We start from the raw sequence: 57,671 nt of genomic DNA on the forward strand, positions 1-57,671 counted from the left end.
ATTTATCAAGGTGGCGGTGGAGTTTCCATTAATATGAATGTCAACGAAGTGATCGCTAACCGGGCAAATGAATTACTGACAGGTCATAAAGGATATGATTACATACATCCGAATGAACATGTAAATATGTCTCAATCAACGAATGATGTACTTCCAAGTGCAATGAAAATGGCTTGTTTTTTCTATATAGAAGATTTATTAATTAGTTTAAATAAAATCGAATCCTCATTGGTAGATAAAGTGGATGAATTCTCCAGTATCGTGAAAATAGCAAGAACTTGTCTCCAAGATGCTGTCCCTATTACACTTGGTCAACAATTTAGCGGGTATCATTCTTTTATCAAAAGACAAGTAGAAGACATAAAGAAACTTCAAAAAGAATGCTTGTCTATTATCGTTGGTGCAACAGCAGTTGGCACAGGTATCGGAGCTGCTCCTGGATATACCGAAAAGATGTACGAATATTTGCCAGAGGTATCCAACTTATCCGTCTATAAAGAGGAGAATTTCTTTGATGGACTGCAAAATGCCGATATTTATATAAAAATCTCTGCTTACTTAAAAGGATTATCGAGTGGATTATCGAAAGTGTCCAGCGATTTAAGATTACTTTCATCAGGTCCAAGGGCAGGTTTTGCTGAAATTAATTTGCCTGCGGTACAGCCGGGTTCTTCTATTATGCCAGGAAAAATCAATCCATGTATACCTGAAATGATGATGCAAGTTTGTTTTGATGTATATGGAAATGATCAAGCGATTACATTCGCTGTAGATCGAGGTGAACTGGATCTAAACATCTGGGAACCGATTATTTTGAAAAATTTATTTGAATCTTTTTCTATCTTAACGAATGGAATCAGGTTATTTACTGAAAAATGCCTAGATGGTATTGAAGTTAATAAAAAGATTTGCTTAAATAATGCTGAAAAATCGTTATCTTTATCTATCGTTATTTCTTCTCTATTCGGGTACCGAGTAGCGAACGAGGTAGCTTTAGAAGCACATGAAAAAAACTCAACCATTAAAGAAGTAGTCGTTGAAAAAGGACTTTTAAAGGAAGAGGAAGCGTCGAAGTTACTAAATCCTGAAAACTTAACGGATTCTGTAAAAATGCATCATTTGTTAAATTTTATAACGGCTAAATAAAGTAAATTCTTAAATTAGTTTTATACTGTTTTGCTTAAAAAGTACGTTTGACCGTTTTTTTTGTTCAAATGTTCAGTCTATATACTTAAAGGAAAGAAAATTCACACGTTAGGAGATAGGATATGTCAAATTTACGAGAAGAAGCTCTAAACTTGCACAAAGAAAAGAAAGGCAAACTAGGTGTTTGTTTAAAGGTTCCAGTACGTAACGCAAAAGACTTAAGTCTTGCATATTCTCCCGGTGTAGCGGAGCCTTGCTTGGAAATTCATAATGATGATAGAAAAGTGTACGATTATACAATGAAAGGAAATCTTGTGGCTGTTGTATCAAATGGAACAGCTGTGCTCGGTCTCGGAAATATTGGTCCCAAAGCAGCCATGCCAGTTATGGAAGGTAAAGCAGCGTTATTCAAAACCTTTGCAGATGTAGACGCATTCCCAATTTGCTTGGAAACAAAGGATTCAGACAAAATTGTGGAAACGGTCCGATTATTAGAGCCGACCTTTGGTGGAGTGAACCTTGAAGACATTGCGGCGCCACAGTGTTTTGAGATAGAAGAACGTTTAAAGAAAACATGTCAAATCCCTATTTTTCATGATGATCAGCATGGGACAGCCATTGTAACGGCTGCTGGGTTAATCAATGCTTTGAAACTAGCAGACAAAAAAATAGAGGAAATCCGTGTAGTGGGGAACGGTGCTGGAGCAGCGGGTGTAGCAATTGTGAAGCTCTTACACCATATGGGAGTAAAAGATATTATCTTATGTGATACAAAAGGGATCATTTATGAAGGGCGACCATTCGGAATGAATCCAATTAAAGAAGAAATTGCGAAGATCACCAACATAGAGAAAAAACATGGCGTATTGGAAGACGCTCTTAAGGGAGCCGATGTGTTCGTTGGAGTATCCGCTGCTGGAGCGGTGACAGAAGAAATGGTTCGTTCCATGAATCGTGATCCTATAATATTTGCGATGGCTAACCCCACGCCTGAAATTATGCCGGATCGTGCAAAAGCTGCTGGAGCATTAGTTGTAGGTACAGGACGTTCGGATTTCCCGAATCAGGTGAACAACGTACTCGCATTCCCTGGTATTTTCCGAGGTGCTTTAGATGTACGAGCTAAGGAAATTAATGAAGAAATGAAACTGGCGGCAGTTTTTGCAATCGCTGACCTAATAGGGGCTGATGATCTTCATACTGATTATGTGATTCCTGATCCGTTTGATCGCAGAGTGGCTGCTCATGTAGCTGTTGCTGTTGCTAACGCTGCAATGGAAACGGGTGTTTCACAAAAAAATATAGATGTAGCTGAAATTAAAAAGCACCTATTAGCCTTAGTGGAAGAAAAACAAAATGTTTTTGTATAAAACTAGTAGAAATATAAACCTGATCTAATAACTTGGTTGTTTAGTAAATAAGGTGCTACACCGAGTAATGAATTAGATATACAGATTGTTACTTCGAAATGTGTTCCTCTTTTTAGACTGTTGAGAAAATTTTTCTCAACAGTCTATTTTGTGTTTATCGAACATTATAAGACAGAAACTCGGTGTTTCCAGTTTGTGTACTAAAGATAACAATAATGGCATTGTCCATTCTCACCTTATCGAGGCGTTCTTAAACAGTTCGCAGTGTTCCCAACTGAAAGAAAATTTATAAGAATGGTAACAAAATTACAATTACTAGGTCTTAATGTGTATACGTTGTCACTAATTGGGAAAATTACATTGTGAAGCAAGGGAGGTTAGAGAATGAAGAAAATAGGAAAATGGGAAAAAATACAAAAAAATAAAAAAATAGATTCTCTACCCTCTCATATTAACAAAGATATGTTGAGCTCAGAAATTTCAACAAACGAGAAAGTGTTAAAAGAAAGTTTTCAAAACTGTTCTGATTTTGTCATACGACCAATTTATATATCCGGAGAAACTAAAATATTTGTGATATATGTGGATGGATTAAGTGATGCAAAGACGCTTGACGAAGTATTTTTAAAACCAATGATGTTTGAAGGACTTCCGGAAGGAATGGGTGAAGTTCGTCAAATTGGACAAATTTTGAAACAACACCTTGTCGCGATCTCTCAAGTTACCACTGTTTCGAAAATGAGTGAACTTGTTGATGGGGTGTTGAAGGCAAATGTCGGGATAATAGTTGATGGAGAAACAGATGCTTTACTGGCAGAATTGAAAGGATACGAAAAACGAGGTATTGAAGAACCATCGACCGAAGTCGTTATTCGTGGGCCGAGAGATGGATTTATTGAAAATTTAAGGACTAATACAAGTCTTTTACGTAGAAGGATAAGGAGTACAAGCCTAAAAACGGAACCAATTACGATTGGTGAATTCTCACAGACTGATGTAATAATTGCTTATATTGATGGTATTGTTCAGGATTCCATTTTGGATGAAGTTCGTACGAGATTAAAGAGAATACAAATAGATGGGGTGCTGGAGTCGGAGTATATTGAGGAATTTATTGAAGATAATCCTTATTCTCCATTCCCACAAATCCAAAATACCGAAAGACCAGATATTGTAGCATCGAGCTTGTTGGAAGGGAAAGTTGCCATACTCGTGGATAATACTCCATTTGCCTTGGTGCTACCGATGACATTTTGGAGTGGATTCCAAGCTGCGGGTGATTATTATGAACGGTTTATGTATGCGACTTTCATAAGGATTATTCGTTTTATATTACTGAATGTATGCATATTTTTTCCATCGATCTATGTTGCCCTAACCACATATCATCCAAAACTCATTCCGACCAGTCTACTTATCAGCATTGCTGCTTCCCGTGAATCTGTTCCGTTTCCAGCCGTAATTGAAGTATTTCTCATGGAATTTATGTTTGACGGTCTTCGCGAAGCAGGCATTAGGTTACCCAAACCCGTTGGTTCAGCTGTCAGTATTGTGGGAGCGCTCGTTATCGGTCAGGCAGCTGTACAAGCCGGAATTGTTTCTGCCCCGATGGTGATTGTTGTAGCCACAACTGGTATAGCTTCGTTTGGCATACCACGCTATAGTTTTGGAAATGCTTTTCAAATGCTTCGGTACGTCATGCTGATTCTAGCAGGGTGTCTTGGCTTTTACGGAATTGTCATAGGTTTTATTGCTCTTATTATTCACCTTGTCAATCTTCGGTCATATGGTGTTCCTTATTTCAGCCCGGTTGCTCCACTTATTCTAAGGGATTTAAAGGATATCGTGATAAGGACACCTAGATGGGCATTCAATTATCGTCGTGAATTTTTTGCTGGTCGAAATAAAAAGCGCATTCCAAAAGGACAAAAACCTAGTCCAAAACAGGGGAGGAATAGTAAATGAACAGACGACTGATTTGTTTTGTAATCTACTCTTCCCTTTTGTTCACATCAGGTTGTTGGGATCGGGTTGAGATAAATAATCGTGCCATTTGGATAGCAACAGGATTGGACGCTATAGAAAAAGAGGGCATTCAATTGACCGGACAAATTTTAATTCCCTCCAGTATGAATCCCCAAAATGGGGGAGGAGGTAATGGAGAAAAAAATTTTTTTTTAATTTCAGCCATAGGGAAAAATATAACCGATGCAACACAGAAAATACAGATGAAACTTTCAAGGAAAGCATTTTATGGACAACGTAGGGTTCTTTTATTGGGGGAGGAATTTGCGAAACTAGGCCTCAAAAATCAGCTTGACTTTACTATCAAGGACCCGAATGCCAGTTTGCGAACCGATGCATTTGTTGTGAAAAAAGGTACAGCAATAGACATGCTTAACCTATCCTACCCATTAGAAAATATTCCTGCTGAAGCGCCACTAAAGGAACACTCTCAAGCTGGGGGGATGAGTGATACTTCATATTTACATTTCCTCAAAGCAGTGAACAGTAAGGGGATACGTCCAAGCCTGCCTGCGATTGAAATTGGGAATTTTCAAGATGGTGAAGGCGTAGGTAAAAAAGGTGAAAAGTCCTACCAGTTGACAGGAAGTGCCGTTTTTGATCAAGATCTTAAATTGTGTGGGTATTTAAACATGGAAGAATATAGGGACCAGCTTTGGATCATGGAGGTCCTGAAGAAACGTTCGCTTACTATTCTAATAGAGGATGGCAATGTCAGTTTGGATTTAGACAAAATGGGAAGCAAAGTCATACCAGAAATCAGCAGAAATAAAAACATAAAATTTACCATTGTATTGACTGGAGAAGGAGCTGTGATCGAAAATAATACAAATTTAGACTTAACGCAACCTAAAAACCTTGAGTTCATGCAAAACGAATTTAATAAACAATATAAAAAGCAAGTTGCTCATACCATTACAAAAGTTCAAACAGAATACGGAACAGATATTTTTGGGTTTGGTGAGGTAATTCATAAACAGATACCGTACCAGTGGAGAGATTTAATGAATGATTGGGACAAAAAATTTTCAGATGCTGATGTCACTGTGAAAGTAAACTTGACCATTCGACGAGTAGGAATGTCAGGTCCATCCTTAAGAAAGTGAGATCAAAAAAATGAAAATCTCAGGAGTCCAAATATTTTGGATAATGTTCACTTTTGTTTCAGGAAATATGCTTATAACGACCATGGGTACAGCAATTAGAGACGCGAAACAAGACGCTTGGATTTCCTATCTAATCGCCATTATTTTCGGGGTACTGATTGTCTTTGTCGCAACCAAAGTGAGCCTTTTGTATCCCAATCAAACCTTAATTGAATACAGTAAAACCATTTTAGGTAAGTGGATAGGAAACATTGTTGTGATTACATATCTTTTCCAATGGTACTCGGTGATTGGCTATAATTTAAGACAATTTGCTGATTTCACAATCACATTGTTGCTCCCAACAACACCTTTATGGGCGTTGATCTTGACAATGCTTTTGTTAGTTATCTATGTCACTGCAGGCGGAGGAATAGAAGGAATTGGCCGATGTAGCGAAGTTTTCGGGATAATACTGGTTTTTTCAGGAGTAATAACATTCATCCTAGTTGTTCCAAATCTCGATTTTAGCAAAATACTACCTTTATATTCAGATTCCGGATTGCGTCCGATACTTAAAGGAACTTTGTACCTTGATTCTTATTTGGGGGAGTCTGTTATGATGATGATGTTTGTTTCATTCATGGCTCAACCAAAGCAAGGACCTTCAAGAGCAATATGGGGAGTTGCTCTTTCTGGATTGGCGCTATGTGCAAGTTCAATGGTTGTACTTATGACTTTAGGTCCTGAGGTAGCAGAAAAACTAAAATATCCTGTTATAGATGCGATTGGATTTATCTCCGTAATGGGGTTTATCCAAAACGTAGATCTTTTAGTCCTATTAATCTGGATACTAAGTAGTTTTATTATAAATTCATTGTATTTCTTTATGGCCAGCTACGGAACAGCTCAATGGCTTAAAATCAAAGAATGGCGAAAAACTATTTGGTTTGTGGCTGCTTTTTCATTCGTATATGCCTTGCTCTTTCCAAATGTCACAATAACTGAAGTGGAATATATAAATAAGTATTGGATTCCTTTTGTGTTTCCGGTCAATATTATCGGAATTCCCCTTTTATTATGGATTGTGGCAAGTATACGAAAAAAGAAACAGTAGATTCCCCTAATTCATTCTTATTAAGCAGATTAAAGTCATTTTAAAAAGTCGAAGAAAGCACCTCTCACTTATGCGGGCCATGATGTGGAAGCGAGGCTTTTTAGGATCATTCTTAAATAAGAATTTGCTTTTTGAAATGAAAGCTTAAATGACATTGACCATTCTCCAACAGTTGACTGTAACTACTAGCATCAAAGGGATTGACATAGTAATTACAAGTTCCTATTACTAAGGTGTGATCATTGGAATAACGTTCGGGGTACAGTGGATTATTAAGGTGGATGAAAATATGTTAGGGTCCAAGGATTTTATAAAGTTTTTGATAGAAGGAAAGACGTGTCTGATAGCAGAGAAATTGTTTATATGGACCCACCCGATGGAGAATACGATAGCACTATTTAACTAAACTATCCGAAAAAAGGAATACTTGTATACGACATTCTCTATCGAATTTAAAAGATTCAAGTGGATTACGGAAATTCGATGTTCCAATTAAACAATTAATGTTTCACCTTTGAAGAATTTGATAAAGGTGCGATTTTAGCTTTGCAAGCAAGCGGGGCAAATTGTGTTCCAAGCTGTCATCCCATCATCGATTACTGATATGGTTTCATGGACATTCATGCGTTTTGAGAATAATTTCGCCGTGGCAGTGGCAATGGGCGCAGGAGCAGGAGGAATTGGCTTCGATATGTTCATGGCAAGTGGATTTAACTTTGACTTGCGTGAAATCGGCGCAATCACTTATTTTATCCTAATTGTAGCAATCTGCATTGAGATCTTCGCAACACGCATTAAAAAGAAGCTAAAAGTTCTGTCATAATAGTGTCGGAAGCAGGTCATAAACTTAGAAGAAGAACCATATCCATTTTTCAAAAAAAGGTTTAGAAATAAGGGTGAAATATACTAGACATGTCTAGTATATTTCACCCTTATTTCTTTTCATTTATAACAAATCATTGTATAGGAATAATAAAGTTGTCATCTACCCGTCACTTTGATAATTGGTTACAAAAGATGTTTAAAAAACTGATCTTATCTTTAATTGTGCAATTTTTAATGTGAGGGACTAGATTCTTGATTAGCAATACCGTTTGTTACTAAATCTTTATACCTGAACCTTTGTTTTACGGTATAAAGACCATTTTACTAATGGGGAAGTAAGGGCAGTGGTAATAACCGCGACAAGGAACAAAATACTATAATCAGTGTCAGAAATTAATTTACTACTTAAACCTATGTTGGCAAATATCAAGATCATTAATCCTCGTGCATTCATTAAAGCCCCGATAGCACTGGATTCTTCCCAACTATAACCTATTATTCTTGCATAAATCATACATACAAAATATTTGCTTATAAATGCCATTCCAATAAACAATAAAACGATGACTAAATGATTACTGCTTGTAAAAGAGCTTAAGTCAACATTAAAACCAGAACTTACGAAGTAAATAGGAACCAAAAGTGTATTTACAAAATCTGAGATTTTAGTATCTAACTCTTTGGTGACTCTATCTAATCTTGGTACGATTAATCCTGCTATAAACCCTCCATAAATAGCATGAAGTCCAATTTTTTCTGATACAAGACTGCTGCATAAAAAAACAAAAAGAAATAATGCAAAAAATTCATTATTTAACATATTATACTTATTTAAAACAATATATTTTAAAATAGGCCTGATAACAAAAAACATTACTAAAAGGTAAATAATTATATAAATGATCATGCTCATACTGTTAACTGAAAAGTTTAGGCTAGCAATAGAAAGAATAATTGGCAGCATGATCCATGCAATGAGATCATCTATACTTGCACCTAGGACAACAAATCTCCCTAACTTTGTTCTAATCATCTTTTGTTGATCTAAAATCCGTACTAGTACGGGAAAGGCAGTTACAGAGATACTAGCTGACATAAACAAAGAATAGATTAATTGAGTGGTTAATGTTTGTTTTAAATAAGGATAAAAATACCAACTGATTGCGAATGTCATAAGAAAAGTAGGGATGATCCCCACTAGTGCAAGTTGTACAGCGTTTTTTATTAGCCTGTCTTCTATGTTTTCTTTACCTACTTGAATTCCTATTATAAACATATATAAAGATATTCCGAGCTGACTTAATAGGAATAATTGTTCTTTTATATCTTTATTAAACAGCCACTCTTGGATCTCAGGGAACAAGGCACCTAAAAATGAAGGACCTACTAAAATACCGCCAATCATCTCCCCGACTACTTTGGGCTGGCCTACCATTTTTGCTAGAGTGCCAAATAACTGAGAAATCATTATTACGATCAATAAACTCAATAAGAATTGAAACAAAACATACACTCCTTTTTTTACTAATGAAAAAGTATATCGGGACTAGTCCAAAAAGTCTATCAAGCTTGGGCATACTCAAAAAGTAAGCATTTGGTAGAATTTTTCAATGGCCACAGAAGGCTCGTTCTGTAAGGATACTTTCGAGAAAATACATGTTCTACCGGACTAATAACGCTTAAGTTTTTTATATTATCAACCTCTGTGCTTGTCTCTTCAAGGAACGATCTTTTCATTGCATCTGCTAAACTTTGAGATTCCTATGAACTTCCTTTTGGAAGCTAATTGAAGTTATGTCTGTTATTCAAGAATAGGGCGCTTTCAAGATACTAGCTACATTTTTTTGATGCTTCATAAGATTTCAATTATGAAATTTTACGTGGTAATTCCCCTTAATAGAGAGTAACCTCCTAATCTGCCTTATTTTTTGTTACTACTATTATAAAACAGATACAGGGCATTCTTTTAGAAGCAATTTCCGTAATTTAGTTAAAATGATATGCGTTCAGAACATTTGTTCTATAATAAGTCAAAAGACTCTGGTATTTGTTTTTTTGAATTGTTAAAATAATGGTAACAACTTAGATAATGCTACGAATTCATCCTATCAGGAGGGGTAATAATGGAGCGAAAAGTACGATTGATTCCGTATCAGGTAGATGCAGTGGTTGAAACGGTTGCAGAGGTGCCAAAGGGAATTGAGCTTATTCAGGCTCCAAAGCTGTGGGAGAAGTCGAAAGGAAAGGACATTACGGTTGCAATTCTGGACACCGGTTGTGATGTAGACCACCCAGATTTGCAAGGGAGGATTATTGGCGGCCGGAACTTTACGGAAGATGACAACGGTAATTCTGATATTTTCAAGGATTATAATGGTCATGGAACACATGTAGCGGGGACAATTGCCGCTGTTGAAAATGGAGTGGGTGTCGTCGGGGTTGCGCCGGAAGCAAATTTATTAATTTTAAAAGTGTTAGATCATCGAGGGTCTGGCCAGTATGAGTGGATTATTAACGGTATCAATTATGCAGTGGAGCAGAAAGTGGACATCATATCTATGAGCCTCGGTGGTCCTGAGGATGTACCTGAATTACATCAAGCGATTCAGAATGCCATCGCAAAGCATATCCTCGTCGTTTGTGCAGCAGGAAATGAGGGAGATGGTCGGGATACAACAGATGAATTAGGCTATCCTGGCTGTTATAATGAAGTAATAAGCGTAGGTTCTGTAGATTTAAATCGTCGCTCATCTGATTTTACAAATTCGAATAAAGAAGTGGACCTAGTGGCACCTGGCGAAGAGATTCTTTCCACCTATTTGGGTGGGAAATATGCAAAGCTAAGCGGAACATCGATGGCTACGCCTCACATCTCAGGTGCGCTGGCGTTAATCAAGGAGATTTCGAATAAAAGTTTTGAAAGGAATTTGACTGAGCCGGAGCTTTATGCACAGCTCATCAAGAGAACCGTTCCGTTGGGCAATTCACCAAAGCTTGAAGGGAATGGTTTATTATATTTAACAGCTGTTGACCATTTAAAGGAAGTCTTCAGTGAAAAATTAACTACACAAGTGTTGAGTAGCTGATGAAGGAGTTAAACTTATTAGCTCATGAGTGGGAAACGATTCAAGCGACTTACATTAGGAATCTCAAAAATCGACCGTACTATGATGTTGAGACAGATAATGAAATGAAGCAAGACTATTATTCTCGAATAATCTTTGATGATCATTTGAAAAAAAATCTAACCATCTTGCTTCAAGAAACCCATAATAATAAACTCGGGTATGCCCCGCATCGTTTTTTATATCCTTGGGTTGATCTTCAGGAAAATGGTGAGCTGAAAAGTCTCTATTCAGGAAAAGGAATGGACCCTCTAACCGTTATAGAAGAGGATCTTATTCTTCATGAAAACCGAGAGATAGGCCGAATTAGCGGATTTTCCGGTAGAAATCTATTAAACTGCGAGCATGTTGTTCCACAATCTTGGTTTCTAAAAAAAGAGCCAATGCGTGGAGATTTACATCATCTATTTGCCTGTGAACCAAGCTGTAATAGCAGTCGCAGCAACTATCCGTATGATGATTTTCAAGATTATGTACCTGAGGCAAGAATTACAGGTGTGAAGGACGGATGTGGAAAATCAGATTCAGGAAAATTTGAACCTGAATACGGTAAAGGTATTGTCGCTAGGGCAACGTTTTATTTTCTAACTCGTTATCCTAATACGATTCATCAAGAGCTGACGAATCTTACACTTTTAATAGAATGGCATAAACAATTCCCTGTATCACGATACGAGATGCACCGCAATCAAGCAATCCAAGAACTACAGGGGAATCGTAATCCGTTTATTGATTATCCTGAATTGGCGGAGCAGATCATAAAGTGAAACTTCAATTAGTGGGGGTTACTGCCCCTTAAGCAGGATAAACTAAAAAAGCAGGTGTCTCATAAGGGTCTGACTCTTTATTTTTGAGACACCTGCTTTTGTTGTGGAGCCATTCTAGTTATTAATAAGATAGCCTATCAATCGAATACATTACATAGATACTCGGACTTCATCTTAAGCTATATTGCGGAAAGTAAAGAAGAGGTAGATTCTCTTTTAAAAAGGGCAAAAGTAGTTGGCGGAACATTACCAAGTCAACCAAAGGAACATGACTGGGGCTATTCTGGCCACTCTAAGGATTTAGATGGGCATCTTTGGAAATCGTTTATTTTAGTGTATGATAGGCTGTATAGGTTATTAAATCGTAAATCGAGCAACTGGGAGGAAGAATTATGTTAGCTAAATTAAAAAAAGGTGAACATGGGTATATTGCTCGATTCGAGCGGCATGTAAAACACTCGGTTGAAAAGGTTTGGGCGATGTTGACAGAAAACGACAAACTAGCAGCCTGGTTTTCCGAGCTTCGAATTGATGAGCTTCGTAAAGGTGGAATCATTAAGTTCGATATGCAAGACGGTACGTTTGAAAAGTTTACAATTACAGATTTTAAGCTAAATTCAGTATTGGAATTTACCTGGGACAAAGATCTTGTTCGGTTTGAATTGTATCCTGAACAGGATGGTTGTTTATTAGTATTAATTGAAAAAATTGATACCATCACGGATCATACGCCAAGGGATCTTGCTGGCTGGCATGTTTGTCTTGATGTTATTCAAGCATTACTGGATGGTAGAAAAATAGAACGAGAAGTAGAATGGAAACAGTGGTACGAGAAGTATACAGTGGCTGTAAAAGAAGTAAGTGAAAATCAAGAGTAAGTAGTTTAATTAAAAGTAGATCAAACACTGGCCGAGACTTCGGTTGGTGTTTTTTATTTTCATAATGAAAGTTGGTACGAAATGTATTCATTCTGGTGCGCTAATCAAAAATCCGACCCATAATCTTAATTTTAATGGATAATTTCCCTTATATGGTACCGATTGCTCATGTTTTACAGGAATTTCTATATTATTATTGACAATAAGTTGTCAATATTTTAAATATAAAGATAACTATCTATCAATTATGTTATTCTTTCCCTGACATGATTGAAATTTACCATCATGTTAACAAAGTAAATGAAGTGAGGTGACTTTTGAAAATATTTATGTAAAAGGTATTTTAAAAAAATGAAAGCGTTAACACGGTGATTTTAGCTCCACTTTGTATGTTTAGAAGAAAGAGAATCACATGATCATTTAATTAAAGGAGAGATATTTTTGGCGAAAAAATTTACAATGTTCATATTTTCATTCCTTATAACTATTTTCATTTTGGGTCAAGAGAAATTCGTTTCTGCTATGTCATCTGCTAATATACCAGACCCGATTTTACACGTAGAAAACCAGAAGATTAAAGACGGATATTTCACGAACTTAAATAATCAAGTCGATAAGTTGAAAAGCGTGGATGAAGGAACGATTATTGTACGATTTCAATATACTGGATCGTCCATTATGTCACTTTTTTCTTTAAGTAATAATCAAGTCCGAGATGGTCATTTTCATCTATACATTACCCCTACAGCTATAGGCAGTGAAAATCGCTTTGAGAAACCAGGGGAACCGAAGCAGAATGTCCATGTTAATGCCCAGGTGAATTTGAAAGAAAATAAAGTTTATACCCTTGCGATGGTTTTAGACAAGGAAGAAGGGTACAAGTACTTTTTAGATGGTGAATTAATAAAGGAGGATTCTCAGTCTCCGAGGAAATTTTTAAGCAATATTTATGCACCAGATAGCTCACAATTAGGACGTACGGAAAGGTCATCAGGCAATCCATATCCATTCAACGGTAATATTGATTTTGTGAAAGTTTTCAATGAGCCGCTTTCTCATGAGGTACTAACAGCAATAACCGGGGAAACCAAAGCTCAATCATTAGAAAATCCTATGCCTGATACAGATGATGTAACAAAGCCTTTAAGCGTTTTTTATCCCGGCTTTATGGATTCCAATAATTATCGAATTCCTGCTTTGCTCTATAGTGAAAAAGGAACACTTATTGCTGGCATAGATCGCCGTGTTGTACACGGAGGTGATTCTCCAAACAATATTGATGCAGTAATCCGCAGAAGCTATGATCAGGGTTTGACATGGGAAAAGGACGGAATCGTCATCAATGATTACCCAGATCAAGCATCTAATATTGACTTGACACTTTTACAGGATCAATCTAATGAACGAATTTTTGCGCTTGTTGACGGTTTTCCTCATGGAGCTGGACTTATGGGGGGATTTGGTACAAATGCATATAAAGGGACTGGTTTTAAAACCGTAGACGGTAAAGAGTACATGTTTTTAAAAGATGAAAATAATAATGAATACACAATTAGAGAAGATGGAATAGTGTATGACGAAACTGGAAAACGTACCGAATATTCAGTTGATGAAGATAGAAATTTATATGTAAATGGTGAAAAAATAGACAACTATTTCAGCCAAACTTCTCCATTAAAACCTCATAAAACATCTTATCTTGAGCTGTATTATAGTGATGATGAGGGAGAAACATGGACAGGGCCTATTGATTTAAACGATGAAGTAAAAGAGGAATGGATGATATTTTTAGGAACAGGTCCAGGAAACGGCATCCAGTTAACCAAGGGTCCAAATGAAGGAAGACTAGTATTTCCTATTTATTTTCTAAATGAACATAATAGACAGGCGAGTGCAATTATTTATAGTGATGATCACGGTAAAACATGGCATCGCGGGGAATCTCCAAACGAAGGTAGGCTAATAGGTGAAGAAATAATTAATGAAAGATATTTTACTAATTCTGCTCATGAAATAACAGAATCACAAGTTGTAGAAATGCCGGACGGTCAGCTGAAATTATTCATGCGGAATTACTCAGGATATGCACAAATTGCTACTAGCTTTGATGGAGGGGAAAGTTGGGATTCTGAAGTAGTGACTGAGAAGGCTTTAACTGCACCATATAGCCAAATGTCGGCTATTCGTTATGAAGGACAGGTTGATGGCAAAGAAGCTGTCATCTTCTCCAGTGCAAGTGATCCTGCAAGCAGAATAAATGGAACTGTTAAGGTCGGGTTGATTGAGGAAGATGGAACATATGAAAATGGCCGGACAAAGTATGCTTTTAACTGGAAACATAGCCAGCTTGTGAAAGAAGGTCATTATGGATATTCCAGTCTCACTAACTTATCAAACGGTGAAATTGGCCTATTTTATGAAGGAACGGCAAATACTGAAATGTCCTATATTAAATTTAACATTGATTACCTAAAATTAATATGGCAGAAGTACAAACCAGCACCAGAACCAATATTAAAATCTTTCAATATTTTATCTAAAAAACCAACACCTTATCGACCGGGAGATAAAATCCAAGTAGAGGTAGTATTTGATGACTATGTTATGTTAATTGGAAATAAACGTATGAACGGCATGATTGGCGGAAAGGAAATCCATTTTGACTTAGTTGAAAAAACCGAGAACTCCCGTTTCATTTTTGAAGGAATCGTCCCAAATATTAAACCAAAAGCATATACTGCGGAGCTTGAATTTGACAATAATCTTACTATTTATAATGTTTATGGTGAATTATTTCAAGCAAATCAAGACGCAGCCAAACTCACAGCTAAGATTATCGTAAGAGGTAAATAATTAAGTGATTAGAGCTGTTACGAAAAGTCATTATTTTTGTTTTTTTCGTAACAGTTTCTTTTTATACAAAACATCAATGGCGTTAAAACGCCACCATATATTATGAAAAATAAATCCTATGACACGCTACACTCACCTAATCATAATGGTGGCGGTGCGAAGCGGGAATTTTGGATGCTTTCTCGATAAAATCCGTTTACCTGCTAAGTAGATTAGCTATATTAGTAAGTCGTGAAGCCCCGTCCCCATGTCCTTTTGGAGGTGAATAAAATTACAACCAACCCTATGAATAAGTTGATAGGTATAAAACCGTCCATCTTAATGGAGCAAAATAAGCATACATTTACTAAATCAGAAAATAAAATATATGAATACATTCGAGATCATAGTCAACAGGTACTCTATCATTCTTTAACCGAGTTATCAGAGGCTAGTAGTGTAGCGGAAGCAACTGTTTTACGTTTTTTTAGAAAACTGGGATTTAAAGGGTTTCAGGATTTTAAGTTTTTGTTAGCACAAGAAACATCACTAGCAGCACAAAAAGATAGCCATGAAACCATCATCAAAAAAATTAGAAATAATATGGTACAAGCAATAAATGAATCATCTGAAATCATAAGATTGGAAGATTTACAAGCTGGAGTAGACATGATCAATCAATCCGATGATGTAGTAATATTTGGGATTGGCTCATCAGGAATAGCTGGGTTAGAGATGCAGAATCGCCTAATGAGAATTGGAAAGCATGCTAGCGTTATCACTGACTCGCATTTTCAAATTATGAGGGCATCGTCTACGACTGAGAAAACCGTTGTCATTGCAATTAGTCTGACAGGCAGTACAAAAGACATTGTAGATGCTGTGGAAATTGCAAAGGGAAATAAAGCTACGGTTATTGTCTTAACTAGTTATGTTAAATCTCCATTAACAAGGTTTGCTGATTTAGTATTATTCTCGTCTGCTAAGGAGAGTCCACTAGATAGTGGATCATTAGTATCTAAAATCTCACAGCTGTATCTTATTGACCTCTTATGTACGGGAATTACCATGCAAAATTTTGAAAAGGCAAAAACGATTCACATGAACATATCTAAAAATACATCAAGTAAGCTTTACTAGGATTTTTTGAATGTCAAAGAAAATAAGTAACTAGTTTATATATTTTTCACAATATGAGGAGGAAATATCTTGAAAAAATTTTGGATAGTAGCATTTACATCAATGCTGGTTATTGGAGGTTATATCGGGAATGAAGCGAACGCTTCCAAAAATACAAAATCCGTAGAAAGAATTACTTGGGAACATGCAGGAGAGCTAGAGGCACAAAAGGGATTTGAAAAGAATATAGGTACGGCAGGAGTGTTATCGGGATCTTATCAAAATTATTTAATAGTTGGAGGAGGGGCAAATTTTCCTTATGAAACAGTATTAAATGGCGGTGCAAAGAAACATTACTCAGATATATATGTACTAAAAAAAGACAAAAATAAATTAACAATGGTAGAACATACTAATCTTGATCATGAGATAGGTTATGGATCTTCAATCACTACAAATAAAGGAGTTTATTATATTGGAGGAAGTCCTGAAAAAGAATATGCAGATGATATCACGTTGCTAACTATTGATCAAAATAAAAAATTGAAAACTAAAAAAATAGGAGATCTACCATTTACGATAAGTGATGGTATAGCAGTTGAGAAAGATGGAAAATTGTATATTGGACTTGGTAAGCAAAACGGAAATGATAGCAATAAATTATATGAATATGATATAAAAACTTCTAAAACTAGAGAATTAGCGTCCATACCAGGAGAAAGTGTTAGAAATCAAAGTGTAGCTCAATTATTAAATGGAAATCTATATGTATTTAGTGGTGGCGGGTCGATCGCTTATACTGATGGGTATAAATATAATATCGAAAAAAATACTTGGTCAAAAGTTTCTTCGGTAAAAGTAGATGATAAAGAAATATCTTTACTAGGAGCAAATTCAGTAAAATTAAATAATGATGAAATGATGGTAATTGGAGGATTTAATAAAGAAGTATATGATCATGCAGTGAAAAATTTAAATACATTAAAAGGGGAAGAATTATTAGCTTTTAGAACTAAATACTTTAATGCTGATCCTTATGAGTTTAATTGGAATAAAGATATTTTAATATATAATGCAAAAAATGATGATTGGAGATCTGTAGGAAAAGTTCCATTTGATGCACCATGTGGTGAAGGCTTAGTATTAATGGATAAAAATATCTATTCAATAAATGGAGAAATAAAACCTGGGGTAAGGACTAATGTAATTTATTCAGGAACAATACTCTACAATTAACCATATTGAAGGAAGTTAAGCTTAAAGCTTAGCTTTCTTTGCATTTAACTTAGATAGATGTTTGATATATTTAGAAACAGCTGCTTTGAGCGGGGGCAGGGAAGTTAAACAAAGAATAGAGAAGCATATGTTAATAAAAACCAATATGTCTAAATAAAGGAATTATAGATAAAGTAAAGGGGAATATTTATGAGTTAGATGATAGGGAAAAAAAGTGTCGCAGTTTTATTTGCTATAGTTCTCGGCATTTATTTACTATTATGCTCCTGATACGGCTTTTTTAATTAAGTGTTTAGTAGGTGTATTAGCTGTTAATGGATTGTTATTATTTTCCATTATCATCTTGAAAATGAAGAGGAAAAATGACTTAAAGAATAGTGCTTATGGTGAGAATCCTTATTTTTAACAGCCTAGCCGATCTTCCATAAAAGGACGCATTTTTCTAATAAGGAATGCGTCTAGTTTCAAATCTAACAGAGGATTTTTATACTCTTGCTACGATTTACCTATAATAGCAGCTATTCATCGACAATAGAGTTGTTTCATTTTCAATATAAAATTTTTTCTATACCTAAAATATAACGTTAAAGTCGTTTAAATCTAAAGGTTATTCAACAATCGCGCCCTATTCTTAATAGGCTTATTTTAGCTGGTTTTGTATATTCTGCATTCTTAACATATATGTAGGGATATCGGAAATTTAGATCAAGATGCTCCCCCTTGGCGATACCCCCAATTAAAAATAGAAAGATTTTTTTTTGTTTAAATACACATTAAAACGAAGCCCGAATACACTAGGTAATAAAACAAGTGATACTTAAGCTTGGAATGAGGGATAGTATGATACAACTATCGGGGATGCAATCTCAACAAAGTGGCATGTGGCCGTCTGGTAGTATGGAAAGTGTAATCATTCAACAAATGCATGAAACTCCGGTTGTTTATTCGTATCAATCCATCGATGAATTATCGTTTGAACTCAAGTTACGAAAAAACATCATAGTAAGTGCAAGAGCCATGAATGAAGGTTATGCTGAGTTTGAAATCTTTGCCAATTCTCGTTGTAATCCCCAATACTGGCATTTGACAAATGCTGGTGGATTCCAGCTGAGGCATGATGTAATACCATCTGATGCGATTCAAGACATTTACAAGAACAGTTCACTATATGCGTTTGAATGTGCCACGGCAATAGTGGTTATCTATTACCATGCCGTTCTAAATAGTATGGATGAACATGTATTTAATCAATTATTCCAAAACCTCTATTTATACAGCTGGCACGAAGATCCTGATCTCGGTATACAATCCATTCATACGGATCATTTCTTACCTGGAGATGTTGTTTATTTTAATAATCCAGACTTTGATCCAGAAACTTCTTGGTGGAGAGGAGAAAATGCTGTTGTTCTCGGAGATGGTACATATTTTGGACATGGACTAGGAATAGGGACGGCGGAACAAATGATTCATGCTCTGAATAAAACAAGAAAGCCAGAGAGTAATCAATCAGCCTATCTGATAAATGTAGTCATAAGACCGTCTTTTAAACATTTGGCGAAATTTTCGATGCTGCCACGAGGTGATACGGCTTATAAAATTCAACATGTCGTAATACACCATAACGAAAGTTCGATTTCATATGATCGATATCTATTCTATTTAAATAATGTGTACAATCAGATGACCTATCTAAACCCATTCCCATGATGAGAATGGGTTTAGTAGTTTTAAAATTAAAGCATTAATAAAAATTTTTATGATCGAATTAGTGGGTTGATTAGCCATTCTCGTCGCTCCCTATCTTTAGAATCAAATTCAATAGAATTTGGGTTCCGTTACTCCATTAACTGGCTCTTTTCATGGAGAAAAAAGCTTTCCATATTTCAGAGCGCCCTGTTTTGGAATAACTAAAACATGATGAGAACTTTTAAGACAAATTAAATCTTCTTTCACTAAATCTCCCGTTAATATAAGTAAAATGTTTTACAAACGTATTTTAGTAATAATATTATTTATGAATAAGAAACTTATATAAATTTGCTTGGGTCAATAAATATCCTAACAATAGGTCCAATATTTAACACAAAAGTTGAAAAGCCTCCGACTAGAAAACCTATATATGACTTCATTTTATTTTTTCGATGAATGATTAAAGGGAGCAAGTAAAACCATTGGTAAAAACCAATGAAGACTCTGCTAATTGTAAAATCACCATCATCAATTATTTGAATTAGCATTAGTATATGGCTGCACAACGAAAAAAGAGGCCGTCCAATTTTGGACAGCCCCCTTTCCGCTAATTATAAAATTTCTAGTAAAACTCTCTATCATTACATTGGTTACCATCTTTGCTACAGAGAAGGTATCTCCAAAATGAAGCGACTTTCAATCTTTGAAAACTATGAGAATACTGCAATTTTACGTGCGATAGATTCTGTTAAACGAGATGCTACTTTTGGAACAGCCCATTTAATGATTGGTGTTAACACCGCACCCGATAATCCGCCTGCATGGACTTCCACGGTACAAGTCATTGTTGTTTTACCATTAACCTCTTCTGCAGTAAAATGACCGCTTCCTGTAAAATTATCTGATAAACCTTTTAGTTCAAACTTAATATTTGAAGGTTCATTCCATTCGGTAATATCTACCTGCGCTTGTATCGTTTTTTTAATACCTTTCACACTACCTTCGAATGTCCAAATAGATTGATTGTCATTTATGATTTCATGTTCTTTATAGGCAGGTACTGTTATTGCCCATTTTTCAAGATCACTGACATAATCCCAAACTGCTTGTACATCTGTTGGAATTTCTACTGTATGTGTTCCCGTTGCCATTATGATCCCCACTTCCACTACGTATGAATTGTAAATTTATATTTCTATAAAATAATTATTACATAAAAAGCATAAATTTACATCACTAATTTTACTTAGCTTTCCTTCTTCCAATAACCTGATTATTTGAAGAACCAAAATCTTCAGAGCGCAACTTCTACTCTAGAATAGCGCCCGATAACTGAATAACGGTTAGCTTCTATTAGCTGATTTGTGGAATTCCAAAGGGGTTTCTATTGGCGGTTTAGTTCAGCTAATTATTTTTCTGGTACTATAACGCTGTGTTGAACTCCTTGTTATTCTTTTCCCCTAAACTCTAAAATATTTAAACCCTTGGATGCTTCTGGCGCTTCAAAAAATTTAGTAACATGAATAAACGTCGCTTCTGTGTCAAAAGCTGCTCTTTCGGGTTGTTCGTTACGCCTTTGTGCAATTTGAAGTAAGCATTGCTCGTTATTTAAATTAAGGAAAATTAGTTGATGGTTTGCATTGACCTCTGACGCTATATCCAAAAACCACTTTCGCTGTTTTTGAGTGTTACCTGGAAAATCCATCACTACATCTGTACCAACACTTAATATGTTTTGGACATGCTTTTTCACCATCGGCTTGAGCTGCGCTGAAAATTTTAGATAGTCCTCAAATGATGTGATCTGATTGGGATAAAGAGATGAAAGCCATTCATCCTCAGATAACAGTACCGCATGTTTTTCTATAGCCAATTGTTTTGATTTAGTTGATTTTCCTGCTCCCATTTTTCCACAGAAAAAGTATAGAGTCCCCAATTGTTTCATATTTTTATTCCTCCGGGCTCATTTTATTGGTTGTTGCCCCACCTTGTAAAACTATAATTTACAACCTAGGTTATTAGTAATAGTACTGTCTTTTTTAAGTATGATTATTCAGTTTCAAATATTCAATTAAAACCATTTTGATCAATCTTTTTAACTATACTAAAAAAATTGGCGTACATAGTGTTCAACATGTACGCCTTTTGGGTGAAAATTCAACATCTTTTACACATTAAACAGACCAAATTAATTATGTCCATCACGTATAATATATGAGCGTTAGCGGTTCCTTTACTTTGAAGAAGGGTCGTGTAACCTTGATAGGTGTTGGAGCTGAGGTAACCTGCTCCCTATCCAGGAGAAACACGATCCTGTAAGGTTCAAAGTCAAGGGCATAATTATACATATCTAATATGTAAGAGTCCTTTAAAATCAATGAATTTTCACCTTTAGTCTTGATAAAAACTTTTTTCCAAATGGATTCTTTTTGGTTCTCACTAAATAAGGATTTGCAAAACATTTCTGATCAAACTTTATTCCAAACCAACAAAATAATCAAAAAAGTAGTATTGACACTATTGTTGTTTTTTCTGATAAAGTCTTAACGGTTTATCGACAAAATACTCCAATATTATAAATACAGTCCTGTCGTGTAGACAGACGTAATTGTTTTTGCGACATCTTCTACAGAAGCATGGTGTTCGTTCCGGACAATTTCCCATAGGTACATTTCGTTCGTAAAAAACCAGCCTCTTCCGACAATTTTATGATTTAATTCGGCTCTGGCCAGACCATTTTGTTGGGCAAAGGAAATATCCTTTGAAATTCGTTGAATAAATTTTTCCCGAATCGCTTTCCATTTATCTGAAATGAAAGAAGAAACCCCAATTGCCTGTTCAAAGACTTGCATCATAGCTCGTTCGGCTTCTGCCATTGTTAAAAAAGCATGTGCCTGTTTATAAATAATTTCTTCTGCTTCTTGTTTTGATTTTGGCAGGAAGGAGATTTCAGCAATTTCATAAAATCGCTCCATGACATCCTCCATTAATACAATTAAAAGATCTTCTTTTCCTTCAAAATGGACATAAGCTGTTCCATATCCGATGTTCGCTTTTTTAATCATTTGTGAGATCGTTGCTTTTTGAAAGCCTTCTTGAAGAAAAACTTCCTTTGCTGCTTCTAATAATTTTTGCCGTGTCAATATCGAACGTAAATGTCGTTTATCCTCTATAGTCATGTTTATTCCTCCACTACTCATTATCTCTAGGATATATGGATTATTTATAAAATGGAAGGGGTGTACTAGTAATAATTCTTTGAGAAAATAATATTGACACAACGTCATATTCCGTAGATAATAATATTGACACGATGTCATATATAAAATGAAAGCGCTTCAAAATGACTGTAAAGGGGAGAATCATAGTGATTTTAAATAACTTTCAAACAACTTTAGAATACGCGAAAGAATTGGATAAGGAAGATTCTCTTAAGGATTTTCGAGAAGAGTTTTATCTAAAGCCAGGATCGATTTATATGGATGGGAACTCCTTGGGCCTTCTTTCGAAAAGAGCGGAAAGAACTCTCTTAGAATCTTTAGAGGATTGGAAAGAACATGGGATTGATGGCTGGACGCAGGGGAACCATCCATGGTTCTTTATGGCGGAGGAATTAGGCAAGAAGCTTTCGACGTTAGTCGGTGGCTCTGCTGAAGAAGTGATTGTAACGGGTTCGACAACCGTTAATCTACATCAGCTTGTATCAACGTTTTATACGCCAGATGGCATCCGTACAAAAATTTTAGCCGATGAACTAACGTTTCCATCAGATATATATGCCCTGCAAAGTGAGCTAAGGATCCATGGATATGATCAGGATCAGCATCTTATTCGTGTAAAAAGCCGCGATGGCCGCTTCTTGGAAGAGGATGATATCATCGAAGCAATGACCGATGACGTTGCCTTAATCGTCTTGCCAACGGTCCTTTATCGCAGCGGACAAATTTTAGACATCAAACGATTAACCGAAGCAGCACATAATAAAGGGATTTTAATCGGGTTTGACGCATGCCACTCGGCTGGTTCGATTCCACATTATTTCAGTGATTGGGACGTTGATTTTGCATTTTGGTGCAATTATAAACATTTAAACGGCGGACCTGGCGGTGTTGGAGGATTATTTGTCAACAAAAGGCATTTTGGAAAGATGCCTGGACTTGCTGGATGGTTTAGTTCTGCTAAAGAAAAGCAATTCGATATGGAGCATACATTAACACCTGCGCAATCAGCGGGAGCCTTCCAAATTGGAACACCTCATGTGTTAAGTGTTGCCCCATTGATTGGGTCGTTAGAAATTTTCACAGAAGCAGGGATTGAAAATATTCGTCAGAAATCATTGAAAATCAATCAATATTTAATAAATTTAATTGATACTGAACTGGCAGATATGGGATTTTTCATTGGTACACCAAGAGAAGATGCACGCCGTGGCGGACATGTAAGTCTCGAACATAACGAAGCAGCACGAATCTGTAAGTCATTAAAGGAAAACGGAATCATTCCAGATTTCCGCGCACCTAACATCATTCGCCTTGCACCAGTAGCCCTATACACTTCTTATGAAGAAGTTTGGAAAGTCGTTCAAATCCTTAAAACCATCATGACGGAAAAGCAGTATGAGAGATTTAAAAATGAACGGGAAGTAGTCGCTTAACGGGTACCGCTAGCGGTGCCTGTCACCGCTCGTAGACACTGTCCGTTGCTAAATGAAATACGGACAAAGCCTCATGGTTAAAGAAGGGGATGAAATAGATGAAGAATACAAGCAGCGATGAGGGGTTAAAACGAGAATTATCAACTAGTCAGCTTTCGATGATCGCGATGGGGATGGCGATTGGGACAGGGTTATTCCTTGGAAGTGGACTAGCCATTAGTACGGCAGGACCTAGTGTATTGATTAGTTATACGATCGGTGCATTTATCGTTATATTACTAATGGGATGTTTGGCAGAAATGACGGTTGCCTATCCAACTTCGGGATCTTTTGGAACGATTGCTGATAAATATCTTCATCCAATGGTAGGCTTTCTTGTCCGGTACTCCTATTGGATTGCTCAAGTTCTTGCGATTGGGGTTGAAATTAGTGCAATCGCCATCTATATGAAATACTGGTTTCCGGAAGTCCCTGGGATTGTTTGGATCATCGTATTTGCAGCAGTCCTTATCTATGTAAACGCTACCAGTGTAAATGCCTTTGCAACTTTTGAGTATTGGTTCTCGATGATCAAGGTTAGTGCGATTGTCGCTTTTATTCTTCTTGGCGCGTATGTTTTATTTGGAACTTCTGGTCATGAGAATGTTGGGGCTCAGAACCTCGTCGATCATGGAGGCTTCATGCCGTTTGGTGTCAAAGGCATGTGGATTGCCGTCTTTATTTCTCTTTTCAGCTTTTTAGGTACGGAATTGGTCGCCGTTACGGCCGGTGAAGCAAAAGATCCGGATGTCGCTGTACCGAAAGCATTGAAAGCAACGGTATTTCGTTTGAGTGGTTTCTATGTGTTGACGATGGCGATTATGTTGATGATTGTCCCATGGCAATCGGCAGGAATTGAAGAAAGTCCGTTTGTAAAAGTAATGGAAATCTTAAATATCCCTGGTGCCTCTGGGGTGATGAATTTTATCGTTTTAACAGCTGCTTTATCATCCATGAACGGACAGCTCTATGCTTCATCCCGAACGATGTATTCATTATCAAGCGAAAAGTTTGCACCAGCCATTCTAGGTAAACTGAATAAAAAAGGTGTTCCAACAATGGCTCTTGCCGTTTCAACGATTGGGATTGTGATTGCTACACTTGTGAATGCGCTGTTTCCTGGATCATCCTATGCCTTCATGATGGGGATTTCCATGTTTGGTTCACTTTTTACCTGGTTAGTTATCTTTGTTTCTCATTTATCTTTCCGGAAAAGGTGGGAGAAAATGGGCGGCCGCAAATTACCGGTCAGAATGATTGGTTTTCCTTATTTGACGATATTGGGAGGACTACTCCTGCTCAGTTTAATGATCACAGCCTGGTTTACTGATTTCAAAATTATGCTTCAGTTTGGTATCCCTTGGCTGCTTTTCTTATCTATTGCTTATTTTGTTATGAAAAAAAAGACTCAGAAATCTGATGTTTTGCAGGATAAAAAGACTGTTTAATTTAATGCTGTGTTAAAGGTCATTGTTGATTTATTACTATGTTGATTGGAGCGAAAATCAACAGCCAAGTTTAACACAGCCTAATTTTTTTTAAAAAAAGGAGAGATCGTATCATGATTATTGGTGTACCTAAAGAAATTAAAAATAATGAAAACCGTGTGGCTTTAACTCCAGCTGGAGTCGTTTCATTCGTAAATGCCGGTCATAAAGTATTAGTGGAGAAAAACGCCGGTATGGGCAGTGGTTTTACCAATGAAGATTACTTGAATTATGGTGCAGAAATCATTGAAAATGTGGCAGATGTGTGGGCGCAATCAGATATGATTATGAAAGTAAAAGAGCCTCTGCCAAGTGAGTATGGTTATTTCCGTGAAGGCTTAATTTTATTCACCTATTTACATTTGGCTGCTGAACCGGCGTTAGCTCAGGCGCTTAAAGAAAATAGCGTTCTTGCGATTGCCTATGAAACTGTTTCAGTGAATCGCACGCTGCCGCTGCTGACGCCAATGAGTGAGGTTGCCGGCCGGATGGCTGCACAAATCGGTGCGCAATTTTTACAAAAATCAAACGGTGGTAAAGGAATCCTTCTTGCGGGTGTTCCTGGTGTAAGCCGTGGGAAAGTGACCATTATTGGCGGCGGTATTGTTGGTACCAACGCAGCGAAAATGGCTATTGGATTAGGGGCGGATGTAACGATTATCGATGTGAGTGCGGATCGGTTACGTCAATTGGATGATATTTTTGGCAATTCAATTAAAACACTCATGTCCAACCCGTTCAATATCACACAGGCAGTAGCTGAGGCTGACCTTTTAGTTGGTGCTGTATTGATTCCTGGTGCAAAAGCTCCTAAGCTGGTAACAGAAGAAATGATAAAGGCAATGAAGCCTGGTTCAGTTGTTGTTGATGTGGCTATCGACCAAGGTGGAATCGTTGAAACGATCGATCATATTACCACTCATGACAACCCAACCTATGAAAAGCATGGTGTTGTTCATTACGCTGTAGCCAATATGCCTGGTGCAGTTCCAAGAACTTCAACCATTGCCCTAACGAATGTTACTCTTCCATATGCCTTACAGATGGCAAACAAAGGTGTATATCAAGCCATCGCTGAAAACGAAGCATTAAAACTTGGAGTAAACGTAGCTAATGGTGAAATAACTTTTGAAGCCGTTGCAAGAGATCTTGGTTACGACTATGTAAGAGTAGAAGATGCTTTAGAAAAAGAAATGGTTGCACGATAAAGTTTAAAGGACTAAACAGTATTATGTTTAGTCCTTTAAACTTTATTAATAAAAAATGATGTCACTCTCTGAAACCAAACATCGACAAAATAGGGGAATGACAGGAACAATGGATTAGCATAATCGTTGCCATATTCTAGTGGGGGTTCAGCCGAGATATACACGTTATCTTAACTAAGAAAATTAAAAAATGAATTTAAAAGGGCCCTTACGTTGAATACATGTACTCAACGTAAGGGCGGATTATGTAAAATGACAATAAAGTTATTTAATTTTAAAACCTAAAACACGTATGACCCCGTTCTGATTTTAAGACGGGGTTAAAATAAAGCTGTTTAATTTTTGATGTGAAATACTTCACTGCACTTAAAAACACAACAATAAAGTCGTTTAAATCTAAGTGTTATTGCACAATTGCGCCCTATTGTTGAAGAACGAATATAAAATCTTTTCTGTCTAAAAAAATGAGGAGCAATCCCTCTTATTAACCTCAAAAATTATAGTCTAAATTACTAATGGTACGGTTCACCGTGATGTATCCAAATGAGATTCTATAACTTATTTAAAATTCCCCACTAAAATAAATTACATCAAATATATCACCAATTATCTAAATATTCTAATCGTATTGTCGAAAAAAGATAGATTGGGGTAGCTCCAATCTGTCTAGCTTCTTGTTAGGATTTACCCTAAAGCACATACAATGACTTTGATTTTGATCCTGATGATCTAAGTGTATTGATTCGATAAATCCCTTGCGTCAATTTTATCGTTTTTGAAAATAATTCGTTTGAAATATTAATATTTTTATATAAAATAATTGACTTTTCTGATTTTTTATCATAAAGTAGTCATTAACTTAATACGGAATAATCCTTATCGCGAGCCAGGGGAGGAAATTGGTCCTATGATCCTGCAGCAACCTGTTATTTTCTATGGGAAATAACAAGGTGCTAAATCCAACAGACATGATGTCTGGAAGATGAGGAAGAGAAAAAACCTCTTCCTCTTGGGAGAGGTTTTTTCTCTGTTTACATCCTATGACTTCAGGTAAGGAACCTGTTCCAAACTGGCTTATTATAATTCCTACTAAATACATATATTTAGTTAGTTTTATGATTAAGCTAAATAATAAATAGGAAATTGGGGGAAACAGTATGACAACTGTAGGATATTGGTTTATTGGCTTTGCGTTAGCTTACACTTTCTTTCTTATTTTTGTAAGCCAGCTTGCAAGAAAGAAAGCAGTGGACGGAAATGGATTTTTTGTTGGAGGGCGAGGATTTAACACTTTATTTGTTACGGTTTGTATAACGGGGCTTTTTTCTGGTTCATCATATATTGCCATATTGGAACTTAGCTATCTGACTGGAATATCTGCTATTTGGTATGGGGTTGCTGAGACCATTCATGTTCTTATCATTGCGCTAGTTTTAATTGCACCTTTCAGAAAAAGAGCGTTAATTACTATTTCGGGATTGTTAGGAGACCGCTACGGAGAGAGCGTTCGAGGGGTTGCAGGTGCCATTACCGCATTTACATTTCCTATGTGGTCGGTTGCAACTGCCCTTGCATTTGCTTCAGCACTCTCTGTTTTTACAGGAATTTCGTTAATTTGGTCGGTCGCACTAACAGCATTATTACTTCTTGTATATTTACAGTTCGGCGGTATGTGGTCCATTGGATTCACACAGTTAAGCAATGTAATCGTATTTTTCATTATGCTTGCAATTGGTACTTATGCATTCTTTCTTAATCCTGGAATCGAAGGAATTAAAACTTTATTTACAGAAAAACCACAGCTGGCTTCTTTTAATGGAGCAGGTATTCAAACGATCTTGGCTTGGTTTGGCACATTTTTATTTAACGTCATTCTTGCACAGGCAGCATTTCAAATGGCATTATCTTGTAAAACTCCGAATCAAGGGCGAAACGGTTTAATTTTCGCATCTTTACTTGGAATACCTTTAATTATAGGGGCTGTTGTTTTTGGCTTAGCCGCAGCTCAAGTTGTTCCAAATGAATCTCGTGGGCTTGTCGCTGTTCCTCTTTACTTGATGGAAACACTTCCTGCTCCACTTGTTGGATTATTTTTTCTAGGTTTCTGGGCCGCTGCTCTAAGCTGGGGAGCGCCCTGCCAATTTTCAGGTGCCACGAGTCTTGGACGTGATGTAGGAAAGGCATTAAATCCAAAAGCAACGGAGCTTCAGCTTGTCCGTTACACGAAATGGTCATTACTTTTATTAACTGTTTTAATGGTAGGATTTGCGCTATTACGTTCAGAACAATCGGCATGGTGGAATGTCCTTGCCTGGGTAACTAGAAATTCAGCAACTTTTGCACCAGTAGTAGCTGCATTATTTTGGCCAGTAGTAACAAGACGGGCTGCCCTTATTTCTCTATTTACCGGTTCACTTTCTGGATTATTGTGGTATCACCTTAGCGGATGGGCGATTAGCGATTTCTACCTGAACATTCATCCTGTATGGATAGGAATGGTCATTAATATTATTACCATTATTTTAGCTAGTTTGGTTGATAATGTTGGGAAATGGGAATGGAGAGGATCTGTTAGAAGCTTTGGATTTTATTCTTTTGTATTCTCTATTACTTTGACAGTTTATATGGTTCCTTCATTTAGTTTCCTGTACCAAAATGGGCTAATCGGTTTATTTCTAATGCTCATTGTATCAGGTCTATTTATTAGCTGCATGTTTTTCATTAAGAAGAAGGAAAAATCCATTATTACTGACATTCAAATAGGAATTTAAAGGAGCTAAATCATGAAAATTAAAGAAAATATTCATATAAGAAATATAGAAGTAAATACAAAGTGGAAAAGGAAGGTACAAACAGAACATTTCGTTCGAGGGTTTCAATTTTTAATCGATGAACCCAAAAAGTTAGGCGGCGATAATGAAGCCCCCACTCCGTTGGAATATGTTCTTGGATCCTTTAATGGATGTTTATTGGTTGTCATTGATTTAGTAGCAAAGGAATTGGAGTTTCAATATGATAACATCGATATCACAAGCAATGCACTTGTTGACCGGAGAGGCCTTGCCGGAACAGCAAATGTATCTCCATATTATCAATCTGTTGAAAACGAAATAATCTTTTATACAGAAGAAACCGAAGAAAGATTAGAAGAATTAAAGGAAATTGTTATCAAGCGGTGCCCTTTATATAATTTGCTGAAAAATGCTGGTGTTAAGATTCATTTGAATTGGACAATTAAATAGAATTATTTTCAGGAAAAGGGTTAGTTCCCCCTGTTTTAACACAGATAAAGACTGACCCAAAATCTGATTAATCGTATGCCATGCGGTCCAAAAGAACCCTTTGTCCAACCTTTTTTTGTTTTTGTTGGATGAAGGGTTCTTTAAATTTTATAAGTTTAAAAAAAACTCATTTACTTATGGTACGGTTCTCCGTCCTTAATCCCAAACTAATTGTAGTTATTCCACAATCTGGCCCTATAATGGAAATAGCGCTGTTCCTTATTACAGAAAAACGCCCGTTTGCTGAAGTTCATTGCTTAAACCTCATTCTAGATAAGCACCTGTATATTGAAATGGCCCATGCTAGATACTATTGGATGGCAACGGTTAATTTTATTTTGTTATTAAGGTTAGTTCATGGAATCGGTTGGGCGATCACAACCACTTCCTACGGCACAATTGTAGCACTTTCTTTGGTTTTATTTTTTAGGTGTTTGGTTATTGTCTAACAAAACAACAAAAAAGCTAAATACCATGCATTAAAAAAAGTTGTAAACGTCGTTTTCCACTGATCTAGGTGTTCGAAAAATTAACTTTCAGGAAAGAAGTGCAATTTATGTATAAAATTCAAGCTAATAAAACCGCATTAGTCCTCATTGATCTACAGAAAGGAATTACTGGTTTAAAAGGTGCACCTCACGACACTTCTACAGTTGTCCGAAATGCATCACAACTCGCAGGTGCCTTTCGTCGGGCAGGTGCATTTGTCACATTTGTACATGTTGATTTTTTAGATGGAAAAGATGCGTTGCATCCTGATGCGGAAATGCAATTGCCTCCTAAACTATCTGAAGATTGGGCTGAATTCCCACCCGAACTGAATGTGCAACCGACAGACCATATCGTCACAAAGCGTCATTTCGGAGCTTTCTTCGGCACTGATCTTGACTTGCAACTTCGTAGACGTGGAATAGAAAACATTGTATTAGGTGGAATCTCAACCCATATTGGAGTTGATACTACTGCTCGTGAAGCATATCAACACAACTACAATCAAATTTTTGTAACAGATGCCATGACTGCTACATCAATCGAAGCTCATGAATTCCCATGTAAGTTTATCTTCCCACTTATAGGACGAATGGCAACGACCGAGGAAGTACTCGCAGCACTAGAGTCATGATTTGATATATGTAATATAGTATGTATTGGGCTACCTTCAGCAAAATTAAGAAGCCTAGTTTTCTTTTTATAATAGAAATTAGGCTTGATTTTATTTAATTGGATGGCCCTTTTCATGGTATCTGACCTCACGCATTAATTGCTTTCTTTTAATTCTTCTTGTATTACATACTTTAACAATGGAGGTGCAATTAAAGTTGTAACAATAATAACTGAAGTGAAATACTCTGGGATTAACAAAGCTTCTTGCAATCCAGTTGCGGCGATAATTAAGGCTACATCTCCCCTTGATACCATCCCAGCGCCTATAAAAACCAAATATAAAATAAACACTAGAAGATTACTTTGTTGGAACTGCAGATAAGTGGGGAAATCATTAGAATCGCCAGATACATGAAGATAGTTATAGCCCGTCTATTCATAGTTGGTTAGGCTTTGCACCATACATTCGGAAATCACAAATTACTGCAATGTATCAAAAAGGAGCAGATATACCAACGATTGCAAAACAGTCCGGCCATAAATCACATCAAACCATTATGGAGCATTATATTAATTTAAAAACTAGTGATGTAGATGAGTTTTTATAGTTACTCTGAACACATTAGTCTATGGATTTTTTTATTTAGAGGGGCTTACCTTAGGGTAGCCCTTTTTTAATGTAGGGATTTAAAGAAGGACTTTAAACGTTAATACAGAAATACATATAGTTAGGAGCTGAAAATTTTGGATAAAATGAAAAAATTAGTAGATACATCAGAAGAATATTGGCGAACACTCATTGCAAAAGATAAATGGACAGTTGCAGAAGTAATTGGTCATTTAACACAATAGGATGAATTCCTATTGAATGACCGACTACAATACTTATTTAAGGATACGCCATTGCCAAAAGCACCAAACGAAGAGGAGTTAAACTGTAAATCTACTAAGATTAGCAGAAATAGTAGCAAAGAAGAAACGATTACAAATTTTATGAACGTAGGGAGAAAGTTAATAATTGCTGTTCATAATATAGAGGATGAATTATGGGATAATGAGCTAACGATTTGTAGTAGGACACTACCATTTCGTGAATATTTAAAAGATTTCATAAATCATGATTTACATCATTTTGAACAGAGTAATGAAGTGATTCTTACACAATCATTTTGTAATAATAAATAAGTAAAAGAAATAACGAATAGGGAAAAGGGGATTGAAAATGGATGTAAGATACCCAATTGGGAAACTACAAGTTCCTGAAAAAGTAACATTAGAAAATATTCAAGAATTGCTAAAGGAGATCGAAACTTACACGATTCGATTAAGAGAAACTGTCGACTCATTAAGTGATGAGGAATTAAGCAGAACTTATCGTGATGGTAGCTGGACGGTTCGTCAACTTGTTCATCACATTGCAGATTCTCAATTGAACATGTATCAACGTTTGAAGCTGGCTTTAACAGATGAGAATCCAACAGTACCAGCTTTTGATGAAGAAAAGTGGGCTATTCAACCGGATACAATGCTTCCTGTAGAAAGTTCTATTAAAATGTTAGAAGGTATAAATGAGCGCATCGTATCTTTAGGACATAGTTTAACTGAAGAACAATTAGATCGAGCTTTTACTCACCAGATAAACGGCAAAATAACAGTTGCAACAAAAGTTGCAAAATTAGCTTGGCACGAAGAACATCACTTAGCCCATATAAAAATCGCATTATCAAAATAATACAATAAGTATGGAAGTGGCTTATCAAACCTCGATAAGCCATTTTTACATAGCTGAAACTTAGTACTCAGTAATAGTCAATGATTTTGGATTTTTCTTATGAACTGTCAAGATTAGCCGGGAATGTTCCATATCTGTGTGTTTTGAAAGAAGATTAATCAAAACACACTTTTCTATATTCAATTGAATCAGTCTTTTATAAAAAAGTTTGATAACTTTTGTGATTCTTATGCAATTAAAGCGCCCTTAAATGGAAGATCGGTTAACAATATTCAGAAATTAAAAAGTTGCAGAAAAGCTCCCAGTTTATTGACATAAGATCCTTTCCAAAATTAAAAAAGACTACTCAATATAATTTGAACAGTCCTTTTCAATATTTGTATATGTTTATGAGAAATGGGAATTAATTGTGTTTTCCACTTTATTTAACATGCCTTTATATGTTTCATCATCAAGGTATCCAATACTTCCGAATTTTTAGTACTACCAATGTAGCTAAAAAATCATTTGAACCAAAACCATGTAGACAATCGTTCCCCCAGCTATTGAGAGGAACATGTTTTTCTTCCAAACATGAAGAAGTACAACTATAGTCACCCCCATAAATTCAGGGATGCCATGACTCCTAGAAAATAAACTTACATCCCTTAAACAATAAATGATCAAAAGTCCAAATACTGCTGATGACAGCACTTTACCGAGATATTGTATGTACTTCGGCGTGGGTTTACCGGTTGGGAAAACAAGGAATGGAACGAACCTCGTAAGCATCGTGCCTAAAACAACCATTGCTATTATTATAATCTGCTGCGTTATACCCATTGTCATATAGTTTTAACCTCAGCTTTCTCCAATGACTTTCTTGACAAGGTAAGTAGTCCCAAAATTACTAACATAGCAGGAATAATAAAATTGCTCCCTCCAAAAATAATTAGGCATACAATTGAAGCGCCAAGGCCTATAAGGGAACTTATATGATTTTCTTCTTTCATCCATTGTTCAAGAAAGATAACGACAAAAAGAGCAGTCATGACAAAGTCAAGCCCTTCTGTATTAAACTTGATAAAAGAACCAAAAATACCGCCTAAAGCTGCACCTAATACCCAATAGAAATGATTAAGCAGTGTAACAAAAAACATAACCCAGCTTTTATCAACATGTTTCGGTACATTAATCGTACTATTGATCGCAAAAGATTCGTCGCAAAGCCCAAAAATCATATACCACTTTTTCTTCCCTGCTCCCCGATACTTATCAAGCATGGAAATGCCATAAAATAAATGTCGTGCGTTTACCATCAAAGTTAAAAAAAGAGCATTAATCGGATTGAATGCTCCAACCAATAAATTTGCTGCAACAAACTCTATAGAACCAGCAAATACGATGATGCTTATCAGAATAGGATAAATGGCACCGAATCCTAACGAACTCATAAGGATTCCATAAGCAATTCCCAAAAAGACAAATCCTGCAAAAATCGGGACTGTATATGGGAAAGCCGTACGAAATGCTATCCATATTTGATTTCTTTTATTCATATGATTGTATACTCTAGGAGAAGTTAAATTTAGCAATTCTTTGTTTTCATCCATAATCGTAACCTCCTAAACCACGTCTATTGGTATACTGACAGTTCTTTTTTCTGTACTCATAACAATGCTTGTGTCCACTCCACTGATTGCAGGATTCTGCATTAATGAATCAATGATAAAATTTCGGTAACTCTCCATGTCCTTTGCTACAATCTTTAGCATATAGTCATGGCTTCCTGTAAGTGTGTAGCACTCTTGAACCTGTGGATATTTGTTTATATCCTCTAAAAATGAATGAATTGTTTCTCTATTCAACGGCGATAAGTTGATGAGAGCTAATGCTGTGACTTCAATTCCCAATTTTTTCTCATCGACAATAGTAGTAAACTTTTTAATAATGCCTGTTTCTACTAGGTTTTTTGTTCTTGCAAGGCAAGTCGATGGTGAAAGCCCAATTTTTTTTGATAAATTTAGATTTGATATTGAAGCATCTTCCTGTAATTCTCTTAATATTGCCTTATCATTATCGTCAAGAATAATCGCCATTTTGCAACCTCCAATAACTCATTTTGAATTATATTTCTCATACTTGATATATTAACTAATTATTAATCGTTATTCAAATTATTACAAAATATAATTTATTAAAAACAATACTTTTTAGAATAAAATTCGTTTTTGTTAACTTGTAATTGAATTAACTTACTTATGACTAGAGTTGCTTCTTTTCTATATATAATCCTTTATAAAGGGGCTGTATGATACTTTCACGCAATTTGAAACACGCATGTAAGGAACAAACGCAATCCTGCCCTTCACTTAAAAAATTAGATATTAGGACAGACAAAACCCCTACCAATGTTGCTGGGGTCAAAATCTTTGCGGATATTTAACTCAACTTTCCCGTTAATTTAAGTACAAAATTTCAGAATCTCTTCTAAAGTTTAACCTAGATATCTAGGTGTTGTTCAACAATATGGCCCGTTTGTTGAATAGCTAGACTGGCGTTTTTAAACAACTTTATTGATTTTATATCGAATTTATTATGATTTAAACAACTTATTATCATGAAGCAGAGGCTAGCTTACAATAGGAACTAGAACAGAAAAAACGATCTATTAAAGATGGGCGCGGATTTTGTCATATTTGCAATAAAAATGTAATCTTATTTAAATATGTCTGACACTTTAGGGTGATAAAATCAAAGAAAAAGAGATTTTACCGGAGGATATATATTAAATGAAAAAGATTATTGCATCATTTGTTGTGACTGGCTTATTGCTTACAAATCCAATAGTTAGTAATGCTGCATTGGGTGATCAAACATTAAAACGCGGAATGACACATACAGAAGTTAAACAATTACAAGAAGTTTTAAAGAATAAAGGGTACTTCACCAATCAGAAAACGACAACATATTTTGGAACAGCTACTGAAGGTGCAGTCAAGAAGTTTCAAAAAAGCAAGGGATTGAAAGCGGATGGCATTGTTGGTGCAAATACATATAAAGTGTTGGGAGTAACAAACCAGCCTGCAAAAGTAGCTCAGGTGAAGTCCAGCGAATTGGTTAAAGTAGCGAAAAAACAGTTGAATGTCCGCTATGTATGGGGAGGAACTACGCCTAAAGGTTTTGATTGCAGTGGATTCCTAACTTATGTTTTCGAAAAAAGTGCGGATGTTAAGTTACCAAGAACTGTCTCGGGTATTTATAATAAGGGAGTAAAAGTATCCAAACCACAAGTTGGAGATGTAGTCTTTTTTGAAACCTATAAGTCTGGTGCTTCACATGCAGGGATCTATGTAGGGAATAACCAATTCATTCATAGCTCTTCATCAAACGGAGTGAGTATTAGCTCCTTGGATAATAGTTATTGGTCTAAAAGATATATAGGAGCAAAAAGAATCTAATCAAGTAGACATTAAAAGCTAGTCTTATAAAGACTGGCTTTGTTTTATTTATTCCGTATTCACAGGCAGTAAACCCCCACTGATTGAAATTTCACTTTATGTCTAAAAATTTCCCCTCTATTCTTAATGAGAAAAGCAGGGTTAACCCTGCCGATGATTCTTCAGTAGGTTTTCTAATAAACCTATGTATAAAAGAAAAAGAGTTGATAGTTTCAATTGCCAATGACAAAAGAAAAGCCGGGGTTGGGTTCACTAGAAAGGTAATTGTGAAATTACAGGTCCAATTCCTTTTCATAAAATTGAAGTATACGCTCTAATTCATCGAATCGAATAAATCGAGAAACTCTGAATATTTCTTTACCTTCCACAAACAGAAGTAGAGTAGCAGCAGAGAAAATCATATATTCGGATGTAATTTCTGGCACATCCTCATTAAATACATACACTCCTTTGACCCGTGAATGTGATTTCAAAAGTTCTATCATTTTACAGTGAACAGACTCACATACACCACAATTGTCTGTTTTAGATAACAGAATCACCAATGGTTTTTCTTGAATAGCTTCCTTAATTTGATTTAAACTCATCATTTTTTCCATACAATCGCCTAACGCCCCTAAACAATTTGATTAGCACCGATTATATCTACTAACTGCAAGAAATACAAAACTTAGCCATCGACATGTCCGCCTATTTTCCTTTGAAAGAATAGTAGCGCTTTAGATGTTACATTATTTTTTACGATATGAATGGGTGAGTCCTGTTGATTAATCATTTTGATGGTATCTTCATAACTGTAGTTAAAAAGTTTTACGCTTATGATACAATCGTGATAATTCGATTTTTAATAATAATAAACGCATTCAAAAATTCTAACACTAACTTCACATAGTTAAGATAACAGAAGCGGAATATCCTTAGGAAGGAGCACAGCATTTGAATATAAAAGTAAATCAAAAAATTATTAAAGAAATGTGCGGTATAGTCTCCTTCAAAAGAGGAGACTCTTTTTATCGAGCTAATAAAGTTATATTTGATAAATATAGTCCTGAAGTTTGTGAAGCAACGGTAACTGGCATGGAAGATTTTCATGTCACGATTGAAAAGGATAAGAATGGTGGTTTGCGAACGAAATGCAGTTGCCCTTCTCTTGCTTCCTTTCAAAAGGACTGTCAACATATTGCAGCTGTTTTACTGTCGATTTACGAACATCAACGTCTAAGTACAATCCCTAGTATTCGAAGCGATCGTAAGTTGGACTCTTCAACAAATCACACACTGGCAGAAGGATTACTGACCCTTTTCAATGACCAGCCTAAACGATCAAGCAGCCAACAGCTTCACTTTGAAAAAAGAAAAGTTCTTGATGTAGAGTTTATATGTAAACCCGTTAGAATAGGTAAGGGCGGGTATATGTTTGGAATAGAAGCCAAGGTTGGACCAACCGATGTGCACAATATCCGAGGTTTTCTGAAGCAAGTGCAAGAGAGCAATTCAGCCTTGCTTTCTAAATCATTTACGTACAATCCAAGCCTTCATTGCTTTCAAAAAGAGACAGATGCTGTGATTGGTCAGCTCATTCAAGTAATCCATGATGAAAGAGTGTATTTGGACGCGATGCCGGACAAATCAGATTATATAAGCCATCATCGCATATTACTGATTCCTCCATCTTCTTGGGACAAGATTTTTCCTATTCTTGAAAGAGCACCAATGGTGAAGCTTACGTATGATGGGAATTCGTTTGATGGTCTTCACTTAGTGAGAGAACCTCTACCATTACAGTTTGACTTTACGGAAACGGAAGGCAAAGGCTATCAACTGAAAATCAATGGATTGAATCGTATGATTTTGTTGAATTCATATAACGCTGTTCTATTTGAAGGAAAAGTCATCCAGTTGAAAAGTGAAGATTGCAAACGTCTTTCTGAACTAAAAGAGATGCTAGATCAGCAAGGAACGAATCAAATTCCGATCCATGAGGAGCAAATCGATTTTTTTCTGGAAAAAGTGATTCCCGGTTTAAAAAAACTAGGTGATGTTCAAATATCTAGAGCTATTTCTGAGCGGTTTGTGAAGAAACCGCTGATTGCCAAACTATACTTAGATCGTCTAAAAAATCGCCTGCTTGCTGGTTTAGAGTTTCACTATGAAAATATAATAATTAATCCATTGGAAAGTCGGGAACTCCGGGCAGTTTCAATGCTTATAAGGGATGTTGCGAAGGAGGAAGCGATATTAAAACTGATGGAGGACAGTTCGTTTGCCAAGACGGACGGTGGATATTTTTTGCAAAATGAAGAGTTGGAGTATGAGTTCTTGTACCACGTTCTACCCAAACTTCAAAAAATGGTTCAAATATATGCGACTACAGCAGTGAGAAATCGGATTTCTAAAGAGAATACTCGGCCACTGGTTAGGGTGAAGGTCAAAAAAGAACGGACCAATTGGCTAGAATTCAAATTTGAAATGGATGGCATTCCTGAAAAACAGATACGTGAGATTTTACTGGCTTTAGAGGAAAAGCGGAAGTATTATCGTTTACGGAACGGCTCACTACTCTCATTGGAAACAAGGGAATTTGAAGAAATTAACCGCTTTTTGCGTGCACTTCCGGTACAGAATGAAGATCTGGAAAATGGCTTGAATGTACCAATTGTTCGGGGTCTTAGGCTTCTTGATGCAGTTGATGATAGCCATGCGTTCACATTTGAAGAGTCATTTAGACAGTTCTTGGAAAACATCCGCGATCCTGGCAGCCTGGAGTTTGAGGTGCCAAAACATTTAGAGCCGGTCTTACGGGACTATCAAAAACGCGGCTATAAATGGATGAAAACACTGGCCAGCTATGGATTCGGCGGAATTCTCGCAGATGATATGGGATTAGGTAAAACGCTGCAAAGCATCACATTTCTTTTATCGGAGCTTCCTAACATTCGTAAAAAGAAGAGCCCAGCGCTTATTGTTTGCCCATCATCTTTGACGTATAACTGGCTAAGCGAAATCATAAAATTTGCTCCGGATGTACAAGCTCTTGTCGTTGATGGGAATAAAAAAGAACGTTTTAATATACAACAAGATATAACGGCTATGGATGTGATCATCACCTCCTATCCATTGTTGCGTAAGGACATTATTTGGTACGAAAAACAATCTTTTCACACTGTGTTTTTTGATGAGGCTCAAGTCTTTAAAAATCCTGTGACACAAACTGCACGATCGGTAAAGAAGATCCAAGCAGATTATCGCTTCGCCCTCACTGGCACACCGGTTGAAAATTCACTAGAGGAGCTGTGGTCTATTTTTCATGTTGTTTTCCCTGAACTATTCTTAGGGTTAAAGGAATATAGTAACCTCTCAAGAAAAACGATTGCCAGACGAATTCGACCATTTTTGCTTCGTAGGTTGAAAGAGGATGTACTTCCAGAGCTTCCTGAAAAAATCGAATCGATGGAATCCGTGGAGTTACTTCCGGATCAGAAGCAATTGTACGCTGCTTATTTGGCGAAGCTGCGACACGATACGTTAAAGCATCTGGACAAGGACACACTTCGAAAAAATCGAATTAAAATCCTGGCTGGCTTGACTCGGTTGCGACAAATTTGTTGTCACCCAGCTTTGTTTGTGGAGGGATATAAAGGAAGCTCAGCGAAATTTGAACAGCTGCTGCAGATTATTGAGGAATCAAAGATTTCTGGAAGAAGGGTGTTGATTTTCTCACAATTTACGAAAATGCTTGAGCTTATAGGTCGAAAATTAACGATTCAAGACCTGCCTTTTTTCTATCTTGATGGGCAAACCCCTTCAGAAGAGAGAGTAGAAATCTGCAATCGATTTAATGAAGGCGAACGAAATTTTTTCCTCATTTCCTTAAAGGCAGGCGGTACAGGACTCAATCTAACAGGGGCTGATACCGTCATCTTATATGACATTTGGTGGAATCCAGCTGTCGAAGAACAAGCTGCAGATCGTGCCCATCGCATGGGTCAGAAAAATAGCGTACAGGTTATCAAGCTTGTTGCCCGCGGCACAATCGAAGAAAAGATGAATGAACTGCAAGAGAAAAAGAAACATCTGATTTCAGAGATCATCGATTCTGAGGAGAAAGTATCGTCTACTCTTACTGAAGAGGACATTCGAGAAATATTGTCGATATAGAAGGAAACATACACTTAGAATCTTCTGATTCTAGGTGTATGTTTCTTTATTATTATCTATTAATTAAAAAATTCTGAAAAGTTAAATATATTTATTTGAAAAATCAGATTTATGTGATACCATGTAAATAGTTTAATATACTAAACCTAGTTTATTATTTTAAACTGAATGGCGTTGCATACAAGAAAAGGGGAAAGTTTTTATGACAGAAAAGTATTGGGTCCCTGCGATTGAAAGAGCAGATAAGATCTTAAAAGAAATCGGTGAATTTCCAAATCAGCTACGGTTAATTGATTTATCCAAGAAGTTGGAAATTAATAAGAGTTCATTATTTTCTTTGCTAAACACATTAGAAATGCTTAAGTGGGTGATCAAGGAGGATGGTGATACATATACACTTGGTCCGGCAATAGGAGGGTTTAGTGCAGCGTATTTCAAACAGTTCAATATCCTTCAATCATTTTATAAAGAAGCTGGCTCGTCCGTTGCTCTTATTAATGAGCACATTCAACTTGGCGTTTTGGAAGAAGATAATGTGATGTATTTAGGGAAGATGGAAGGCGATTCAAGAGTAAGGCTTGTCACAGATCCAGGCATGCGATTTCCGGCCTATGCATCTGCAATCGGGAAAATTCAGTTGATTCAGTATTCAAAAGAAAAACTGTCTAAACTTTTCCAATCAAGCAACTGGGAACGTAAGACGCCGTACACGATTTCAAACATTGATGATCTATACGCCAATATTCAAAAAGCAGGAAAAAATGGTTATGCGATTGAAAATCAGGAAGCCTCATTGGGATTCCATTGTGTTAGCGCACCAATTTATAATTTTGAAAACAAAATTATAGCTGGTGTTAGTTTTACGATGATGAGTAATAGTTGGGAGACAAAACAAGAGGCAGCTAGAGATGAAATTATTAAACTTGCGTCTCGATTATCCCGGAATGCAGGGTATACAGGTGACCTAGAGAAACGTTAGATAGAAATCAAGAAGTATTTGAATGAAAAGGAGCGAATAATCGTGCAAACCATATCAATTGAAAATACATTTAAAAACTTTATTAATAATGAATGGATCGATTCAGCGTCACAAGCAACACTTAAAAGTATTAATCCGGCTAATAAAGAAGAGGTAGTAGGTTTTGTTCAAAATTCAACAAAAGCGGATTTAGACCAAGCAGTTCAGGCAGCACATCATGCTAAAAAGTCATGGAGAAAAATGGGTCAGGCACAAAGAGGTCAACTTTTATTTACAGTAGCCAATATTCTTGAGGAGAATTTGAACGAGATTGCTGAAACGATGACAAAGGAAATGGGGAAAACACTTCCTGAAGCAAAAGGAGAAACAGCACGCGGAGTGGCAATCCTTCGATACTATGCAGGAGAAGGGATGAGGAAAGACGGGGACGTTATTCCATCTTCTGATAAAGATGCGCTCATGTTTACGAAACGGACACCAGTTGGCGTTGTCGGAGTCATTACACCATGGAACTTTCCTGTAGCGATTCCAATATGGAAAATTGCACCTGCACTTGTATATGGCAATACAGTCGTGTTTAAACCAGCCACTGAAGCAGCTGTAACAGCGGCAAAAGTAGTCGATTGCTTTGCAAAAGCAGGTTTGCCAGATGGCGTATTGAACTTCATTACAGGGTCCGGCTCCGTCATTGGTCAAGAATTGATTGACCACCAACTTGTAAACGCTATCACCTTTACTGGTTCTGAAACCGTGGGTGAGGGTGTGGCAAAATCCGCAGCAGCACGTGGGGTAAAATTCCAATTAGAAATGGGTGGAAAAAACCCGGTTATTATTACGAAAGATGCTGATTTAGACGCTGCAGTTGAAGCTGTTATAAGCGGCGGTTTTCGTTCATCCGGCCAAAAATGTACAGCTTCAAGTCGAGTAATTGTTGAAGCGCCTGTCTATGATGTTTTCGTTGAAAAGTTAGTTCAAGAAACGAAGAAAATCACGGTAGGAGACGGCTTAAAAGAAGGAATCTGGATGGGACCTTGCGCAAGTGAAAGCCAGTTTAATACAGTGAGATCATATATAGAAATTGGAAAAGAAGAAGGGGCCACGCTCATCACTGGTGGAGAGACATTGTCTGGTGAGGACTTTGACAAAGGTTTTTATATTACACCAGCCATTTTTGGCGATGTAGAACAGAATATGAGAATTGCTCAAGAAGAAATTTTTGGACCAGTTATTGCTCTGATCCGAGCAACTGATTTAGAGGATGCGATTGAAATAGCGAATCATACGAAATATGGATTGAGTGCTTCCATTTTTACAACGAATATTGGTTCATTACTTGAATTCATTGATGAAATTGAAGCTGGCCTCGTTCGTATCAATGCAGAAAGTGCAGGAGTAGAGCTTCAAGCACCATTTGGCGGCATGAAAGCTTCAAGTACTGGAGGCCGAGAGCAAGGAGAAGCAGCAAAAGAATTTTATACGGCGATAAAAACCGTTTTTATCAAAGGGTAGTCATATGAACAAAGGGTCAGACCCCGCAAAAACTAAATATAGGATAAGAAAAGTGTAGGAAGCGCTGCATACGGATTTAACGTGTGAGGTCAAGCAAAGGGTCAGACTCGCATAAACTAAATACAGTATTAGAAAAGTGTATGAAGTATCACATACTGGTTTAGCGTGCGAGGTCGGACCCTTAACTATATATAATAGAAAGAAGGAATATAAACATGAAAGAATCACGTGAATTATTGGAAAAACTCGGTTATCCTTCCAAAGACTTAACAGAGCTACCAACTTCAACGAAGACTTTTCCAGACGGTGCCCAATACCGCGTGGAACTTCCGAGTGTTGAAGGACCGGTTGCGTTAAGAGAAACATTAAAAGAAATTGATCGATACGGATTAACCATTCATCGCATCTCGCAAGGAAGCGGTATCATGCTTCAAACAGATGATGAAATAAAGGAAATGTGCCAACTGACTGCAGAAAGAGGGATGGAGCTTAGCTTATTCGTTGGACCTCGTGGCACTTGGGATATTAGTGCTCAACCACTAACAAGCGGCGGGAAATCCATTGCATTACGTCATGAAGGGGCAGATCAACTCGTTTACGCCATGGAAGATTTAAAAAGAGGTGCTAAACTTGGATTACGTGGCGCATTAGTAGCCGATGAAGGACTATTAAAGCTAACAAAAGAAATGAAAAAAGCTGGCCAATTGCCAGAAGACTTTGTAGTGAAAGCATCCGTGCAAGTAGGTGCTGCCAATCCGGTTTCGGTTAAACTTATGGAAGACCTTGGTGCGGATACTTACAACGTTCCGACAGCACTCACTTTGTCAAAACTCGTTTCGATTCGTCAAGCGATTGATATACCGATAGATTTATATGTAGAAGTTCCCGATAACTTAGGCGGTTTCCTTCGTTATTATGAAATTCCGGAAATCATTCGTGTATTAGCTCCGGTGTATATTAAATTTGGTCTCAGAAATCATCCAGATGTCTACCCTTCAGGAAAACAGTGGGAAAGTACGAATATATCATTAGTTCAAGAGCGCGTCCGCCGTGCCGCAATAGGACTTCAAATGATTGAACGTTATTATCCAGAAGCCAAAACATCAAAACTTGGTGCCGAAGGTCTTGGCATTGCACAGACTGATACAATCGCTACGCCATAACGTATACGAGATTCATGTGATAGACAGTGAAAGGTTATTTGAAAAAAATTAATAACAGATGGGAGACAAGCTGAATGAGACTTATATCATTTCGTAATCAATCAAAAACGCGTATTGGTGTGATAAAGGAAGATAAAATTCTAGACGTACAGGCTTTACATGAGAAGTATAAAAATCAGATTTCAGTAGATTCTTTCGAATTCCCTACTGATTTAAAACAACTTATTGAAATGAATGAAAAATCCATTCCATATGTTGAACAACTTATTGAGTCTCACGGACGGGAAAACTTGGATCATTCATTTTCTCTTTCAGAAGTAGAGATTATGGCGCCAATTTCACAACCAGAAAAAATCATTTGTGTCGGTTTAAATTATTTGGACCATTGTAAAGAAACGGGGTTAGAGCCACCGTTATCGCCAGTCATTTTTTCAAAATATGCAAATGCGATCATTGGTGAAAAAGAGGCGATTGAAATCCCTGTTAATTCTGAGCAAGTCGATTTTGAAGCGGAATTGGTTGTTGTAATTGGTAAGGAAGCGAAACGAATTACGGAAGAAGAAGCTGCAGAATACATATTTGGCTATACAATCATGAATGATGTAAGTGCTAGAGATCATCAATTCTCTGATGGCCAATGGACGCGCGGTAAATCTGCAGATACCTTTGCACCCATCGGACCGGCAATAGTTACGAAAGGTCAAGTAGTTGACCCTCATAATCTGGACATCTCTTTGAAGTTGAATGGTGAAGTGATGCAACAATCGAATACGAAAAATCTGATCTTCAGGATTCCCTACATCGTATCCTATTTATCTCAATCGATGACATTGAAGCCTGGTGATCTCATTGCAACAGGTACTCCGCCTGGTGTGGGCATGGGAAGAGAGCCGAAAGTTTGGCTAAAAGATGGAGATCGAGTGTCTATAACAATCGAGAACATTGGAACACTTTCTAATACCGTTGAAAAAGTAAGGGTTACACAGAAAACCTGAATGACGGTAAATGCCACCAGTTACTCTGAAGAATCAATTCTTTAGCACGCTACACTCGCCTAATCACAATGGTGGCTGTGCAGAGCCAGAATTTTGGATGCTTGCTGATAAAAAATAAGTATACCTGATCAGTAGATTGGTCATATTAGTAAGTTGCGAAGCCCCGTCCCCATGTCCTTTCATAAAAAATGTAACGACTTGAAAAAGTGAAACTTCCATCAGTGGGAGTATTACAGCCTGGTAAACCGGGATAAATTAAAGGAATATTAGAAGCGTCTAACTCATCGTGGAGATAGTTTGCCGAAACACGCGTATATAAATCTGAATATTCGTAATTTAATTAATTTTATTGACGGTAAATGTCTAAAGAATGAAGAATAATTTGTTCGATGATCTAGCCAATTAAACGAATGGGGAGAAGACAACTCCCCGTATAGCATGATTGGCTTATGTTAGCCTTTTGGTAAAACAAGTCGCTTTGCTTTAGATTGGAGGATGAAATATGCAAATTAAGAAATCAATCGATAAAATTCCCGGTGGTCTAATGGTTGTACCTCTTCTTGTAGGTGCTTTATTAAATACAATTGATCAACTGCACATCCCATTTATTATGAACATGCTAAAAATGCTTGGGGTTGCAGCTACTGAATCCGGGCATTATGAGTTTTTTAAAATCGGTGGTTTTTCACAAGCCTTATTCAAAGATGGAGCCTTGACTTTATGTGCTCTTTTCTTATTTTGTGCGGGTAGCCAAATGAATTTCCGAGTAGGCGGAAAAGCGTTGAAAAAAGGCGTCATTTTAACTGCAACCAAGTATTTAGCCGGTGTTGTGGTCGGAATTGTTTGGGGGCTGTTATCAGATCCCGTCAACGGTTTCCTCGGATTGTCAACTCTCGCAATTATTGCTGCAATGACAAATGGGAATGGTGGAATGTATGCAGCATTGACAGGGCAATACGGCAATCGTTCTGATGTAGGTGCGACAGCCGTTCTTTCACTTAATGATGGCCCGTTTTTTACATTAATGGCTCTTGGAATGATGGGAGCAAACTTTCCAATCATTGCCTTTATTGCAGTTCTCTTACCGATTTTGATAGGAATGTTGCTAGGGAATCTCGATAGTACAATACGCGAATTCTTAGCAGCAGGTGAATCTCTCGTTATTCCTTTCTTTGCTTTTGCATTAGGTGCTGGGATGAACTTGTCGAACTTTTTTAATCCAGAAGTGGTCGGTGCGGGTATTGCACTTGCTGTAATGACGGTTCTATTTTCAGGTGGAGCTATGGCGCTTGCTTTCAAGATATTTCGCGAGAAAAGTTATATTGCACCTTGGGCAGAGGCCTCTACTGCTGGGAATGCAGTGGCTACACCTGCAGCCATTGCCGCAGCAGCTTCGGTAGCAGCGGGATCTGGATTAATGACATCACAAGAAGCATTAGTTTATCAGAATCTATCGAGTGTGGCTACTGCTCAAATCTCAATTGCATCAATTTCGACAGCACTACTAGTTCCCGTTACTGTTATTCTTGCAGATAAATATCAGAGACGCAAAGGGATTGATGGAAAAGAAGAGTTTCAGCGAAAGAATAAAGAACGGAACATTGAGAATCCTGCAGCCCCTGTGAAGATGTAAGAGTTTGATTTGGATATACCAAAATAAGTAAACGGGTTATAATTGTGCGTAAAATACAGAATAATCTGATGTTTAATCCGTAAATAAGAAAGGTGAGATCATGTATGGACTATTCTTTTGAAGGCTATTTAAGAAATGACGGAACTGCTGGAACGAGGAATTATATTGGCGTTGTATGTTCTGTCGTGTGTTCTAGTGTGATTGCTAAGGAAATTTCAGAAAGTGTACCTGGGACTATTCCGATAATCCATTCAAATGGATGTGCCCAACTTGGTGATGATTTTCAACTAACAAAAAATATGTTGGTCGGTATTTCAGCTAATCCAAATCTTTATTCGGCACTTCTTGTAGGATTAGGCTGTGAGACGAATCAAGTTAGCGGATTACTAAAAAGCATTCCGAAAACAAAGCCAATAGAAGGAATCGGCATCCAACAATTAGCAGGTGGAGAAAATACAACAAAAAAAGGTGTGCAGATTGTTGAACAATGGGCAAAGGAAGCGGCAGTAATGAAAAGAGAGAATCTTCCGCTTTCTTCTTTGACTGTTGGGATTGTAACTGTTGATATCGATGAGGATTCATTGAAAAGAATAGTTCCTGTAGTAGGGAAAGTAATCGATTTATTAGTTGAAAATGATGCGACAGTGATGATGGGACTTACAGATACTTTAGAGCCGGCTGGTTTATTATTGGCAGAACGCACAAACAGTCAAGAGGCAAAAGATAAACTAAGAAAGTTGGAAGAAGGATTACACCGGAAACGTTGGAAAGAAATTCATAAAGACCAAAGTGCTGCTCGCAGTTTCTCAAAAGAAGAAAAATTATTAGCTGCTCTTGAAGCTCAAATGACAGGGACTAGTCCAATTGAAAGTCTACTTGGCTATAATGAGAAGCCGAAAGAGAAAGGGCTACATCTTATCGTTGGTACGAGCAATATGGTAGAGACTTTTTCTAATATGGCCTCAAGTGGATGTAATCTAGTGATCGTTGTGAGTAGCCGAGGAATCTTGACAGGTTCAGTCGCTCTGCCGTGTATGACAATTACACCGCAAAATCCATATGGCTCATTTGATGAACTAGTCGATTATACAATATCCGAAGAGGATCCTTCTGTTCAAGTGGAAAAAGTCATGAAAGAGCTAGTAGAAATCTCTTCAGGAAAACAAACGAGTCTTGAAAAGTTGGAACTAGGCGAGTTTTCTATTCCACATGTAGGAACAACATTTTAATAGAGGAGAAGGAGGATGGGGAATGGACAAAAAATATAATGCACTCAAATTAAATCCGAACGACAATGTGGCAGTTGCATTGAAAAATTTAAAATCAGGCGAGCTGCTTTCTATACAAGGTGAAAAGGATCAAATAAAGGTGATGGAAGATATTTCATACGGGCATAAAGTAGCTACCTCTTTTATTAAGAATGAAGGAAAAATCATGAAGTATGGAGAGTGCATGGGAATTGCGACAGCAGAAATATCTCCAGGGTTTCATGTCCATGTTTTCAATGTTCGTGGTCTTAAAAATGAAGAAAGAGATCATTCTTTTATAGATCATGTTGATACATTCAGTTCTTGAAAACTAATTGAATAAGGTAATTATACGTTCAAATTAATTGAGGAAGGGGCAATACAATGCAAACATTCGAAGGGTATCGAAGACCAAATGGCAGTATAGGGGTCAGAAATCATGTAATTGTCATGAATACAGTAGGTGAATTGGCGAGTTTCACCAAAAAAATAGCTCAGCTCGTTCCAGGTGTAATTCCAGTCGTCCACCAAGGAGGGCAAGCTCAGTTCCCCGAAGATTACAAGCAGACAATCCGGACTTTAAAAGGGACTGCGGGACATCCAAATGTAAGTAGCGCCCTATTTTTAGGCATGGGTGATGACCCACTTGCAAAAGAGCTTGAAGAACTTTTAAAAGATGATAATCATCATGTTCATGCCATTTATTTTAATAAAGATAAGCCTGTTAGTGAGGTCCTTAAAGAAGGGAAACAATGGCTAGAAGAAGCAATGGATAGAAGTAAAACTGAAAAGACAGAAACAGCTGATGTTACTGAGTTAATCATTGGACTTGAATGTGGTGGATCAGATGCATGGTCAGGGATTACCGCAAATCCAGCGATTGGAGCTTGTTCCGATTTTATTGTAAGAGATGGCGGGACTAGTATTCTAGCAGAAACAACAGAAGCCATCGGTGCTGAACATATTTTGGCAAAGCGAGCCATAGATCCTGAAGTAGGTAAGAAATTTCTTAAAATAGTAAAAGAATATGAAGAAAGAATCAAAGACACGGGTGAAGATATTAGGTCAGCAAATCCGACTCCAGGAAATATGGCAGGAGGATTAACGACCTTAGAAGAAAAATCTTTAGGTTGTATTAAAAAAGGCGGAAATTCAACGTTAATGGAAGTAATTGATTACGCCGAAGCACCATCGAAAAAAGGGTTTATCTTCATGGATACACCTGGTTATGACGTAGAATCGGTAGCCGGCCTTGCGGCTGGTGGAGCACAGATTGTTTTATTCTCCACTGGAAAGGGTTCTCCAACAGGCTCACCAATCGTTCCTGTCATCAAAATTGGCACAAATCCAAGACTATATGAAATCATGTCAGAGCATATTGATGTGAATGCTGGAAAAATAATCGAAGGGAAAAACACAATTGAGGAAATAGGCGAAGAAATTTACCAAAAAATAATGGCAACAGCGAATGGTTCGATGACTGCATCTGAAAAACATAAAAATCAAGAATTCGCGATTTGGAGATTGGCAGAAACGATATAAAGGGATCATGAACGAAACTAGCTCCTTGCTCGTAATTTAGTAGGTTAATTTGGTTAGACTAAAATGACAACTATAACTTATGAAATGAGCTAGATTAATAAAGTATGCCACAAAATAAGTAGGTTTAACGTTTTAATGGGGAAAATTTCAAGGTAGAATCGTGGTTGAAAGAAGAACTGAGCCAAGAGGTTATCTGAAAACACTCATGAGCGTCTACTCAAAAGCCCAACGATGAAAAAGGTTCAGGGCTTATAAACTGTATCACCTTATGAAGGTTGCGGTACGGAGCTGAATTTACAAAGCCCTGCACCTTTTCCGCAAAAGAACGTTAATTGCAAATTTTCAGGCATTGCATTTTTACTTCAACATGGTATGATGACAGTAACTAAATATACATTGCACTAGGGGAGTCTTTATGAGGCTGAGATGGAACTTTGTTCTAGACCCTTTGAACCTGAACCGGATCATGCTGGCGGAGGGAAGTGGAGATATTAGCATAGCTAGTTTATTTGTGAATATCTACCCCTTTCCTATTTCAGGAAGGGGGTTTTTGGTTTTGTTTAAAAGTTTCGTTTTCTCACTACAACGATTTTCCTAGCAAATGTATAAAACAGATGAAAAGGAGATGAAATGGTGAATTCGACTAGAAAACTTTCACTTACTGCCATGATTACAGCATTAACAGCACTGACTAGTTCCTTTGTTTTTATTCCAATGGGTTTTGCTAAAATCTTTCCGATCCAACACTTAGCGAACGTATTAACGGCCGTTATGTTAGGGCCTGGCTATGCCATTGCTCAAGCTTTGCTCGTCTCAATCATTCGAAACATGGCAGGAACGGGTTCTATCTTTGCTTTTCCAGGCAGTATGATTGGGGCTTTGCTTGCAGGACTATTATTCAGGTATACAAAAAAGATTGGTTTTGCTTGTCTAGGTGAAGTTATAGGTACGGGGATTATTGGGGCACTTGCCTGTTATCCACTTGCCTTGTTGTTTTTAGGAAAAAAAGTTGCTTTGTTTGGCTTTTTACCCGCATTTTCAATTAGTTCTTTAGCAGGCGCAAGTATTGCGTTTATATTATTAAAGGTTTTCTTGAAAAATAAATATTTGGAGGGGTTACTATATGAAAACAGCACTTACAATCGCAGGCTCTGATTCAGGAGGGGGAGCAGGAATTCAAGCTGACTTAAAAACATTCTCTGCACATCATGTGTTTGGTATGTCTGTTATCACAGCTGTTACCGCCCAAAATACGGTAGAGGTTCGTTCGATTCAAACGATGAGCAAAGAAATTATTCGCGACCAAATATCAGCAGTGTTCGACGATATTGAAGTTCATGCTGTGAAAATTGGGATGCTTGGTTCGGCTGAAACGATTGAAACGGTTGCCAAAACGCTACATACATATAAGCCGCAGCATATTATCCTTGATCCAGTCATGATTTCTAAAAGCGGGCATCATCTACTTGAAATGGACGCTGTAGAAGCATTGAAAAAGCTCTTGATACCAATGGCAACGATCGTGACTCCGAATCTACCAGAGGCGGAAACGTTATCAGGGAAAACGATTCAATCCAAACAAGATATATATGAAGCTTGCCAGATCATCGAGCAATTAGGAGCGAGAGCAATCTTGTTAAAAGGAGGACATTCTGCCGGAGATCCAAACGACCTTTTTTATGATGGAGCTAATTATATATGGTTAAGGAGTGAAAGAATTTCAACGAAAAATACTCATGGTACAGGCTGTACACTTTCATCAGCGATTGCCGCTAACTTAGCAAACGGACTTGGAATCGAGGATGCAATCCGCCAAGCAAAAGAATATATTACGCAAGCTATCCGTGACAGCTTTGCCATCGGAAAAGGACATGGGCCAGTCAATCATTTCTATCAATTTCAGAAAGTTCATCAATCATAATGGAACTTCCATCAATGTTTTTTTACCTTCGCACTGACGGTTCGTTAATGCGGGATAAAGTGAAACTTCAATTAGTGGGGGGCATCCCCCACTAATTGTTAGTTGAACCAATCGGGCTTTTACGGGCAGTTATCTCCACCTATGCTTCTTATATTTCTTTAAGCCCTGAGGTGGGGGTTACTGCCCGTAAATGCGGGATAAATCTGGAGGGGATTATTATGCTAAAAAGAATTGAAGTATTATTTAAGAAAGTTCGAAATGTAAATCCACTTGTTCATCATATAACCAATTCTGTCACAATCAATGATTGTGCGAATATTACTCTTGCTATTGGCGGCTCTCCTGTTATGGCATCAAGTGTGAATGAGGCCGCAGATATGGCGAAAATCGCTCATGCACTAGTCATTAATTTAGGGACGCTGAACGCGGATTCCTGTGAAGCAATGATTCTAGCTGGAAAAGCAGCTAACTCTGCTAACATACCGGTTATACTTGATCCTGTTGGAGCTGGGGCAACAGCTTATCGAATCGAGATGGCTGAAAAAATTCTTCAAGAAGTGAAGATGAGCATTATTAGAGGGAATGCCAGTGAAATTTATAGTTTAATAGGAGGCCAAAGTCAGACAAAGGGCGTGGATTCAGGTATGGTGTCTCTTTCAGGAGCGGACCTTGCTGTCAAAGCAGCAGTAGAACTAAACAGTACAATCGTTGTAAGTGGTAGAACAGATGCAATTAGTAACGGTGAAACGACTGTTATAGTGAACAATGGTGATCCCCTATTGACGAAAGTGACAGGTACAGGCTGTATGGCGACATCCTTAATTGGCAGCTTTGCTGGCGTAACAGATCAGATGCTTGACGCAGCAGTAGCGGGAATATCTGTCATGAGTATTGCTGGCGAATTAACGAAAAGCAAGCTATTAGAAGGAGAAGGAACAGGTACTTTCCGAGTGAAATTAGTCGATACGATATCACTGATGAACGGAGAGATTTGGATGAAGGAGGTACAAATAAATGAGTACGCTACGAGATAATCTTAGTCTTTACCTTGTCACAGAAGAATCAATTCCGCTTGAGAAACTTGAGCAAATTATTGAAGAAGCTATTCTTGGAGGAGTTACAGCTGTTCAATTAAGAGAAAAAAACTCGGATGGAAAAATCTTTTATGAAAAAGCGTTAAAAATTAAACAATTACTTGCCAACTATTCCATCCCGCTTTTCATAAATGATCGCGTGGATCTTGCACTTGCTGTCGGAGCGGATGGTATTCATATTGGGCAAGGTGATATTCCTTTATCTGTTGTGAAGCAATTAGTTCCTATGTCTATGAAGATTGGCGTCTCCGTTAAAAATGTCCAACAAGCCTTGAAAGCTGAGGCAGACGGAGCTGATTATATTGGGGTAGGTTCTGTCTTTCCAACTTCAACAAAAAAAGATGCTTCGATGCTACAGCATGGAGTGCTTAACATGATTTGCCAAGCTGTTACCATTCCAGCAGTTGCGATTGGCGGCATAACCTCCGCAAATCTTCCCCAAATTCTCAATAGCGGTATTTCTGGTGCAGCGATTGTATCGGCAATAATGAAAGCAGATGATCCGAGAAAAGCGGCGGAAATGCTAAAAAAACAAATGACGACAGCCATAGTCCAATAATGAAAGGAATTAAAACACACAACTCCTTTATATCGTTTATTCCGCATTAACTGGCAGTAAGACCCCCACCTCAAGGCTAAGAGGAATCGAAGAAGCATAGGTGGGGGGGATAACTGCCCGTATTAGCCCGATTGGTGAGATACAGTGAAACTTACCTTTGTGATCTTCAAAGATTTAGTTGAGGCCCACAGGATGTGGGTCACACAAACGATGTCGCAGGACGGGCCGTACTTAGTTTGGGAATCATTGAATCGGGTTCATAGTATCGTTATACCTACGCAGTAGCGGAGAGATAGCGTTGTAGAACGGGACTAACGATTAGTGGGGGATGAAGAAAACCCCCACTGATTGAAGTTTCACTTTATCTGTCGGTAAAGTGTATAGAGTGTGAGGACATAATCTATAGAATGACTTTTTGTTTCTTTTACATTTCACCAAGATAAAACAATCTGATTGAAATACATAGTAGTGGCAACAATCAAATGTACACTAGTCCATCTGGTGTAGCGCCAATGATATTTCCTGAAGAAATCGCTAAAAACAAAATGCGAAAGTTTATGAAGATGAATTTCACGAAAGATTAGTCTAAACATAGGTATAATGCTCATGACTTTTAATAGTTAAACATCTACTTACTATTTTTTAGTACTAGAATAAAAGATAAAAACCCGAGTCATTTACACTAGAATCACGTAGTAAATCCTATACGTTTTAATCATTGTGAGACAATTTAGCTGTTTTAGTGACCCATATAGGCTGTCCAATTTTGAAATGGAACTAAAGGAGCTTCTTGTTTCTGTAGTTTGGCCCGTAATCATTATAGTTTTTCCATGTTAAAGCGAATCACTTTAGCTGCTTTTATCGCCATTTGTTTCGCTTCTTCTTTATTATATGAGGAGGCTAACACGTATCCATAACGATCTCCCATTGATAAAGGGGGCCGTAATATCTTTCCTTTGCGTGGTTTTATAAAAACTTCTTGCACTCCTGGATATTTACTAGCACGATTTTTCCCGGTAACCCTAACCAATTTACCCTCAATATCTACAGTTAGATAATGTACATACACGTACTTACGATGCTTTTTCGTAAGATTCGGTTGATTTCCTAAAAATATCTGAATCGTTTCTTCTACTAAATTAATGCCATACCCCACCTCAATCAAGCGATTCATAGCACCACCAGAAATTCTAGGGTTAATCTCGATTAATTTCCATCTCCCTCGAACGTGACGCAATTCGAGGTGACACGCACCATTTTTCATGTCAAATGCTTCTACAATTGTACAAACTGTTTCATAGAGATGATCAAAAAACGGTTTGTCCATATAAGCTAACAAGCTATATCCTGTTACGATAAAACGTTCTTGGAACGTAATTTCTTGTTCAATAACAGCTACAATAGTAATAGCTCCATCGTGTACTACTGCTTCAACTAAATATTGAGGGCCAGTTAAAAATTCTTCAATTAAAATAGGTGTATCTTTATACTTGTTTAGTAGTTTTTTCATTGCTAAGTTTAATTGATAGATATCATTTGCCAGTAAGACATCCTTTGATCCAGCAGAAATGGGGGATTTCACTATTAATGGTAGATGGTTTTTTTGTTCATTAAGGAAATCTTTTAAGGAGTCTTCTGATTTATAAATAGCAAAGTAAGGAGAAGATCGGAGGTTTTTTAGAAGATTTCTTGTTAAAACTTTATCTTCCATATTCAGAATTGGATTAACAGAATCAACGTTTATACAGAACTTTTCCTCTAACGATACAGCGATATTTACATAAGGATCTATAAAGCTTAAGATTGTCTGAATCACTAGTCCGCGATTTATTAATTCTTGAATACTGTTTGTTAATGCCTGATAATCAGATAGCTCTGTGAATATCATTTGATGAACATCAGGAAATTCTAATCTTTGTTCTAAAAATTGCTGTTTATTTGTAAATAGAACGGTTAAATAGCCAAGGCGCTCTGCAGCTTTTATCGCTTCTCTGCTCGAACCTGATTTATTAGAGCCAATAAAGATAATCGTATTCATAAAGTCATGTTATCCCACCCGTCTCAAGTGAATTAAATCTATACTATAGAATATATAAGTAGGTCCAATATTGTTCGCCGTAATTTAAAAAATAGGAATAAAGACTAGCTTTGTTTTATATTTTTAAAGAACAGCATTTTATAAAGGTGGGATATAACGATTATGACCTTAATTGGCATGCTTCACCATCGAGAAGATCCTCAAAAGGTGAGAAGAGCATATGCTTACTCAGCTGTAGCGAAAGCGGAAGGGATTCCTTTTTTTTACTTTACGCCTGGGAAAGTAAATATGGATGACCGAACAATTAATGGGAAAATATATGAGAACGGAAATTGGCAGGAAAAGAAGTTCCCTTTTCCGGACGTTATCTATAATGCCAGCTATCCTCTAACGGATAAAGCAGAAATAATCGTGGATATTTTATCAGAAATCATTCCTTTTACAAGTCACTCAGTTGGTGATAAATCATATGTTAATAAGCTGATAAAAAAAGGGGAAATATTTGCGCAATATCTTATACCTTCAATGGATTTAATAGACGCTAATCGATTTATGCAAATGGTCCGTCATTATCCAAAAGTAATTATGAAACCAGTATCCGGGAATCAGGGAAAAGGGATCGTTTTTATTGAAAAGGAAGGAAATGATAAATACAGAGTGAATGAACATGGGGACATTTCTATTTATTCTAAACAAGAATTGGTCGAATTCACAATTCGAAAGATTCAAGAACAAAAGTATTTAGCTCAACAGTTCATTTCCTGTCAAATTAAATCGGGCCAAGTATATGACTTCCGGTTGCATGTACAAAAAAATGGCGAAGGAAAGTGGGTCATTACCTCAATATATCCACGCATAGGAACTGTAGGAAGCATTGCACCAAATATCGGAAGTGGGGGATATACTGGTTATCTGGATATTTTTTTACAAAAAGAATTCGATGATTCCTGGTATAATATAAAAAAAACACTTGAATATTTTGCTATAAGTTTTTCGAACCACTTTGATTCTTTGTATGATGATGTGTCATTGGATGAATTAGGGATTGATGTTGGAATTGATGAAAATCAAAAATTGTGGTTATTTGAAGTGAATTGGAGACCAGGAGCGCCAATCATATTTAATTGTGAATTAGATGTAGCGAGAAATACGATTCAATATGCTAAATATTTAGCTGAAAATAGCCATCGTAATGTAAATGAATGACCATTGTAACTTTTTAAGAAGAATCGGGATTGCTTGATGATCTTATATACTTTTGGTTAAAGCATCTATCTTCTGGATAGATGTTTTTTACATGGCTGTTGTCGTAAACTTTGTTGCTTGTAAATTCTATTTATACTACTATCCTGGGGTGATTTCCGTTACAGGTACTCGCTTTTCCGGCAGGAGTCTCACGCCTTCTGCTCCAATCAACATAGTGCCGAAATCAACAACGAGCTTTAACATAACCTTACATAAAAATATGCTTGCATTATAATGGTGAAAATGTTAATTTGAATAATAAATCGAAATAATTACGATTTGTATGAAAGGGTGTTCTTATGCTGGATTGCATTATTGTTGGTGGGGGGATACAAGGGATAACACTGGCCACCTCTTTACTTAAATCAGGGAAAGTGACTGTCGACCAGCTTGCTATTGTTGATATGAATGAAGAGCCATTGGCCAGATGGAGGCAATGTACGGAAGTCATTTCGATGCCTTATTTACGATCGCCATCCGTTCACCATTTGGATGTTAAACCGTTCAGTTTGCAAACTTATGTGAAAAAAAGTGGGGATGATTGGAATACTGCTTTTTATGGTCGATATAAACGCCCTTCATTGGCTGCCTTTATGGAGCATTGTGAGCATCTTTGTGATGAATTATCTATAAAACGGGCTTGGGTGCAAGGGAAGGTCAGAGCCGCCTCCAAAAGGGAAAATGGATGGGCCGTCCATTTGAGTAATGGTGAGCAACTATACGGTCGCAAACTTTTCCTTGCCATTGGGATAGGAGAGCAGCCGTACTGGCCAGAGTGGGCGGTTCGGTTAAAACAAAATCAGGAATCTACTATTTTTCATATTTTCGATGACCAATTACCTGCTTTTGATCAAGTAAAAAGGCCCATCACGATTATTGGTGGTGGAATTTCTTCCGTTCATTTGGCACTGAAGCTCGGTGAAAGATTTCCGAATGAGGTTACATTATTGAAAAGACATCCATTTCGGATTTTGGATTTTGATAGTGATCCAGCATGGTTAGGACCAAAGAATCAATATTCTTTTCGCAATCTGAAAAGTTATCAAAAAAGGCGTGAACAAATTTTCGAAGCGCGGCATAAAGGCTCCATTCCACCTGACTTACATATGAAATTGTTAAATCGGATCAAGCAAGGGAGCTTACGTTTAGTAGACGGAGAAGTGGAAAGTACTGAAGTTCAAAATGGAAACATTATGCTTCATGACAAAAATGGCAAGATTATTGAACAAACTGGAACAATATTATTAGCAACTGGTTTTTTGTCATCATTACCAGGAAAAGAATGGCTATCTCCCGTCATCGACAAGTACCAATTGCGTTGTGCTGACTGTGGTTATCCCATCGTTTCACAGTCTTTACAATGGGGTCCAGATTTATATGTCACAGGGGCTTTGGCAGAGCTTGAAATCGGACCAATAGCTCGAAA

45 protein-coding genes, 2 pseudogenes and 2 riboswitches (2 of these 49 cut by a window edge) are annotated in these 57,671 nt (G+C 37.1%); of the genes and pseudogenes, 37 read left to right on the forward strand and 10 right to left on the reverse strand.

The genetic code is table 11. The features are described from left to right. The 6 genes and pseudogenes from HNP81_RS06220 to HNP81_RS06245 all read left to right on the forward strand — a co-directional run. Positions 1-1,146 carry the 3' portion of an aspartate ammonia-lyase gene (locus tag HNP81_RS06220; protein ID WP_182501965.1) on the forward strand. 273 nt of this gene lie to the left of the window's left edge, so 1,146 of the gene's 1,419 nt are visible here — the last part of the coding sequence; the start codon falls outside the window, past its left edge; the stop codon is at positions 1,144-1,146. A 122-nt stretch (positions 1,147-1,268) separates the two neighbouring features. After that, complete coding sequence (gene ystJ, locus HNP81_RS06225; protein ID WP_182501966.1) at positions 1,269-2,516, forward strand: NADP-dependent malic enzyme; 1,248 nt, start codon at positions 1,269-1,271, stop codon at positions 2,514-2,516. 384 nt (positions 2,517-2,900) lie between these two features. Beyond that, positions 2,901-4,481, forward strand: a complete 1,581-nt coding sequence (locus HNP81_RS06230) for a spore germination protein (protein ID WP_182501967.1) — start codon at positions 2,901-2,903, stop codon at positions 4,479-4,481. Next, positions 4,478-5,647: a Ger(x)C family spore germination protein gene (locus HNP81_RS06235; RefSeq protein WP_182501968.1), complete on the forward strand. Its 1,170-nt coding sequence runs from the start codon at positions 4,478-4,480 to the stop codon at positions 5,645-5,647. The genes HNP81_RS06230 and HNP81_RS06235 overlap by 4 nt, the downstream gene beginning before the upstream one ends. A 10-nt stretch (positions 5,648-5,657) precedes the next feature. Beyond that, the gene (locus tag HNP81_RS06240) at positions 5,658-6,743 is read left to right on the forward strand and encodes a GerAB/ArcD/ProY family transporter (protein WP_182501969.1); all 1,086 of its coding nucleotides are present in this window, start codon (positions 5,658-5,660) and stop codon (positions 6,741-6,743) included. A 510-nt stretch (positions 6,744-7,253) separates the two neighbouring features. After that, positions 7,254-7,566: pseudogene (locus tag HNP81_RS06245) on the forward strand (ABC transporter permease family protein); the annotation flags it as partial. Between the two features lie 285 nt (positions 7,567-7,851). Here the strand turns inward: HNP81_RS06245 and HNP81_RS06250 are convergent. Next, positions 7,852-9,072, reverse strand: a complete 1,221-nt coding sequence (locus HNP81_RS06250) for a cation:proton antiporter (RefSeq protein WP_182501970.1) — start codon at positions 9,070-9,072, stop codon at positions 7,852-7,854. A gap of 619 nt (positions 9,073-9,691) precedes the next feature. Here HNP81_RS06250 and HNP81_RS06255 point away from each other — a divergent pair. The 7 genes from HNP81_RS06255 (at position 9,692) to tgl (ending at position 19,235) form a co-directional block, all read left to right on the forward strand. Next, complete coding sequence (locus HNP81_RS06255) at positions 9,692-10,654, forward strand: S8 family peptidase (RefSeq protein ID WP_182501971.1); 963 nt, start codon at positions 9,692-9,694, stop codon at positions 10,652-10,654. Then, positions 10,654-11,460, forward strand: coding sequence for an endonuclease I family protein (locus tag HNP81_RS06260; RefSeq protein ID WP_182501972.1), 807 nt, complete (start codon positions 10,654-10,656; stop codon positions 11,458-11,460). The genes HNP81_RS06255 and HNP81_RS06260 overlap by 1 nt, the downstream gene beginning before the upstream one ends. A gap of 392 nt (positions 11,461-11,852) precedes the next feature. Next, the gene (locus HNP81_RS06265; RefSeq protein WP_182501973.1) at positions 11,853-12,338 is read left to right on the forward strand and encodes an SRPBCC family protein; all 486 of its coding nucleotides are present in this window, start codon (positions 11,853-11,855) and stop codon (positions 12,336-12,338) included. A gap of 441 nt (positions 12,339-12,779) precedes the next feature. Further along, positions 12,780-15,191: a sialidase family protein gene (locus HNP81_RS06270; protein WP_182501974.1), complete on the forward strand. Its 2,412-nt coding sequence runs from the start codon at positions 12,780-12,782 to the stop codon at positions 15,189-15,191. A 285-nt stretch (positions 15,192-15,476) separates the two neighbouring features. After that, positions 15,477-16,310, forward strand: a complete 834-nt coding sequence (locus HNP81_RS06275) for a MurR/RpiR family transcriptional regulator (protein ID WP_182501975.1) — start codon at positions 15,477-15,479, stop codon at positions 16,308-16,310. Positions 16,311-16,379: 69 nt separating this feature from the next. Continuing rightward, positions 16,380-17,525: a cyclically-permuted mutarotase family protein gene (locus HNP81_RS06280; protein WP_220478509.1), complete on the forward strand. Its 1,146-nt coding sequence runs from the start codon at positions 16,380-16,382 to the stop codon at positions 17,523-17,525. A gap of 840 nt (positions 17,526-18,365) precedes the next feature. Next, entirely contained in the window at positions 18,366-19,235 is an 870-nt protein-coding gene (gene tgl, locus HNP81_RS06285; protein ID WP_182501976.1) for a spore coat transglutaminase TGL, read from the forward strand. A 692-nt stretch (positions 19,236-19,927) separates the two neighbouring features. Here the strand turns inward: tgl and HNP81_RS06290 are convergent. The 3 genes from HNP81_RS06290 to HNP81_RS06300 form a co-directional block, all read right to left on the reverse strand. After that, positions 19,928-20,368 carry an SRPBCC family protein gene (locus HNP81_RS06290; protein ID WP_182501977.1) on the reverse strand — a complete coding sequence of 147 codons (441 nt, stop codon included), beginning with the start codon at positions 20,366-20,368 and terminating at the stop codon, positions 19,928-19,930. A 296-nt stretch (positions 20,369-20,664) separates the two neighbouring features. Beyond that, entirely contained in the window at positions 20,665-21,162 is a 498-nt protein-coding gene (locus HNP81_RS06295) for a P-loop nucleotide/nucleoside kinase family protein (RefSeq protein ID WP_182501978.1), read from the reverse strand. A gap of 628 nt (positions 21,163-21,790) precedes the next feature. Continuing rightward, on the reverse strand, positions 21,791-22,396 hold the full coding sequence (locus HNP81_RS06300; protein WP_152534748.1) for a TetR/AcrR family transcriptional regulator: 606 nt from the start codon (positions 22,394-22,396) through the stop codon (positions 21,791-21,793). A 164-nt stretch (positions 22,397-22,560) separates the two neighbouring features. Here HNP81_RS06300 and kynU point away from each other — a divergent pair, with 164 nt between their 5' ends. From kynU to HNP81_RS06330, 6 genes are all read left to right on the forward strand, one after another. After that, entirely contained in the window at positions 22,561-23,871 is a 1,311-nt protein-coding gene (gene kynU / locus HNP81_RS06305) for a kynureninase (protein WP_182501979.1), read from the forward strand. 98 nt (positions 23,872-23,969) lie between these two features. Beyond that, a complete protein-coding gene (locus HNP81_RS06310) occupies positions 23,970-25,358 on the forward strand; it encodes an amino acid permease (RefSeq protein ID WP_182501980.1) in 1,389 nt (462 codons plus the stop codon). Positions 25,359-25,471: 113 nt separating this feature from the next. After that, positions 25,472-26,605, forward strand: coding sequence for an alanine dehydrogenase (gene ald, locus HNP81_RS06315; RefSeq protein WP_182501981.1), 1,134 nt, complete (start codon positions 25,472-25,474; stop codon positions 26,603-26,605). Positions 26,606-27,478: 873 nt separating this feature from the next. Further along, a riboswitch (SAM riboswitch) is annotated at positions 27,479-27,594 on the forward strand. A 168-nt stretch (positions 27,595-27,762) separates the two neighbouring features. Beyond that, positions 27,763-29,376 (forward strand): sodium:solute symporter family protein, encoded by a 1,614-nt coding sequence (locus tag HNP81_RS06320; RefSeq protein WP_028390180.1) that lies wholly within the window; start codon positions 27,763-27,765, stop codon positions 29,374-29,376. A 12-nt stretch (positions 29,377-29,388) separates the two neighbouring features. Beyond that, positions 29,389-29,847: an OsmC family protein gene (locus HNP81_RS06325; protein ID WP_182501982.1), complete on the forward strand. Its 459-nt coding sequence runs from the start codon at positions 29,389-29,391 to the stop codon at positions 29,845-29,847. Between the two features lie 595 nt (positions 29,848-30,442). Next, a complete protein-coding gene (locus HNP81_RS06330; RefSeq protein WP_034301287.1) occupies positions 30,443-31,009 on the forward strand; it encodes an isochorismatase family protein in 567 nt (188 codons plus the stop codon). 134 nt (positions 31,010-31,143) lie between these two features. Here HNP81_RS06330 and HNP81_RS06335 read toward each other — a convergent pair. Continuing rightward, positions 31,144-31,317, reverse strand: a pseudogene (locus tag HNP81_RS06335) (sodium:proton antiporter); the annotation flags it as partial. A gap of 537 nt (positions 31,318-31,854) precedes the next feature. Between HNP81_RS06335 and HNP81_RS06340 the strand changes: the two are divergent. After that, the gene (locus tag HNP81_RS06340; protein ID WP_182501983.1) at positions 31,855-32,175 is read left to right on the forward strand and encodes a hypothetical protein; all 321 of its coding nucleotides are present in this window, start codon (positions 31,855-31,857) and stop codon (positions 32,173-32,175) included. A 37-nt stretch (positions 32,176-32,212) separates the two neighbouring features. Then, positions 32,213-32,722 (forward strand): YfiT family bacillithiol transferase, encoded by a 510-nt coding sequence (locus HNP81_RS06345; protein WP_182501984.1) that lies wholly within the window; start codon positions 32,213-32,215, stop codon positions 32,720-32,722. A 495-nt stretch (positions 32,723-33,217) separates the two neighbouring features. On the opposite strand, the gene HNP81_RS06350 is transcribed toward HNP81_RS06345, so the two are convergent. From HNP81_RS06350 to azlB, 3 genes are read right to left on the reverse strand one after another with little or no spacing between them, the layout of a single operon-like run. Then, entirely contained in the window at positions 33,218-33,550 is a 333-nt protein-coding gene (locus HNP81_RS06350; protein ID WP_182501985.1) for a branched-chain amino acid transport AzlD family protein, read from the reverse strand. Continuing rightward, complete coding sequence (gene azlC, locus HNP81_RS06355; protein ID WP_182501986.1) at positions 33,547-34,314, reverse strand: azaleucine resistance protein AzlC; 768 nt, start codon at positions 34,312-34,314, stop codon at positions 33,547-33,549. Before azlC ends, HNP81_RS06350 begins: the two co-directional genes overlap by 4 nt. Before the next feature lie 12 nt (positions 34,315-34,326). Further along, positions 34,327-34,800: an azlBCD operon transcriptional regulator AzlB gene (gene azlB / locus HNP81_RS06360; protein ID WP_182501987.1), complete on the reverse strand. Its 474-nt coding sequence runs from the start codon at positions 34,798-34,800 to the stop codon at positions 34,327-34,329. A gap of 693 nt (positions 34,801-35,493) precedes the next feature. Between azlB and HNP81_RS06365 the strand changes: the two genes are divergently transcribed. Continuing rightward, positions 35,494-36,162 (forward strand): C40 family peptidase, encoded by a 669-nt coding sequence (locus tag HNP81_RS06365; protein WP_182501988.1) that lies wholly within the window; start codon positions 35,494-35,496, stop codon positions 36,160-36,162. A 272-nt stretch (positions 36,163-36,434) separates the two neighbouring features. On the opposite strand, the gene HNP81_RS06370 is transcribed toward HNP81_RS06365, so the two are convergent. Beyond that, the gene (locus tag HNP81_RS06370) at positions 36,435-36,761 is read right to left on the reverse strand and encodes a thioredoxin family protein (RefSeq protein WP_182501989.1); all 327 of its coding nucleotides are present in this window, start codon (positions 36,759-36,761) and stop codon (positions 36,435-36,437) included. 337 nt (positions 36,762-37,098) lie between these two features. Between HNP81_RS06370 and HNP81_RS06375 the strand changes: the two genes are divergently transcribed. The 13 genes from HNP81_RS06375 (at position 37,099) to thiE (ending at position 52,962) form a co-directional block, all read left to right on the forward strand. Continuing rightward, positions 37,099-40,320, forward strand: coding sequence for a DEAD/DEAH box helicase (locus HNP81_RS06375; protein WP_182501990.1), 3,222 nt, complete (start codon positions 37,099-37,101; stop codon positions 40,318-40,320). Positions 40,321-40,522: 202 nt separating this feature from the next. Further along, positions 40,523-41,299 (forward strand): IclR family transcriptional regulator, encoded by a 777-nt coding sequence (locus HNP81_RS06380; RefSeq protein WP_182501991.1) that lies wholly within the window; start codon positions 40,523-40,525, stop codon positions 41,297-41,299. A 42-nt stretch (positions 41,300-41,341) separates the two neighbouring features. Continuing rightward, entirely contained in the window at positions 41,342-42,808 is a 1,467-nt protein-coding gene (gucD, locus tag HNP81_RS06385; RefSeq protein WP_028392488.1) for an alpha-ketoglutaric semialdehyde dehydrogenase GucD, read from the forward strand. A gap of 215 nt (positions 42,809-43,023) precedes the next feature. Beyond that, positions 43,024-43,971 (forward strand): U32 family peptidase, encoded by a 948-nt coding sequence (locus HNP81_RS06390; RefSeq protein ID WP_028392487.1) that lies wholly within the window; start codon positions 43,024-43,026, stop codon positions 43,969-43,971. Between the two features lie 74 nt (positions 43,972-44,045). Beyond that, positions 44,046-44,966, forward strand: a complete 921-nt coding sequence (locus tag HNP81_RS06395; protein ID WP_182501992.1) for a fumarylacetoacetate hydrolase family protein — start codon at positions 44,046-44,048, stop codon at positions 44,964-44,966. Between the two features lie 502 nt (positions 44,967-45,468). Then, positions 45,469-46,599, forward strand: coding sequence for a 2-keto-3-deoxygluconate permease (locus HNP81_RS06400; RefSeq protein WP_182501993.1), 1,131 nt, complete (start codon positions 45,469-45,471; stop codon positions 46,597-46,599). A gap of 104 nt (positions 46,600-46,703) precedes the next feature. Then, positions 46,704-47,828: a UxaA family hydrolase gene (locus HNP81_RS06405; protein ID WP_182501994.1), complete on the forward strand. Its 1,125-nt coding sequence runs from the start codon at positions 46,704-46,706 to the stop codon at positions 47,826-47,828. Between the two features lie 22 nt (positions 47,829-47,850). After that, positions 47,851-48,174, forward strand: coding sequence for a UxaA family hydrolase (locus HNP81_RS06410; RefSeq protein ID WP_182501995.1), 324 nt, complete (start codon positions 47,851-47,853; stop codon positions 48,172-48,174). Positions 48,175-48,230: 56 nt separating this feature from the next. Beyond that, a complete protein-coding gene (locus HNP81_RS06415) occupies positions 48,231-49,388 on the forward strand; it encodes a UxaA family hydrolase (protein WP_182501996.1) in 1,158 nt (385 codons plus the stop codon). 393 nt (positions 49,389-49,781) lie between these two features. After that, positions 49,782-49,886, forward strand: a riboswitch (TPP riboswitch). Between the two features lie 135 nt (positions 49,887-50,021). Continuing rightward, on the forward strand, positions 50,022-50,543 hold the full coding sequence (gene thiW, locus HNP81_RS06420; RefSeq protein ID WP_182502185.1) for an energy coupling factor transporter S component ThiW: 522 nt from the start codon (positions 50,022-50,024) through the stop codon (positions 50,541-50,543). After that, positions 50,512-51,309, forward strand: coding sequence for a bifunctional hydroxymethylpyrimidine kinase/phosphomethylpyrimidine kinase (gene thiD / locus HNP81_RS06425; protein WP_028392481.1), 798 nt, complete (start codon positions 50,512-50,514; stop codon positions 51,307-51,309). The genes thiW and thiD overlap by 32 nt, the downstream gene beginning before the upstream one ends. 218 nt (positions 51,310-51,527) lie before the next feature. Continuing rightward, complete coding sequence (gene thiM / locus HNP81_RS06430; protein WP_182501997.1) at positions 51,528-52,343, forward strand: hydroxyethylthiazole kinase; 816 nt, start codon at positions 51,528-51,530, stop codon at positions 52,341-52,343. Next, positions 52,324-52,962, forward strand: a complete 639-nt coding sequence (gene thiE / locus HNP81_RS06435; RefSeq protein ID WP_028392479.1) for a thiamine phosphate synthase — start codon at positions 52,324-52,326, stop codon at positions 52,960-52,962. Before thiM ends, thiE begins: the two co-directional genes overlap by 20 nt. Positions 52,963-53,779: 817 nt before the next feature. Here the strand turns inward: thiE and HNP81_RS06440 are convergent. After that, positions 53,780-55,000, reverse strand: coding sequence for an ATP-grasp domain-containing protein (locus HNP81_RS06440; protein ID WP_182501998.1), 1,221 nt, complete (start codon positions 54,998-55,000; stop codon positions 53,780-53,782). Between the two features lie 162 nt (positions 55,001-55,162). Between HNP81_RS06440 and HNP81_RS06445 the strand changes: the two genes are divergently transcribed. Continuing rightward, positions 55,163-56,206, forward strand: a complete 1,044-nt coding sequence (locus HNP81_RS06445) for a YheC/YheD family endospore coat-associated protein (RefSeq protein WP_182501999.1) — start codon at positions 55,163-55,165, stop codon at positions 56,204-56,206. A 338-nt stretch (positions 56,207-56,544) separates the two neighbouring features. Beyond that, positions 56,545-57,671, forward strand: partial view of an FAD/NAD(P)-binding protein gene (locus tag HNP81_RS06450; RefSeq protein WP_182502000.1) — the 5' portion only. It continues 49 nt past the right edge of the window; 1,127 of the gene's 1,176 nt are visible here — the first part of the coding sequence; the start codon lies at positions 56,545-56,547; the stop codon falls past the right edge of the window.

This window comes from Peribacillus huizhouensis (assembly GCF_014138605.1).
Classification (GTDB): Bacteria; Bacillota; Bacilli; order Bacillales; family DSM-1321; genus Peribacillus; species Peribacillus huizhouensis.

Coding starts and splice junctions, on each gene's coding strand:
- ystJ (WP_182501966.1), top strand. CDS start 1,269: ATGTCAAATTTACGAGAAGAAGCTCTAAACTTGCACAAAGAAAAGAAA.
- HNP81_RS06230 (WP_182501967.1), top strand. CDS start 2,901: ATGAAGAAAATAGGAAAATGGGAAAAAATACAAAAAAATAAAAAAATA.
- HNP81_RS06235 (WP_182501968.1), top strand. CDS start 4,478: ATGAACAGACGACTGATTTGTTTTGTAATCTACTCTTCCCTTTTGTTC.
- HNP81_RS06240 (WP_182501969.1), top strand. CDS start 5,658: ATGAAAATCTCAGGAGTCCAAATATTTTGGATAATGTTCACTTTTGTT.
- HNP81_RS06255 (WP_182501971.1), top strand. CDS start 9,692: ATGGAGCGAAAAGTACGATTGATTCCGTATCAGGTAGATGCAGTGGTT.
- HNP81_RS06260 (WP_182501972.1), top strand. CDS start 10,654: ATGAAGGAGTTAAACTTATTAGCTCATGAGTGGGAAACGATTCAAGCG.
- HNP81_RS06265 (WP_182501973.1), top strand. CDS start 11,853: ATGTTAGCTAAATTAAAAAAAGGTGAACATGGGTATATTGCTCGATTC.
- HNP81_RS06275 (WP_182501975.1), top strand. CDS start 15,477: ATGAATAAGTTGATAGGTATAAAACCGTCCATCTTAATGGAGCAAAAT.
- tgl (WP_182501976.1), top strand. CDS start 18,366: ATGATACAACTATCGGGGATGCAATCTCAACAAAGTGGCATGTGGCCG.
- HNP81_RS06290 (WP_182501977.1), bottom strand. CDS start 20,368: ATGGCAACGGGAACACATACAGTAGAAATTCCAACAGATGTACAAGCA.
- HNP81_RS06295 (WP_182501978.1), bottom strand. CDS start 21,162: ATGAAACAATTGGGGACTCTATACTTTTTCTGTGGAAAAATGGGAGCA.
- HNP81_RS06300 (WP_152534748.1), bottom strand. CDS start 22,396: ATGACTATAGAGGATAAACGACATTTACGTTCGATATTGACACGGCAA.
- kynU (WP_182501979.1), top strand. CDS start 22,561: ATGACTGTAAAGGGGAGAATCATAGTGATTTTAAATAACTTTCAAACA.
- HNP81_RS06310 (WP_182501980.1), top strand. CDS start 23,970: ATGAAGAATACAAGCAGCGATGAGGGGTTAAAACGAGAATTATCAACT.
- ald (WP_182501981.1), top strand. CDS start 25,472: ATGATTATTGGTGTACCTAAAGAAATTAAAAATAATGAAAACCGTGTG.
- HNP81_RS06320 (WP_028390180.1), top strand. CDS start 27,763: ATGACAACTGTAGGATATTGGTTTATTGGCTTTGCGTTAGCTTACACT.
- HNP81_RS06325 (WP_182501982.1), top strand. CDS start 29,389: ATGAAAATTAAAGAAAATATTCATATAAGAAATATAGAAGTAAATACA.
- HNP81_RS06330 (WP_034301287.1), top strand. CDS start 30,443: ATGTATAAAATTCAAGCTAATAAAACCGCATTAGTCCTCATTGATCTA.
- HNP81_RS06345 (WP_182501984.1), top strand. CDS start 32,213: ATGGATGTAAGATACCCAATTGGGAAACTACAAGTTCCTGAAAAAGTA.
- HNP81_RS06350 (WP_182501985.1), bottom strand. CDS start 33,550: ATGACAATGGGTATAACGCAGCAGATTATAATAATAGCAATGGTTGTT.
- azlC (WP_182501986.1), bottom strand. CDS start 34,314: ATGGATGAAAACAAAGAATTGCTAAATTTAACTTCTCCTAGAGTATAC.
- azlB (WP_182501987.1), bottom strand. CDS start 34,800: ATGGCGATTATTCTTGACGATAATGATAAGGCAATATTAAGAGAATTA.
- HNP81_RS06365 (WP_182501988.1), top strand. CDS start 35,494: ATGAAAAAGATTATTGCATCATTTGTTGTGACTGGCTTATTGCTTACA.
- HNP81_RS06370 (WP_182501989.1), bottom strand. CDS start 36,761: ATGGAAAAAATGATGAGTTTAAATCAAATTAAGGAAGCTATTCAAGAA.
- HNP81_RS06380 (WP_182501991.1), top strand. CDS start 40,523: ATGACAGAAAAGTATTGGGTCCCTGCGATTGAAAGAGCAGATAAGATC.
- HNP81_RS06390 (WP_028392487.1), top strand. CDS start 43,024: ATGAAAGAATCACGTGAATTATTGGAAAAACTCGGTTATCCTTCCAAA.
- HNP81_RS06395 (WP_182501992.1), top strand. CDS start 44,046: ATGAGACTTATATCATTTCGTAATCAATCAAAAACGCGTATTGGTGTG.
- HNP81_RS06400 (WP_182501993.1), top strand. CDS start 45,469: ATGCAAATTAAGAAATCAATCGATAAAATTCCCGGTGGTCTAATGGTT.
- HNP81_RS06405 (WP_182501994.1), top strand. CDS start 46,704: ATGGACTATTCTTTTGAAGGCTATTTAAGAAATGACGGAACTGCTGGA.
- HNP81_RS06410 (WP_182501995.1), top strand. CDS start 47,851: ATGGACAAAAAATATAATGCACTCAAATTAAATCCGAACGACAATGTG.
- HNP81_RS06415 (WP_182501996.1), top strand. CDS start 48,231: ATGCAAACATTCGAAGGGTATCGAAGACCAAATGGCAGTATAGGGGTC.
- thiD (WP_028392481.1), top strand. CDS start 50,512: ATGAAAACAGCACTTACAATCGCAGGCTCTGATTCAGGAGGGGGAGCA.
- thiM (WP_182501997.1), top strand. CDS start 51,528: ATGCTAAAAAGAATTGAAGTATTATTTAAGAAAGTTCGAAATGTAAAT.
- thiE (WP_028392479.1), top strand. CDS start 52,324: ATGAGTACGCTACGAGATAATCTTAGTCTTTACCTTGTCACAGAAGAA.
- HNP81_RS06440 (WP_182501998.1), bottom strand. CDS start 55,000: ATGAATACGATTATCTTTATTGGCTCTAATAAATCAGGTTCGAGCAGA.
- HNP81_RS06445 (WP_182501999.1), top strand. CDS start 55,163: ATGACCTTAATTGGCATGCTTCACCATCGAGAAGATCCTCAAAAGGTG.